This window comes from Parapedobacter luteus (genome assembly GCF_900168055.1).
Lineage (GTDB): Bacteria > Bacteroidota > Bacteroidia > Sphingobacteriales > Sphingobacteriaceae > Parapedobacter > Parapedobacter luteus.
Map to the genome: position 1 here is coordinate 692,167 of NZ_FUYS01000002.1, position 57,671 is coordinate 749,837.

Below are 57,671 nucleotides of genomic sequence, written 5' to 3' on the forward strand. Positions count from 1 at the left end.
TACGGAAGAGCCGGATTTACGTGAACTACCTACCCAGTGTGCCCGCACCATTCTCCGTGCCCTTCGGGAGCAACAGGGCGACATTCTTGCTTTCCTGCCGGGTGAAGCCGAGATCCGCGCCTGTGAGCAGTTGCTGCTCACCAACCCCGTCGGTGCAGCCATTCATCCGCTTTACGGACAACTTTCATTGGCTGAACAGCATGCGGCGATCCAACCTAACCGAAACGGAAAACGGAAAATTGTGCTGGCCACCGCCATTGCGGAGACCAGTCTAACCATAGAAGGTATCACTGTCGTGGTCGACTGTGGCTATACGCGTACCATGGTGTTTGACCCGCCTTCGGGGCTGTCACGCCTCAAGACCGCACGTATTTCCGTTGATGCGGCTAATCAGCGTACCGGCCGTGCAGGCAGGCTGGGGCCGGGCACCTGTTACCGCATGTGGACCGCAGCTACCGAACAGCGCATGGCCGCCTACCGGACACCCGAAATTCTGGAAGCGGACCTTACGTCTCTTTTGCTTGATACCGCCCAATGGGGCGTACATGATCTTAATCAGCTCGACTGGCTTACGCCGCCGCCACCGCCAGCCGTCGTCCAGGCGCGTGATCTGCTGCACGGATTGGGTGCAATTGACGGCGGGAAAGTCACCCTCCACGGCAAGGCAGTCCATGCCCTGCCGTGCCATCCCCGCATTGCGCATATGTTGCTTGAAGGCAAGCGCCTTGGCATGTCTGGCCTCGCTACCGATATCGCCGCACTGCTCGACGAGCGTGATCCGCTTGGCCGCGAAGCCGGCACCGACATTAACCTCCGTATCGATACGCTGCGCAAGCACCGGGCGTATACCAAACAAAGCAGACGCCTGGATAATATCGAGAAGATCGCCCGTTCTTATCGAAAACTGCTCGGCACTCACGAAGATAATGGCCCCGTAGACAGCTATCATACCGGTATCCTTTTGGCGCGGGCCTACCCCGAGCGCATTGCCAAGGCCAGGGATGACGGCAAGGGTACTTATCATTTGGCCAACGGCAAACAGGCCGTTATACCATCGGGCGACGACTTGGCCCTTGAGCCTTGGCTCGCTATCGCGCTGCTCGATGCGCGCGACGGATTGGGCAAAGTATTTTTGGCGTCCCCGCTCAATCCGGCTGACCTATTCCCCTTCGCCCAAATAACGGAACGCATGTTCTGGAATACACAAAAGGGAGGCATCATTGCCACCCGCGACCATCGAATCGGCAGCGTTACACTGGCCTCCTCACCCATAGCCGTAGCCGACAGTGCGTCCATGACCAGCATACTTTGCGATGCCATCCGCAGCGAAGGAACACAACTACTCAATTGGACCGACGCGGTGCTGCAGTGGCAAAACCGCGTGCTTAGCCTCCGCCAATGGCGACCTCACGAAGACTGGCCGGATGTATCCACCGCAAGCCTGCTCCACCGCCCCGAACAATGGCTAAGTCCTTATCTCCAGGGTATCCTTAAAGCCGACGAACTGAAAAAGCTGGACGTACTCCACATGCTGCACCACAGCCTTGAATACGAACAACAACAGGCATTGGATCGCCTAACCCCCACCAGCATCACCGTGCCGAGCGGCTCAGCCGCTAAGCTGCGTTACTCGGCCCTTGGGGAGCCGCCTGTATTGGCGGTACGGTTGCAGGAGGTGTTCGGCATGATGGATACGCCCAAAGTAAATGATGGGCGTACCGCCGTCGTGCTGCATCTCTTATCGCCAGGCTTCAAACCCGTGCAGGTCACTGGCGATCTACGCAGTTTCTGGAAGACTGCTTACTTTGAAGTAAGAAAGGAATTAAAAAGACGTTACCCCAAGCATGCCTGGCCCGAGGATCCCTTAACGGCACAGGCCGTACAGGGCGTTCCCAAAAAAAGGCCCACGCCAAAAGATGCAACGCGTTAAGGGGCTTCACACGGTTACCATTTAATCGCGTTGCATATAAAGGATAATTTCGCTAAGTTTGGCTGCTATAATCGCCACCGGCGTAGCCGGTGCTTCATAAATTTGAAGATTCCATGGACAATCCTTTGTTGAAGCCTTTCGGCACTCCCTTCGATAGCGTACCCTTTGAATCCTTGAAACCCGAACATTTCAAGCCGGCTATCCTCCAGCTTATTGAAGAGGCCAAGCAGGAAATCGATGCCATCGTCAGCAACGCGGCGCCACCGGACTTTGCCAACACCATTGCCGCAATGGAATACGCTGGTAAGCGGCTTAACGTGGCGTCAGCTACGTTTTTTAATCTTGATGCCGCGGAAACCAATGACGACATCCAGCAACTTGCACAGGAGCTATCGCCCGTACTGGCCGCGTATAGCAACGACATCATGCTCAACAGCGGACTGTTCCAGCGCGTGAAACAGGTGCATGACGAGGCTGACGAATCGACATTAACGCCGGAGGAAGTTCGGCTTTTGGATAAAACGTACAAGAGCTTTGCACGCAATGGTGCACTATTATCGGCGGAAGATAAGGAAAAGCTGCGCGAAATCGATCAGCAGCTTGCGACATTGACCATGAAGTTCTCGCAGCATGTGCTGCAAGAGACCAATGCGTATCAGCTACATATTCAGGATCAGGCGCAACTGGCGGGGTTGCCCGATTCCATTGTGGCTGCTGCCAAATCGGATGCAGAAAAACGCGGGCTTGACGGGTGGGTATTCACGCTCCATTTCCCCAGCTTCGTGCCATTTATGAAATATGCAGCCAACCGCGATCTTCGGCGGGAGCTTTACCTGGCTTCGGCTACCCGCGCGCTGAAACCCAACGAATATAACAATGAGGGCATCGTACGCGACATTGTCACACTGCGCGACCGCCGGGCCAAACTGCTCGGCTTCGGTACCCATGCAGACTTCGTCCTCCAGGAACGCATGGCTTCCTCTCCTGCCCTTGTACTGGACTTTTTGCAAGATCTGCTGCAAAAAGCCAAACCCCGGGCGCTGCAAGAGGTAGCGAAACTGCAGGCACTGGCTGAAACGGATGGTATTTCCTCCCTCATGCCTTACGACCATGCCTATTACGCCGAAAAATTACGGGAAGCCACGTTTAAGCTATCGGAGGAGGCGCTGAAACCGTACTTCCCGCTTCCGCAGGTGTTGGAGGCTGCCTTCGATGCGGCAAGCAGGCTGTACGGCCTGGTCTTTGAACTACGCACGGACATCCCTACGTATCACCCGGAAGTGACGGTATACGAAGTGCTGGAAAACGGCCTCCATAAGGCCCTGCTATATACCGATTGGCATCCCCGGGAAGGCAAGCGCGCAGGCGCCTGGATGACCGCCTTCCGTGGCCAGTGGAAAGAAAATGGCCAACAGGTGCGACCGCACATTTCCATAGTATGCAACTTCGCCCGCCCCGTGGGCGAAGTGCCGTCCTTGCTTACCTTCAGCGAGGTGACTACGCTCTTCCACGAATTCGGGCATGCACTGCATGGCATACTTGCCGACACGACCTTTGAAAGCCTCTCGGGTACCAACGTCTACTGGGATTTCGTGGAACTGCCTTCGCAATTTATGGAAAACTATTGCTACGAAAAGGACTTCCTTCGCTCCTTTGCCCGTCATTACCAAACCGGCGATCCACTGCCGGAGCAAGAAATTGACAAAATCGTGGCCGCCGCGAACTTCATGGAAGGCTACCAGACTGTACGCCAACTCGGTTTCGGCTTGCTGGACATGGCTTACCATACCGGTAAACTCGACAACGATACGCCGATCGAGCGATTCGAGAAAGATACCGTACGCGACACCCTACTTTATCCGGATGTCCCCGGCACCGCACAAAGCACATCTTTTTCCCACATCTTTGCTGGGGGATATTCCGCTGGTTATTATTCCTACAAATGGGCCGAAGTGCTCGATGCCGACGCGTTTTCATACTTCAAGGAAACCGGTATCTTCAACCCCGAAACGGCGGCTAAATTCAAGGCGTTGCTCAGCAGCGGCGGTACAATCGATCCCATGACGCTTTATATCCAGTTCAGGGGGCGCAAGCCTGCACCTGACGCATTGCTCAAACGGGCGGGATTAGTGGAATAACGGATTTTTATGTACTTTTGCCGCCATATTCAATTTCCATGAGCGAACATAATAAACGGATTTTTCTCGCTATATGCATCATTGTGCCCTTCGCGTTATATTGTTATGTCTATTACAGCCAGATGATCCGGAATGCACCCTATCGGTTTTCCGATTTTGAATCCATCGTACTTAAATATGGCGAAGGTGACAGCCTCGTCAATCGCTTTGACTCACAATCAGGAGTTTATCAATACCTAAATAGAAGCGATTCATTGGTGACCGACACGGTACGGCTCCGGGAAGACGACATGCGCCACCTTCATGGCAAGGCGGCCCAGTTGGGATTCTGGAATCTCCCGGAAGATATGACGTCCCCGGTGCCGCAATCGCCGCAAAACAATACAGAAAGGCCTGTGCCACGGTTTTACCTCCAGTTTAACTATAAGGAAAAAAGCAAGACGGTAACGTTAGACGCCGATTTTGACGGCAATCCAAAGATGCGGGAGACTGCAAAATCCGTGATCGATGAGGTAATACGTGTCATCAACGACGCACGAGACCGCTGAACGATCAGGCCGGCGTATCGCCGTTGTAAGGCGCTAATGCCGAAAGCCGCAGACTGCGAATGTCATCAGATGCCGGCGCTTCGAACACTTCCAGCTCAAAGTATTTAATCGCCGCCAGCAAGTGGTCGAAAATATCCGACATAATGCCCTCGTAAATCGCCCAGCGCGTATCTGCTGTAAACATGTACAACTCTATCGGCAGGCCGTGCTCCGTAGGCTGCAATTGGCGCACAAGCAGTGTCATATCCTGGCGTATTTGTGGATGACTTTGGGTATACCGATTGATATATTGGCGAAACAGTCCCACATTCGTCATATTACGGCCATTTACGGGCATCGTACGATCAGCTTGGGTCTGCTCGTTGTATCGATCGATTTCTTCCTGCCTCTCCTCAATGTAGGGCTTCAATAACTGGATTTTCTTTAACCGGTCGATTTCATCGGACGTAAGGTAACGAATGGACGATATCTTGACGTTGATGGCACGTTTGATGCGCCGCCCGCCTGCATTTTGCATGCCCCGCCAATTTTTGAACGAATCGGTAATTAAATAATAGGTCGGAATGGTGGTAATGGTCTTGTCCCAGTTCTGGACTTTTACCGTGTTCAGGTTGATTTCGATCACATCGCCGTCCGCCCCATATTTGGGCATCTCAATCCAGTCGCCTACACGCACCATATCATTGGTGGAGACCTGTATACTTGCCACAAATCCAAGGATAGTATCTTTGAATACCAACATCAAAATGGCTGAGGCTGCACCCAAGGCGCCCAAAAAAGCCCATGGAGATTTTCCCGTTACCATCGAAAATATAATAATACCCGCAATGAAAAACATAAAGATGTTGATCACCTGCAGGTAGCTGTCCAGCGGTTTATCGTGAAAGCCCCGCTTAGTACGCAGATGGTCGCGCACGGAACGAAACAGCGCCCGAAGCAACATCACCCAGCCGATGACGAGCAGGATATCGACAAATTTCCGCACCGGATCAATCCATGTCGGAAAACCGGAAAACACCACCGGGATGAAGTTTATGGACACGATGAGCGGAATAAGCCGCGCAAAGTGAACCAACGCCTTGTTGCGCACCAGATAATCATCAAACTTCGTGGCCGATCGGCTCGCTGCCTTCGTTAACACATTAACCAAAACTTTACGGACAACAAAATCAACAATCCCCAGAAAAATCAGTAGCAACGTAAGCAGTAAAAATAGATTGATCAGGTTAGCTTGTGCGTCGGGAACTCCCCACGCAAGTAGCTTCTCATATGTCCATTGGTAAATCATGTTTGAAGAATTGGCGATAGTATCCATTTCCATTTCAGCTTAAATTAAATAAAACTTCCGGATTGCAACAAAAAGAAAACGGCGGCAAAGCTAAGCATTTCAGCCGGTTTTCAAAAACGGTATTGCTGCCAACAAGCAGCGGCCAGCTACCGCTGACAAACAACCTATCGATTTTAACTCAAAACATAAAAACTTTATTATCAACACATTAAAATGAAACATGTAAACAGTGACGACAAGCCCTTTCCGGAGTGCGTACGTCAAATCTCCGCTGATTAAAGTTTTCGCTGTACGTCCAGGGCAATGATTATTTTTATCGTGCCGGTTTCGCCAAAAAATTCTTAATTTCGCATGCGCAATAAGCTAATCTGCTTATTCTTGTTGCGCTTAGTGATTCTAGAATTGGAAACGTATAATGGCTGAAGAAACAGAAAACGACAACAACCTCCTTCCGGCAGACGACCGGATCATTCCCATTAATATCGAAGATCAAATGAAGTCGGCATACATTGATTATTCAATGTCTGTCATCGTCTCCCGCGCCTTGCCTGATGTGCGGGATGGGTTGAAGCCCGTACACCGCCGCGTGCTGTATGGCATGCTCGATCTGGGTGTCACCAGCGGCAAACCATACAAAAAATCAGCACGTATCGTCGGTGATGTACTGGGTAAGTACCACCCACATGGCGATTCATCGGTATATGACACGATGGTACGTATGGCGCAGGAATGGAGCTTGCGGTATCCGTTGGTTGATGGACAAGGAAATTACGGGTCTGTTGACGGTGATCCCCCGGCGGCCATGCGTTATACGGAGGCCCGGCTGAAAAAAATTGCCGAAGAGCTGCTCTCAGACATTAATAAAGATACCATCGATTACCAGCTCAACTTTGACGACTCGCTCGAGGAGCCGACGGTGCTGCCTACGCGCATCCCCAACCTGCTGGTCAACGGAGCATCGGGTATCGCTGTCGGCATGGCCACAAACATGGCACCGCACAACCTATCCGAAGTGGTGGATGGCATCGTTGCTTATATCGATAATCGTGATATTGAGATAGCTGAATTAATGCAGTATATCAAAGCTCCTGATTTTCCGACGGGCGCGATTATCTACGGCCATGCGGGTGTCCAGGAGGCGTTCCAAACCGGTCGCGGGCGTATTGTCATGCGGGCAAAAGCGGAAATCGAAACCACAAAAAGCGGCCGCGAACAAATCATCGTCACGGAGATCCCGTACCAAGTGAACAAGTCGGACATGATCAAGCGTACAGCCGACCTGGTCAATGAGAAAAAATTGGAAGGAATATCCGAAATCCGTGATGAATCCGATCGACACGGCATGCGCATTGTTTACGACATCAAGCGGGATGCGAATGCGTCTATCGTGTTAAATAATCTATACAAGTATACGGCGCTACAGACTTCATTCAGTGTGAATAACATTGCACTCGTGCATGGGCGTCCGATGTTGCTCAACCTCAAAGATATGATCTATCACTTTGTGGAACATCGCCACGAAGTTGTTGTGCGCCGCACCAGGTTTGAACTGGCGGAAGCGGAAAAAAGAGCCCATATCTTAGAAGGGTTGCTCATCGCGCTCGACCACCTCGACGAGGTCATCCAACTTATCCGATCTTCGGCAACACCGGATGACGCGCGGGTAGGCTTAATGGAGAAGTTCGGCCTTTCCGACATTCAGGCACGGGCCATCCTCGATATGACGCTTCGCCGTCTTACCGGACTTGAACGCGATAAGATCAAAGAAGAGTACGCCGAGTTGATGAAAACCATTGAGTACTTAAAATCCGTATTGGAAGATGAAGGCCTCCGGATGAAAATCATCAAAGATGAATTGCTGGAGATAAAAGACAAATATGGCGACGAACGCCGCTCCACCATTGTGCATTCAGCCGAAGATATGCGCATGGAAGACTTCATCGAAGACGAGGAAGTTGTCATTACGATCTCGCATGAAAGCTACGTAAAACGCACCCCATTGAGCGAGTACCGCCGGCAAAGCCGCGGTGGCAAAGGGTCATTGGGTACAAATACGCGTGAAGAAGATTTTACAGAGCACATCATCACGGCTTCGGCGCATAATTACATGCTGTTCTTCACGGAGGCGGGCCGTTGTTTTTGGCTTCGGGCATTTGAAATTCCCGAAGGGAGCCGTACTTCAAGGGGTCGTGCCATCCAGAACATTATCAATATCCCTAAAGAAGAGAAAATCAAGGCTTACATCAAGGTGAAAAACCTCAGGGATCAGGAATACCTTGAGAACAATTTCATCATCATGTGTACAAAACGCGGCACCATCAAGAAAACGTCGCTGGAAGCTTATTCACGGCCACGTGCCAATGGCATCAACGCTATCAACATCGCCGAAGGTGACCAACTACTGGAAGCCTGCCTGACCGATGGCGGCAGCGAAATCGTTATGGCCCTGCGATCAGGACGAGCTATCCGCTTCAACGAATCTACCGTGCGGCCCATGGGGCGTACGGCCACGGGTGTACGCGGTGTCACGTTAGCCGGACCGGATGATGAAGTAGTTGGCATGATTAGTGTTAATAACTCTGAAACCACCGTGCTGGTGGTGTCCGAAAAAGGCTATGGCAAACGCACCGATATTGAGGATTATCGGGTGACCAACCGGGGCGGGAAGGGTGTAAAAACTATCAATGTCACCGAAAAAACCGGTAAATTGGTGGCCATAAAGGACGTGACCGATAACGACGACCTGATGATTATCAACAAGTCCGGTATCGTTATTCGAATCGCCGTCAGCGAGTTGCGGGTCATGGGCAGAGCCACACAGGGCGTACGCCTGATCAGCCTCAAAGGTGATGACGAAATTGCATCTGTAGCCAAAGTGGAGCATGAAGAGGAAGAGCTAAATGATGAAAATCAAGCAAGCAGTGAAAATACCGATGAAAACAACAGTGAGTCGACCCAATCGGAATCGGATGACTAAAGTGGTTTTTATCGCTGCCTTATGTGCAGTGAGTGTATTGCCGGTTGTTGCGCAGTCCAACCTAAAGGAGGGTAACAACAATTTTGCATTATACACCAAATCCAAAGATTTCAAACACTTGGAGGCCGCTCGTAAGTTTGCTGATGAAGCTTTTAAGACCAAACGCGACTCGGTAAATTTCCGTAATATTTTATTGCGTGGATTGGTTTACAGCACCTTGGCGGTCGTTGATTCCAACCGTACCCAGAAATACACGGCAGATCCGATCGATGTGGCGTCGGCCGCGCTCAGGCGGCTGACAAACAACAAGCAACAGAGCTATGAGCATGGTCCGCAAATCAACTACATCCGGCGCTCGATAGCCAATGCTTACTTGATTAAAGCAAACCGGGCGGTAGCCAAAGCCAATTACGAAGAGGCCTTCCATCAATACCGTAAGGTCGATTCCATTAGCGGCTCGGCGATTGATGTCAAGCACAACCTCGCCGTATTAAGCACCAAAATCGGCGGCACCGATGACGCTATCCAGCGCTACGAGGCTTTTACCGCCCAGCGGGAAACGTCCTCTCCTGCTTATATCCTTGAATTGACGGCCCTTTACGGGAAAAAAGGAGATAACAGGGCCATTTTGAATACCCTGCTCAAAGGCAGGGAGCAGTTTCCCGAAAACAAGGAGATTTTGTTTGCCCTTATCAACACGTATGTGGCCAATGAGGCCTATTCGGCCATCGTGCCTATTATCGAACAGGCTATTGCACATGAGCCGGAAAACGTAAACCTCAATTACATCGCCGGCTATGCCAACGAAATGGAAGGAAATCACGCCGCCGCAAAGCGGTTCTACGAAAAAGTGATAAGCCTTGATGCCAACAACTTCGAGGGTAACCTCGAACTTGGACTGCTTTATTTGAGAGAATACATGGCCAATCCGGACGATGAAGAAAAACAAAACAAAGCTCAGGAATATTTGTTAAGAGCAAACCAAATCAGACCTTCAGAGGTAAATACATTAAAATCCCTTGCGGTGCTGTACGATCAGTCAGGAAACATTGTCCAGTTGGAACGAGTAAATAACATATTAAATCAACTCACAATAAACTAAGATCATGAAAGTGAAATCCATTTTATTAGGTGCACTGGTTTTTTCCACATCAGTGGCTTTTTCACAAACCAGTAACCTGAGGAAGGCAAAAGCCAGTTATGATAAGTTCAATGAAGTAAAATCCATCGGGAATGCAACACTGGGGGTAAGTGACTTGAACGCCGCCAAAGACGCCCTCGAAAAAGCTATTGAACACGAAAAAACAAAGGAATTGGCTGAAACGTGGACTTACTATGCGCTGGTCAATGCCGATCTGGCGCTGCTGGATTCCACCGAAGCGGCAGACGGTTACATCCAAAAAGCAGTGGAAGCGCGGGACAAGGCCGTTAGCCTGGATTCAGAAAAAGAGAACGAGCAAAACCTGAATATCCTCAATTCCATTCTGGCGCAACACGAACTAAATAAAGGCGTACAAGCATGGGACAGCCAGGACTTTGAAACCGCGTACGGCGCTTTTGACCGCGGCCTGAAATACCTTCCGGGTGATACCACATTACTGTATTATTCGGGCTTGGCAGCCGTAAACTCGCAAAATTACGACAAGGCTTTGGCCAAATATGTCGAGCTGGTACCGGTAGATAGCTTCTCCAACAACCGGCAAATCATATTGGACGTATCAAGACTGTACTTAATGCAGGGCGATACCGCAAACGCCATTAAGTATGCCGAGCTGGGTTCAAGCAAATATCCAAACGATAGTGAGCTCGCTACCCAAAACATCGAATTGAACTTGATGGCCGGCAATCAGGAAAAAATCATCAGCACCATCAACGAACAAGTGGCTAAAGAACCGGACAATAAAAATTTGCACTATTACCTTGGAATCGCATACAACGAGACCGGCGATCTGGAAAAAGCCGAGGCAGCTTACAAAAAAGCGTTAGAAATCGATCCGAACTACCTGGATGCAAATATCAACCTGGGTGGATTGATCTTGAACAGGGGGATCGATCATTTCAACAAAACAAACAACGCTAACCTTGCCCAGTCTGAATACGATACCGAAATCAAAAAGGCTTACGATATCTTCGATACGGCATTGCCCTATTTGCAGAAAGCAGTGGAAGTGGATGGCAAATCGTACTTGGCCTTGGCTAACCTGAAAAAGTACTACGAGATCAAAGAAGATCAGGCCAAAGTCGACGAGCTGCAAGCGCGAATAGACGCGTTGCAATAACGAAAAGCCATTCGACAAAATTGGAGCTAATAGCCCGCAGATACAATTATCCGCGGGCTATTTTTTTGCAAATGCGCGTTACCAAACCTGGCCCTTCATAAATAAAGCCGGTATATAGCTGCACGAGGGCGGCCCCCGCTTCCAGCTTTTCCTGCGCATCCGCCGGTGAATGTATCCCACCTACACCAATAATCGGAAACGCGTGATTGGATTTCGTTGCCAGGTAACGGATGACATCCGTGGCACGCTTGGTCAAGGGCCGGCCGCTCAATCCCCCCGATTCGTTTTTCCAGCGTCCTTCATGCTCCAATCCTTGGTGATCAATGGTCGTATTGGTCGCAAGGACCCCCGCAATACCGGTATCTTGGACAATGGTTATGATATCGTCCAATTGTGAATCTGTCAGGTCAGGTGCTATTTTCAGCAACAAAGGCCTTGAAACATCCCCCTTCCGGTTGCGCTGTTGCAGCGTATTTAAAATATGGGTCAATGGTTCCTTGTCCTGCAATGCGCGCAGCCCCGGGGTATTCGGGGAGCTTACATTGACAACAAAATAGTCGACAACATCGAATAACGCATCGAAGCATTTGATATAATCGCTTACCGCGTCCTCATTCGGAGTCGCTTTATTCTTCCCGATATTGCCGCCTATGACAATATGTTTGCGGTCTTTGAGGTGTTTCAGCCTGGTAGCGGCTACGTCCACGCCCTGGTTGTTGAATCCCATGCGATTGATTAACGCCTGATCTTCCACCAATCGAAACAAACGCGGCTTATCGTTTCCCGGTTGCGGCAATGGTGTCACCGTGCCGATTTCGATAAACCCGAAACCCAAGGCGGACATTTCTGCTACATATTCGGCATTCTTGTCAAACCCGGCGGCCAGACCGACGGGGTTCTTGAATTTCAGGCCAAATACTTCACGTTCCAACGATGGGTGTTCATAACCGTAGATCGATTTCAATAACCGCTTGCTTCCCCATAGCTTGCTGAACGATCGCAGGCCGCCGGAGACAAGCCGGTGGGCCTGCTCCGGATCGAGCGAAAAAAGGAGTGGTTTCACGAGTTTATACATGGTTGCAAAGGTAGATGTTAGATTTTAGATTTGCGATTCACAAACGACGATTTTAGGGTTTTGACTTCCGACGCTGGACTGCTGACTTTTTCGTACCTTTGCACACGAAATGATTGCGATAAACAACCTTACATTTGAAATAGGCGCGCGCGCATTATATGACGAAGCCAGCTGGCATATCAAGCCCGGGGATAAAACGGGGCTCATCGGGGCCAACGGAACGGGAAAAACCACCCTATTGAAGCTCATCGTTGGCGACTACTCCCCCACCGCGGGCAGTATATCCATGGCTAAGGATATAAAAATAGGCTATCTCAATCAAGATTTGCTGTCCTATCAGTCTGATAAGAGCATCTTGCATGTCGCCATGGAAGCCTTTGAGCGTCAAAACCAATTGCATGCCGAGATTGAGCGGTTGCTCAAAAAACTCGAAACCGACTATTCAGATGACATCATCCAGAAGTTGAGCGACAAGCAAACCGAGTTTGAAGCCTTGGATGGCTATAACATCGAATATCGGGCGCATGAAATACTGGCTGGCCTGGGATTCAGTGACGGCGATCAGCAGCGCCCGCTTTCGGAGTTTTCAGGTGGCTGGCGTATGCGGGTAATGCTGGCCAGGATACTGCTTCAGACACCGGACATCCTGCTGCTTGACGAACCAACGAACCACTTGGACCTCCCCTCCATTAAATGGCTCGAAAGCTATTTGCAGGCGTTCGAAGGGGCTATCGTCATTGTGTCGCACGACCGTTATTTTCTCGACAGGGTAGTCAATTCCATCGTGGAATCCAAACGGGGAAAACTGATCCAGTATGCGGGAAACTACAGCTTTTATTTGGAAGAAAAGGCGCTGCGGGAAGAAATACAGAGCAACCAGTATAAAAACCAGCAAGCCAAAATCAAACAAGAGGAACGGCTTATTGAACGGTTCCGTGCCAAAGCCAGCAAGGCGAAGATGGTACAGTCGCGTATCAAAGCACTTGAACGCATGGAAAAGGTGGATGATGTGGATGACTATAATCCTACCGTCAACTTCCGCTTCAAGTTCAGCAAGCAATCCGGAAGGCATGTCGTGCGGATGGAAAACGTGAGCAAATCGTATCCGGGACTTCCCATCCTCGAACATGCGGATGCTATCATTGAAAAGGGCGATAAGATCGCACTCATCGGTGCCAACGGGAAGGGCAAATCAACCCTGCTGCGCATCGTCGCCAATACGGACCGTGACTTTACGGGAACGTGCGAGACCGGGCACAACGTTACGCAGACGTTTTTTGCACAACATCAACTGGAAGCCCTGCACCTCGACAACGAGATCCTGCAGGAATTACAGGTGTTTGCGCCCAAGCACACCGAGACCGAACTTCGCTCGATTCTGGGGTGTTTCCTGTTTACAGGTGACGATGTATTTAAAAAGATACGGGTACTCTCCGGCGGTGAAAAATCCCGGGTTGCGTTGGCAAAAGCACTGACCGCTGACGCCAATTTTCTTATTCTGGATGAGCCGACCAACCACCTGGACATCCAGTCGGTCAATATCCTCATCCAGGCACTCAGGCAATTTGAAGGTACGTTCATCGTCGTATCGCACGACCGTTACCTGCTGGACCATGTGGCCAATAAAATCTGGTATATCGAAGATCGCCAGATAAAGGAATACCCCGGTACGTACCAGGAGTACGAGGAGTGGCAGGCCAAACGGATCACAAAAACGGCAGCCGCAGAGAAAAGCGGAACAAAGCCAGCCAAGGCAACGGCCAAGCAGGCTCCCCCGAAAAACGAAGACAAGGAGCAACAGGCCAGAAAGCTGAATAAGGAACTCGAAAATATAGAACGGCGTATCGATGAGATCGAAACATCCATTAAAACTACGGAAACTTTAATGGCTGACGAAAACCTGTATACTGATCAAGCAAAACTTAATGAAACATCCCTGCGATACGACGGCCTAAAGCGGGAATTAGCCGGCTTGCAAAAGCAATGGGAAAAACTTGCCGAAGAAATTATGCTGTTAGCGGACTGACGGCCGGTGAGCTGTGGTTGATAAGGGGATATAGTATGTCACCAATATGATTAGAAAATTCGTCGTACTCGCTGTGCTGCTTCACATCGGGTTGGGCATCGCTGCCCAGAAACCAAAAAAGAAACGCGTGCAGCGCGAACGCAGCCCACAACAGGAGCTACGCTATGACAACGTCAATTACCTGCCGGTCATCAAAACGGTACAGCTGTTTCCGGTAGAACAGGAAAATGCACTGCCGGTGATTGAGCTGCACAGCAATGAGCAGTTAACGCTGGCCTTTGACGATCTGCGGGCCGATGTCCGCAACTACTATTTCAGCATCGAACATTGCGACGCCAATTGGACTCCAAGCCGACTTTCGCCACTGGAATACGCCGAAGGCTTTAATGAAGAACGTGTCCGGGAGTATCAGCCATCCGTAAATACGCTTCAGCCGTACACCCATTACCGGGTCAATTTCCCCACGGATAATATACGACCGAAACTGGCAGGCAACTACCTGCTGAAGGTGTATGAAGACGCCGATAAGAGCAGGCTCATCATCACCAGGCGATTTTATGTGTTGGCCCCGTTGATGGCCATTACACCCCAGCTTGTTCCCTCCCCTGATGTCAGCAAACGCAATAAAAATCAAAAACTGAACCTCAACGTCAATACCGGAGGGCTTACGGTCAACAATCCCTACCAGGATGTCAAAATCCTGGTCATGCAAAATCAACGGCCGGACGTCCAGCAATGGCTCACCACGCCGCTCTTTGTAAGCAACAAGGAGCTGACCTATACCGATAATAAAACGCTGGACTTCGGCGGTGGCAATGAGTTTCGGTATATCGATTTGCGGAGCCTTCGCCTGGCATCGGAGCGGGTAGCCAGTATACGCATAGATAGTACGGCCAGCGTTGAGCTCGTGCCGGACAATAATTATAAAGATGCAACCTATGCGTCGGTATTTGACGAAAACGGGGCGTTTTTTATCCGCAATCAGGACAAGGCCAATGCCGACACCGAATCCGATTACATTTCCGTCACATTTACCCTTGAGGACAAGGCGGTAGCGGACGGCTCCGTATATGTTGTCGGTGGCTTCAACAACTACGTACAGGAAGCATCCAACCGCATGGTATACGATACGCTGCAACGCGCATGGCAATGTACTCTGCTGCTGAAACAGGGCCTATATGACTACGAGTATGTACACGTCAGTACCAGTGGTGCGATAAACACTTCATTCTCCAGCGGAAATCATTTCGAAACCAACAATACCTATCAGATTCTGGTATACAACCGGCGCCAAGGCACGACGTGGGACGAGCTCGCAGGATATGCCGAGGTTAGGAATTGACCATCGCCAGCCGTTCCTGGAGCATACGTGATATCCGGTTGAAGTAGCGTTTTTGTTTGTAGCCCATCACCCATTGCACACCGTGTACTGCATTGGTGTGGAATATTTCGTCCGCTTCATTCATAATATCCGGACTTATCTGGGCCTCAATCACCTCCAAGCCACTATCCAGGGCCATGTCAATGACGACTTTGCGCATCACTCCATCAATGCAGCCTTCACTGATAGCCGGCGTGTAGAGCTTTTTGCCATACCACACAAATACGTTCGAACTGAGCGACTCGCAAAGGAACCCTTCCTGATTCAGGATCAGCACATCATCCAACCCCTTCTTTTTACGGTACAGTCCGGCCATGACATACACGAGCGCATTCGCTGATTTCAGCTTCGATAATTCACTGTAGGGTTTTCGGTATTCAGCATAAACGTCGACAATGAGGCCAAGCTTTCGGTGCTTCACATCATCGGTGTCCAGTGGCGACACACTCATCACATAGGCGGCTTTATTCTGCTGCGGACTGTAAAGCCCTTCGCCATCCCGGTAGATCTGGAGCCGTACACGTACATGCTGGCCATCCAATCCGTTCTTGCTGACCAACGCCGTAGCGCGTGAGCGGATAAACTGCTCATCAACAGCCGCATCATATTCCAATTGGAGCATTCGCATGCCTTCCTGGAGCCTGGCCACGTGGTGGTTCAAAAAACGGATATCGCCATCCATCCATCGCATCGTCTCAAACAGTCCATCGCCATACCGAAATGCTCGGTTATTTGCGGTTAGGATAGCTTCCCTTTCGGGGACGTGATTATTATTAAAATCTATATAGTGTACTGGCATTAATATTAAATTGAAAAGTCAAAAATCAGCATGTACATACCCCCGCCACTTTTCCAGACACAGGCGGAAATCGTCGGGCAACGGTGTGCTAAACGCCATTTTTTCCTTGGACGTGGGATGTATAAATCCAAGGCTTTGCGCGTGGAGCGCCTGCCGGGGCAGTAATGCGAAACAATTGTCTACAAACTGCTTGTATTTGCTGAATACGGTACCCTTCACAATGTGGTCGCCTCCATACACCGCATCGTTAAACAACGGGTGTCCAATAGACTGCATATGCGCTCGTATCTGGTGCGTGCGCCCGGTCTCCAGTTGGCAAGCTATCAACGTCACGTACCCAAAGCGTTCCAGCACCTGATAATGGGTCACTGACCACTTGCCTTTATCCGGCTCGCGGTACACAGCCATGACCTTCCTGTCTTTTACGCTCCGACCAATATATCCCGTTACGGTGCCATCCGCTGCAATGTCCCCCCAAACCAACGCAAGGTACCTGCGGGATATGCTGTGATCAAAAAACTGCTTCGCCAGGTAAGTCAACGCCCACTCATTTTTGCCTACAACCAATAAGCCACTGGTATCTTTATCAATCCGGTGCACCAATCCCGGGCGCCCGTCATTGCCGGGCAACTGCGGAAAATTGGAAAAGTGATAGACCAATGCATTAACCAAGGTGCCCGAATAATTGTTGTATCCCGGATGTACCACCATTCCTGCAGGCTTGTTGACCACGAGCAAGTCGTCATCCTCATATAGGATCTCCAATGGAATGTTTTCAGGATAGATTTCAGTATCGCGGGGCGGATGCGGCAGCACAACGGAAATCACGTCCGACGGCTTTACCTTGTAGCTTGCTTTCACCTGCTGCCCGTTGACGAGTACTGTCCCAGCGATAATGGCATGTTGGATGCGGTTGCGGGAGGCGTTTTCTATCCTGTTCATCAGGAATTTATCAATGCGCAATAGCGCCTGCCCCTTATCTACAACTATGCGCAGGTGCTCAAATAAATCCTGCTCATCTGATTCCTGCAAATCCAAATCGTCTGACATGGGCGCAAAATTAGCTAAAAAGCCGTGCATTTTGGCTAAGTTTGCAAAAACAACATGCTGCCGTTTGATTTCCATAGCCCGGTTGAGCCCCTCGATTTCCCGCTGTTCAAAGAAAAAGGGATCAAGGTTGCTATCAAACGGGATGACATGATCCATCCGTTTATCTCAGGTAATAAATGGCGCAAACTCAAATATGTGCTGCAAACGGCAGCCAGCCTGGGCAAGGAACATTTGGTCTCCTTTGGAGGGGCCTGGTCTAATCACTTGCTTGCGATGGCCTGTGCCGGCGCCAAATTTGGTTTTCGCACGACTGCCTTTGTCCGGGGCGAAGCGATATCCAACCCCAATCTGTCGTTATGTAGCCTATTTGGCATGCAGCTGCGGTTCGTAAGCCGGGCGGCCTACAAAGATAAAACGTTATTGTTCGATCAACATTACAGACGGGATGAGCAAGCTTATTTCGTTGATGAAGGCGGATGCAGCCTGGAAGGCGCCCGCGGCTGCATGGAGATTTTCGACGAATTGACGCAATCTTATGACCACATATTTTGCGCTTGCGGTACAGGCACCACATTGGCGGGCCTGTCCATGGCGAAGGCCGCACATGGCGGGCCGACACAGCTCCACGGCGTTCCGGTGTTGGCTGGCGGGACGTTCATAAAGGACGCCGTGGCCAGCTTGTCCGGGACGGCATGCGCCGATGCGATCATCCTGCACACCGATTACCATTTCGGCGGTTACGCGAAAACCGATCCGGCCTTGAACACCTTCGTCAAGACGTTTGCAGCGCAAACCGGCATTTTAATTGAGCCGGTATATACGGGCAAGCTATGCTATGCGGTGTTTGATCTGGCGGCTCGTGATTATTTTCAGCCAGGCCAATCTATTCTCTTGATCCACACGGGTGGCCTCACCGGCTTGTTGGGCATGCATGAGCAATTCGGGCTGCCCCAAAATGCGAATGTGCTATAAACTGTTTAAACGGCCAAATGGCACCGGAATATGCATTAGCCCCACAATTGTTTGCCATCGGCCACCCAAATTGATATATTTCCTCTATAAAAGTTGTCTCTCAATGGCAGAGGAGAGACCGATAAATTCCTTTTATATGCAATGCGATTAAATTGCATATAAGAGGGAATTTATCTAAGTTTGGGCATAACCAATCCGTTATGCCATGTATAAAATAGCCGTAACGCCGGACGAAGTGCACGCTGTATTGGCCACGCATATACTGGCGGATGGATATGACATCACCTTTGACATGGAGCGCAGCCAAGGAGTTACCATCTACGATTCCAAACATCGGCGCGAGCTGCTTGATTTTTTCACATGCTTTGCCGCGGTTCCCTTGGGATATAACCATCCCAAGATGGCGGGCGACGAAGCGTTTATGAAAAGCCTGCTCCGTGCCGCCTTGATCAATCCATCAAATTCAGACATCTATACGGTCGAATATGCCCAATTTGTATCAACGTTTGCAGGTGTGGCTATCCCACCTTACCTACCCCATGCTTTTTTCGTTTCGGGAGGTGCCCTGGCCGTTGAAAATGCATTGAAGGCGGCCATGGATTGGAAAGTACAGAAAAATTTCAAGAAGGGCTATGGTTATGAAAAAGGCACCAACGTGCTTCATTTCGAACAAGCGTTTCACGGACGTTCGGGATACACGCTCAGCCTTACCAATACCCACCCAAATAAAACCAAGTGGTTTGCCAGGTTTGACTGGCCAAGAGTTAGCAATCCAACACTGACGTTTCCGTTGACGGATGAAAATCTCGAGAACGTGCGGCGACGCGAACAGCAGACCGTCGATCAGATAAAGCAAGCATTCGTTGATTATAAGGATGATATCTGCGCAATCCTTATTGAACCGATACAAGCCGAAGGAGGCGACAACCACTTTCGCCGGGAATTCATGGAACAGTTGCGTGTGTTGGCCGATGAGCAAGATGCCCTGCTCATCTATGACGAGGTGCAAACCGGTGTGGGGCTGACCGGAAAGTTCTGGTGCCACGAACACTTTGGCGAATATGCGCGTCCGGATATCATTGCTTTTGGAAAGAAAATGCAGGTCTGCGGCATCCTGGCCAGTACCCGCATAGATGAAGTCGACACCAATGTATTTCGGGTACCGTCCCGCATCAACTCCACATGGGGTGGCAACTTGGCGGATATGGTGCGGGCCACGAAAATACTTCAAATCATCGAAGAAGACCGGCTGTTGGAGCAGGTTTGCGACACGGGCCGCTACCTGCAACAACAGTTGCTGCAGCTCGCCGCAAGGCATCCCCGCTTATCCAATGTACGCGGCAAGGGGCTGCTCTGCGCTTTCGACTTTCCGGAGACCCGCCTACGTGATGCGTTTTTGAAAGCCAGTATGGCACGTGGTGTACTATTTCTCGGATGCGGCGACCGATCCGTTCGATGTAGGCCTGCATTGATCATGCAGCAGGCAGATATTGACAAAGGGATGGCAATCGCTGACCTCGTTTTATCAAGTATTTAGTAACTTTCGCTCAAAATAGAATCGTAAACATACGTTAAAAAAAGATCTTATGGCAAAGCGAATTTTGTTGTTAGTCGGCGATTATGTCGAAGATTACGAGGCAATGGTTCCCTACCAAGCTATGCTTTCCGTCGGCCTTTCGGTTGATACCATTGCGCCCGACCGAAAAAAAGGCGACACGGTTCCGACCGCGGTCCATGACTTTGTCGGCGACCAGACGTATAAAGAAACGCAGGGACACCGTTTCGGCATCACGGCCGATTTTGATGCCGTTGACCCAGCCACGTATGATGGATTGTACATCGCCGGCGGGCGAGCTCCCGAATATATTCGGCTCAATCAGCGGGTCTTGGCCATTACGCGGCATTTTTTTGAGGAAGACAAGCCCGTCGCCGCGATATGTCACGGAATCCAGATCCTGACTGCAGCGAAAGTGCTTTCGGGCCGCACGCTCACCGCTTATGTCGCGGTAGGACCCGATATCGAGCTCGCTGGCGGCACCTGGAAAAACATTGCTCCGGATGAGGCCATTGTCGACGGGAACCTGGTCACCTCCCCTGCTTGGCCTGGCCACCCAGCCATTTTAAGTGAGTTTTACAAACTTCTGGGTATCCACATCGGGTGATTAACAAAAAGGGGCAGTCCGACTGCCCCTTTTTGTTATATCCTGTTGCCGGATCCCGGCAGTTGCTCCAATCTAGGGCCTGCTGTGGTAATTAGGTGCCTCTTTGGTGATGGTGATGTTATGCGGATGGCTCTCGCGCAAACCCGCGCCCGTTATTTTGACGAAGCGAGCGCCCTGCAGTGCCTTGATGGTCGGTGCGCCGCAATACCCCATGCTTGCCCGCAAGCCTCCCACATATTGGTAAACCACTTCCGCCAGCGTGCCTTTATAGGCCACGCGGCCGACAATGCCTTCCGGCACCAGCTTTTTGATATCATCTTCCACATCCTGGAAATAGCGATCTTTCGAGCCCTGCTCCATCGCTTCCACCGACCCCATGCCCCGGTAAGATTTAAACTTCCGGCCTTCATAGATAATGGTTTCTCCCGGTGCCTCTTCAACCCCGGCAAATAATGAACCCGCCATGATGGTATCCGCGCCGGCGGCTATCGCTTTTGCGATATCCCCGGTCTGCTTGATGCCCCCATCGGCAATGACCGGCACATTACGGCCGCGGAGCGCCTTGGCAACTTCATAAACGGCATACAGTTGCGGTACCCCCACTCCGGCAATAATACGCGTCGTACAGATAGATCCGGGCCCGATTCCCACCTTCACTGCGTCCGCACCGGCATCCGCCAGTGCAATGGCTGCTTCCGCGGTAGCTATGTTACCGACGATAAGCTCCAAGCTCGGAAAAGCCGATTTCACTTCTTTCAGTTTTTCAATAACTCCCTTGGAATGCCCATGCGCGGTGTCGATGGTCACGACGTCGACCCCGGCTTTCACCAACGCTTCCACGCGCTCCATGGTATCGCCCGTCACGCCTACTGCCGCCCCCACAAGCAACCTGCCATGGCTGTCTTTAGCTGCATTGGGGAAATGTCTGTATTTCTGTATATCTTTAAATGTGATGAGCCCCACGAGCACATGGTTGTCATCAACAACCGGTAGCTTTTCTATTTTATGGTTCTGTAAAATGGCCTCCGCTTTAAGCAGATCCGTACCAATTGGAGCCACGACCAACCCCTCTTTGGTCATCATCTCGGTGATCGGGCGGCGCATATCCTTCTGAAAACGGAGGTCGCGGTTCGTCACAATCCCCACCAGCTTATTGGTGCTGTCGATAATTGGAATTCCGCCAATCTTATGTTCTTTCATGATTTGAAAGGCGTCGCCAACCGTCGCATTTTCGCCAAGCGTCACCGGATCTTGGATCATGCCGCTTTCCGAACGCTTCACTTTGCGTACTTCTGCCGCCTGGTCGCCAATGCTCATGTTTTTATGCAACATACCTAAACCACCTGCCTGAGCAAGCGCAATCGCCAGATCGGCACCGGTCACGGTATCCATTGCTGCCGACACCAAGGGGATGTTCAACCGGATATTTCTCGTCAGGTGCGTCGTAGTATCTACGTCACGGGGCAATACTTCTGAGTAAGCAGGAATTAAAAGCACATCGTCGTAGGTGAGGCCTTCAGCTACGAACTTTTCGGGATCTAAATGCATGGCAAATATGTATTGGAGTTACTATTTGCCGGGCAAAATTACTGATTTTTTGCGTCGTTTACAAATAAAAAAGTTTTAGCACCTTAAAAGGAGTACCCGACGCCGATTTGGAAGACACGGTTTAGAGAAATCTTATCCGGATCGTCAAAAATACCCAAGAAATAATCATTGTTGAATACATCAAGCAAGCCGGTTTTAAAGCGGCCTTCAATCGTCAGGCCAAATGGCAGCGTATAGCCAAATCCAAGGGTAAGCCCCAGATCAGCCCCATTGTAATCACCGTCAAAATCAATACGCGGGAAATTCCTGCCTATTTTCACATCAAACGAGGGGCCTGCCATACCGTGGAAGCCTCCCGCAAAATAGAACTTGTTGATTATCCCCAACGAAAGGTATTCGATAGTTACATCCCGTTGCCCAATGGGTACTCCCCCTTCATCAACGGTCGCTACGTTACGAGCACCTTGCCGTGAATACGTCAATTCCGGTTGCAAGGTATAACGCGGGCTCAGACGAACGCCTAAGGCACCACCTGCATAAAAATCCGTTTTAAAATCTGCATCAATATTGCTCAGCGTCGATACGTTCATACCGGCCCGGATACCGGGAGATACCTTTTTCTGGGCATACAATTGCGCGGTTGCAGCCATTACGGCCATCAATATGCATAGTCTTCTTATCATAAGTCTCCCCCTGTGCCGTCCCCGTGCAGATTACAAGCCATTAGGTTGCAAAATCAGGCAAATTGCTTTGGCACTTTTGGTATTTTTTTTGCAAGGATACAAAAAATGCAAGTCTCAAGTCATCTGCTATGAGCAAAAATTTTTTAACACCTTAAAAACAAGTGTCATGAAAAAAATCTTTTTTACCTCATTATTTTGCACATTGTTGCTATTCACCACCCATTACAACGCTAGTGCCCAATCCTACCGGACAGGCGCCGGATTGTTTATCGATGCCGGCGATGGCCGTACGTTTGTAGGACCGCATATCAAACATTTCTTTTCCGCCAATAACGCAGGCCAGGCGATGATTCTGTTTGCAGACCGGACCACCATCATCGGTGCCGAATATTCCTACAACCAGCCGATCCCCGGAGCGCAGGGCCTTTCATGGAATGTCGGGGTTGGACCGCAGGTAGCCATCCGCCGCGAAAATTCCGATTTCCTGATTCGGCCGATGCTCGGCCTGGAGTTCAAAATCCCTTCCGCCCCCCTGGCTTTTGGTTTTGATTGGCGCCCTTGGTGGAATGTAAGCGACAGTTTCTTTAGACCCGGCCGGTTCGGCCTAGCCTTTAAGTTTACGTTTTAACGCCTTCCGTTATTCAACAGGCAACACCCCGTATCATTGCGGGGTTTTTATTTGTACCTTTGTGCAGATTTTGAACATATGCTATGGAGCGCCCTGCGCTGAATCACGCTACACGTACCCACCGTATCGCCATTGGCGTAGCCTTTTTTGTTTATGGGCTATGTTTTGCTTCCTGGGCTTCCCGGATTCCGGACATCAAAAACATGCTTGGATTGTCCGAAGGGAAATTAGGCATTGTATTGTTTTCCTTGCCTATTGGCACGTTGGTGTCGCTGCCCATTTCAGGCTGGATAATTGGCCGGCTGGGCAGCAAACACATCGTATTTGCCGCCGCGTTATTTTACACATTGTTCCTGGTAGGGATCGGTTATTGGGGGCATATGTACAGCCTGATGGCCAATTTAGTGCTTTTCGGCGCATCAGGCAACCTGCTCAACATCGCAGTCAATACGCAGGCGGTGACACTTAGTAACCACTATGCCAAACCCATCATGGGTGCGTTTCATGGGATGTGGAGCATTGCGGGATTCGTCGGCGCGGGTATCGGGGCGCTGATGATCGACCGGCACATCGTGCCGTTCCACCATTTTATGGTGATTGCATCCGTATCCACGCTGTGCATCATCGGCATTACCACCTACCTGATTTCGGAGGACCGCATCATTCAACCCAAAAAAGAGCCGTTGTTTGCGATTCCGGACAAGCCATTGGCCGTATTGGGCGCCATTGCGTTCTGCGCGATGATTGGAGAAGGCGCTTTGTACGATTGGAGCGGCATCTACATGGAGCAAGTGGTTCGTGCAGACAAGCAATTGGTCGGATACGGATTAAGCGCCTTTCTCTTTAGCATGGCCGCCGGCCGGTTTTTGTCCGATTGGACGGTCAGGCGCTTTGGCGCGAAGACAACCTTGGTGCTGAGCGGTATGCTTAGCGCTGCCGGACTGCTCCTCGCGGTCTCCTATCCGCATTTCGGCACCGTTATCTTTGCTTTTTTAATGGTAGGCATCGGTTCTTCAGCCATTATCCCGCTGGTATACAGCCTTGCCGGCCGCTCGGGGCGGCTATCCCCCGGCTCGGCGCTTGCAGCGGTCAGTACCATCGGCTTTTGCGGCTTCCTCGTGGGGCCGCCCCTCATTGGCTTAATTGCCGAATTTACAGGGCTCCGGGCGGCCTACGCAGTCATCGCTTCCATGGGTATTTTCATCATTATTCTGGCCACAAAAATCAAGCACACAACCAGTTAACAAAAACAACAGCACCGCAACAATAAACTGCAAAAATAGCCTTTCATTACACGAAAATTTTATACCTTTGCCGTTCTTAACAAAATTTTGTATAAAAAGAACAGATTAACACAAGTTAACACAAGAAAATGCAAGGTAAAGGGCTGATTAAATTTTTGGTAGTAGTGATCGCCATTGCGTGTCTCTATTCCCTGTCATTCACATTCGTAACCCGCAAGGTAGAACGGGATGCCGTGGCATATGCCAAGGGTGATATTACGAAAGAGAAGGCATATTTAGATTCCATGGCCGGCGAAGTAGTATACAACCTGGGTATTGCCAATTATACCTACCGCGAAGCCAAAGGAAATGAAATCGCATTGGGGTTGGATTTGAAGGGCGGGATGAATGTGACCATGGAAGTGTCGTTGCAGGAATTGGTGCGTAATCTGGCCAATAACCCGAAGGACGAAAATTTCAATAAAGCATTGGAAAATGCCACCGTCCGGAGCAAAAACAGCCAAAATGGATACGTCAGCCTCTTCGTTGAAGAGTTCAAAAAACTCAGTCCCAATACCCCTTTAGCAAGCTTCTTCGCTACGAAGGACAACACGGCCTACGTCAAACCCAATAGTACGGATGCGCAGGTGGCAAGCTTCCTCGAACGTGAGGCAACCAATGCCATCGACAACTCGTTTAAAGTGCTCCGCACCCGTATTGACAAATTCGGCGTCACTTCTCCCAACATTCAATTGCAGCAGGGAACCAACCGTATCCTCATCGAATTACCCGGCGTAACCGATGAAGACCGCGTACGCAAGCTGCTACAGGGCTCCGCAAGGCTGGAATTTTGGCAGACCTATGACAACATGGAGATATACCCCATGTTAGAGAATGTCAACAGCGCGCTGGCAGCAACATTGAAAGAAACCGAAAAGACAGCTCAAGGCACAACGGATACGGCCACGGCAGACAGCACAGATGCCGGTCTGTTGGCCACCCTCGGCGCAAACCAAGACTCTGTGAGCACCGACTCCTCAGAGAACCAATTAGCGCAGCAAAACCCGCTGTTCAATATTTTGCGGCCGGCTACCGCAATGGCGCCGAACAACCAGATTGTATTGGCTCCAGGACCCATTGTAGGGTATGCCCAGCTTCGGGATACCGCCAAAGTAAATCGCTACCTCGCGCATCCGGTCGTAAAGCAGATAATCCCCGGTAATGTACAGCTGTTATGGGGCGTAAAACCAAGCCCACGCACGCCTGAACAACTCGAGCTCTACGCAGTTAAACCCAGTGGCGCAGATGCCGGACCTATCCTGAGCGGCAATGTGATTACCGATGCCAAGGACGATTTCGATCCGCAATCGAACAGTCCCATGGTAACGATGTACATGAACAGCGAAGGTGCGCGGGAATGGCGCAGAATCACAGCCTCGGCTTCTGCTGACCCCAACAATAAACAGGCCATCGCCATTGTGTTGGACGGAGTGGTATACTCCGCTCCTACGGTTCAGGGCGAAATCCCCAATGGCATCTCGCAAATCACCGGTAATTTTACCATCGAAGACACCAAAGATTTGGCGAACGTGCTCAAAGCCGGCCGTCTACCTACAACAGCCAAAATCGTTGAAGAAGCAGTTGTCGGACCTACATTGGGTCAAGCGGCTATCGACGCAGGTATCAATTCGGCTATCATCGGGCTGCTCATCGTATTGGTATTCATGATTTTCTACTATAACCGTGGCGGATGGGTAGCGAATATCGCTGTGATATTCAACGTCTTCTTCCTCATGGGGGTTATGGCCTCGCTGAATGCCGTATTGACACTTCCCGGTATTGCCGGTATCGTATTGACATTGGGCACGGCCGTGGATGCCAACGTACTCATATACGAGCGTATCCGCGAAGAGTTAGCGCTCGGAAAATCGGTTCGACAGGCCATCGCTGATGGTTATAAGCATGCGATGCCATCGATACTCGACTCGCAAATCACCACGTTTTTGGTAGGTGTAATCCTCTTCTTCTTCGGCAGCGGGCCTATCCTGGGCTTTGCCACCACGTTGATGATCGGTATTATCACCTCGCTCTTCACGGCTATTTTCATCACCCGCATCATATTTGACTGGATGTTGAATAAAGGTTGGGACATCAAAGTATCCTATCCGTGGAGTGCCAACACGCTGAAGAATGCCAACTTTGCATTCGTGCAAAACCGCAAGAAGCTATACCTTGCTTCCGGGCTGTTCATCGTTATTGGCTTTATCTTCATCTTCACCAAAGGATTCAGCTTAGGGGTGGATTTTCAAGGAGGAAGGACTTATACCGTGCGGTACGAAAACCCAATCAATCTGGAAGAGGTACGGAGCAATCTCAACCAGACCTTTGGCCTGACCACGGAGGTGAAAATTTACGGCGCGGACAACCAGGTACGCGTAACGACCACCTACCACATCGAAGACACTGATGATGCGGCGGACAAGGAAGTGCTGGCCAAGTTGAATGAAGGCCTTTCAAAAATCGACGGGAATAGCTATGAGATACTGAGTTCGCAGAAAGTAGGCCCCACGATTGCCAATGACATCAAATCGCGGGCCGTCTATGCGGGCATCTTTTCGATTATTGTCATCGCACTGTACATTCTTATCCGTTTCCGTAAATGGCAGTACAGCTTGGCTGCGGCAATTCCAACCATACATGATGCCTTGGTAATCCTCGTCCTATTCTCGATGCTCGACGGTATCGTTCCGTTTTCGTTGGATATCGACCAGCATTTCGTGGCAGCGATATTGACGGTGATCGCCTACTCGGTCAACGACACTGTGGTTGTATTTGACCGGTTACGGGAATATCTTGGTATGTCAAAGCGCAAAAATGAGGACATCAGCGAGACGGTAAACTTAGCTATCAACAAAACCCTTAGCCGTACGATTGTCACCTCACTGACCGTGATTTTTGTCATGGCTATTTTATTCATCTTCGGCGGTGAAGTCATCAGAGGTTTTTCATTTGCCATTTTGGTAGGCATTATCGTGGCCACCTATTCTTCGATATGCTTGGCTGCACCATTGATCGTGGACTTGCAGAAAAAACCAAGTACCGCTGATGCTTCCGATGCACAATCGGCACAAAACGCGACGATAAGGACCGCAAAAGTATAGACGGGTGACATTGTCCAAACTATACAACAGGCTGTCGGAATGTAACCGACAGCCTGTTTTCATTTACGGCCATTCGGTAAGAGGTGAAGTGAACTTTTTTCTCAGTGTAACGCTTTTAGTGAGTTTTCACCACGAGGGCGAATTATTTAGGCAAATAACAAGGTCATTTGACACATTTTTTTAACTTTGTCGCGGCAAATCACTAACCAACAATAGCATTTTCGGTTACATATATGCCGATTTGGATACTTGGACCCGTGCGATGATAGACACTCCATGTAAAAAAACAAGCATACAAGCTATTACTCACGGTATTGACTTTAAATTACGCAAATTTTCAACAAACAATTAATGAAGTTACACACTAAGATTTTCATTGGGATGATATTCGGCATTGGAGCTGGATTAGTTGTCAAAAATCTTGGATTGCCTCAAGAAACACTTGACAGCATCGTAAAATGGGTAGAACCGATAGGCAGGATATTCATGAACCTCATTTTCATGATGGTCATCCCGCTCATCTTATCTGCGCTGATTTTAGGCATTGCCGAAATCGGCGACGTAAAAAAGCTCGGGCGCATGGGCATCAAGCTCTTGGTTTATACCATCATTGTCAGTTTCATTGCGGTATTGATTGGCGTGACCATGGTCAACCTATTCAACCCCGGGGGAACGATTTCAGCGGACACCAGGGAGTACCTGGTCAGTGAATTTGGAGCCGAAGCGGCAAAGGCCAAGGCCCAGGCCGAAGCCATTGAAGCAGACGAACGGACGGTCGGCGATATCCTGGCCCAGATTATACCGCGAAATCCATTCGACGAAATGGTCAATGCCTTTAATTCAAACCACACGGGAGGTGGTTTGCTTTCAGTGATGTTCTTCGCGTTGATTTTTGGCGTCGCCATGGCTGCTGTTGGTGAAGAAAAAACGGCCACGTTGAAACGGTTTCTGGAAGGCCTCTATGAAGTGGTTATCAAAGTCATCGGCTATGCGATGGCCTTGGCGCCCTATGGCGTAGCGGCGCTCCTTTTCAATATGGTGCTCAATGTGGGTGCGGACTTCCTGATATCCTTACTCTGGTACGTGCTTATCGTTCTGGGAGCGTTGGCCATACACCAGTTTGTCGTGTATTCGATTATCCTGAAATATTTTGCCAACCGCAATCCTGTCCAATTCATGAAAGACATCGGGGAGGTGACGCTCACGGCATTCTCCACCAGTTCAAGTAATGCCACCTTGCCTACGGCAATACGGGTAAGCGTCGAAAAGCTGAAAATTCCTAAGCCCATTGCGCACTTCGTCCTGACCATTGGAAGCACCGGCAATCAAAACGGAACAGCGCTGTTTGAAGGCATTACGGTACTTTTCCTTGCTCAGGTTTTCAATGTGGAGCTGACCCTGGGGTCGCAGATTACCGTGGTACTGCTCTGCATATTGGCCGGCGTCGGTACGGCAGGTGTTCCCGGCGGTTCATTACCGGTAATTGTCACGATTCTCGTATCCATAGGCGTACCGGGTGAGGCTATCGCACTTATTTATGGTGTCGACCGTATACTGGACATGTCGCGTACGACACTCAATGTCAATGGCGATATCACGGCTGCAGCCTACATTCAGCATGTCGAAGCGAAACATGCCCGGAAGCATCAGCAGCCCCAGTAGACCGCGGCGGACTCGTTGCTAATCATGTTTTTCAATTCGATCCGGGTCGTGTAGCAGGCCAACCGACTTGGCCACCACGGCTGCCACGGTCGCGTCGCTTGTCACGTTGGTGACCGTGCGGCACATATCCAACGGTCGGTCTATCGCGAATATCAGCGCCAGACCGGCCTCGGGAATGCCGGCCTGTCCGAGCACAATGACCAGCATGACAATGCCTGCACTGGGTACTGCGGCCGTACCGATAGAAGCCAAGACAGTGGTCAGGATGATCATTAGCTGTGTCTCCAGCCCCAAGGCCTCCGGAAGCATGGCCTGTGCGATAAAGATAGCCGCCACAGCCTGATACAACGCGGTGCCGTCCATATTGATCGTAGCCCCGAGGGGCAACACAAAACTCGATACTTCGTCGTCAACCCCTAAATGATCCGTTACCCGCTCCATCGTGACCGGCAAGGTCGCAGCGCTCGAACTCGTCGAAAACGCAAGCAACTGCGCCGGTGAAATGGCGTTGAAAAATCGTCCCGGTTTCACCTTCGCAAAAACATAAAGCACCGTGGGATAAAACGCAAACATCAGCAACAACAGCCCTAAGACAACGGTCAGTCCGTAAATTCCCAACGCACCCAACGTAGAGTAATCCGGAATTTCAACAATTAATGCTGCCATCAATGCAAAAACGCCTATTGGTGAAAACAACATGACGATATCGATGACTTTTAATATCACGTCGTTAAGTCCCTTGAAAAAGTCCACTACCGGTTTTGATTTGCGTTCGTCAACCATGATAAGCCCGATACCGACCAAAATCACGAAAAAAATCACTTGCAGTAAACTGCCATTATCGGTCAGCGCACCGAAAAAATTATCAGGCACAAGATCTACGATCGGTTGCAGGGGGCCTTGGTTCTTGGTTGCTTCGGCCAACTTGATTTTCTCGTCGGCCTGTCCGGCAAACCCTGCCAAGAGCCGTTCTCTTGACACCTCATTGATGAATCGTCCCGGTTTGATAAAGTTTGCCAGCAAAAGCCCCAACGACACGGCACAGGCGGTGGTAAACAAATAAAAGAGGATGGTCCGCCCCCCCAGCTTGGAAAGTTTTGAAATATCTTTCAGGTCCGCCAAGCCAACGATCAGTGAAACCGCCACCAACGGCACGGCGATCATTTTCAACATGTTGATGAATATCGTTCCGAAAGGCTTTATCCAATCGACCACCGCGTCCTGCAGCCCCATCGCCTTCATCACATACCCAAACAGCAGCCCTAAAATCATTCCAATCAATATTTTCCAATGTAAAGCCAACTCTTTCATGAAATTTCCTTAATCGTATACGGTTTTGTGGTAAACAAGTTATCTGTAGCGACCAAAAGTACTTGTTTTGATCGACTTTGAAAGGATTATCAAGAGGTTTTTACGGTAATGGCGAAAAAAACGCAGCCTGCAGAAGTTAGGATATATCAAAAAATGGCCCCGGTGAAACAGCTGGCAGACCAAAAAATTACCCCTCCGGATCGACGGTAAATTCATCAAAATTCCTTATGTTTGTCACACTAATTATTATTGTGCTAATGGAGCAATACAACGCCTATTCTTTTCTTTTGGACCGCACAGCGCGGCGTGTCAAGCAGTACGCGCAATACCAATTCAATTGCCGCCAATTTGGCATCACGGTAGACCAATGGGCGATATTGAAGAATCTCAAGCGGCAGGCCGATTTATCGCAGAAGGAGCTCGCCGAGTACTGCGGCAAAGACCAGCCCACCCTTACGCGCATCGTGGATTTGCTGGTCGGTAAGAAGTTGGTTGAGCGCCGCCCCCATCCGATGGACCGAAGGAGTTTCGTCGTTCACCTCACGGCAGCCGGCGAGCAAAAAGTCGAGGCGTTGTCCAACAGTGTCAACGAAATCCGCATGCAGGCGTGGAAGAATTTAAACGAAGCGGATTTCGAACATCTAAAGCGCATATTGAACACGATATATACAAATTTGGAGATCGATAATGGAAATGCAAGCATCAAAGGCTGACAGCCAAAGCCTGAAGGCCAATAACAACATTACAACCGACATCTGCATCATTGGTGCCGGTCCGGTAGGACTATTCGCCGTATTCGAAGCCGGCCTGCTCAAAATGCGGTGCCACCTCATTGACGCATTACCCCAGATCGGCGGGCAATTGTCCGAGATCTATCCCCATAAACCGATATACGACATTCCTGGCTATCCCACTATCAATGCACAGGAGCTCATTGATAACCTCATGGAGCAGATAAAGCCCTTTCATCCGTCCTTTACGTTGGGCGAGCGTGTAGAGGCTTTGGAGCGGCAGGCCGACGGATCGTACTACGTCATAAGCAATGAACAGACGGTCATCCATGCCCAGGTGGTGGTCATTGCCGGCGGCCTGGGTTCCTTTGAGCCCCGCAAGCCTGAAATACCCCGGCTGGCCGAGTTTGAGGGCAAAGGGGTCAGTTATATGGTGAAAAATCCAGAACATTACCGCGACAAGCGGGTAGTTATTGCAGGAGGTGGAGATTCAGCGCTTGATTGGACGGTTTTTCTGAGTGATGTAGCCAAGGAAGTGACGCTGGTACACCGCAGCGACAGTTTCCGTGGAGCCCCCGATTCCGCTGATAAAGTTTTCTCCCTCGCCGAACGCGGAAAAATAAGGTTGCTGCTACATAGCAACCTTCGCCGTGTCGACGGCAACGGCGTGCTGACCCACGTTGGCATCGTGGATAAAGAAAAGAAGGAAACCATGCTCGAAACCGACGCACTCATTCCGTTATTCGGCTTAAGTCCCAAACTGGGCCCAATAGCGCACTGGGGGTTGTCCATAGACAAATCGGCCATCGCTGTAGACACGGCAGACTACTCCACCGGCGTCGAACGCATCTATGCCATCGGCGACATCAATACGTATCCCGGCAAACTTAAGCTTATCCTTTGTGGATTCCATGAGGCGGCACTGATGGCGCAAAGTGCATTCAAATATGTGCACCCTGCCGAGAAACTAAGCTTCAAGTATACCACCGTCAACGGTGTAAACGCTTTTTGATTGACAACGAAATGGAAGAAACAATTCATATCACGGTAGAAGATCAGCACGGGGAGGTCCGGCAACTGGAAATTCCCGATGGCATCAATTTAAGCTTGATGGAAGTCCTTAAGGCTTCCGAGTACCCTATTCTGGCTACCTGCGGGGGAATGGCGCTTTGTGCCACCTGCCATGTCCAGGTGTTAGCAGGCCAGGAAAAACTCGAACCGCGCACAGAAGCCGAGTTAGACATGCTGGATACCTTGCCCGATGCCGACGACCATAGCCGGCTGTCGTGCCAGATTCGGCTGACCGCATCGTTGGATGGACTAAAAATACGTGTATCCGGAAACAATTAACGTTGCCATCCGTTCAATAGTAATAGATGAGTTTTCTTAACAAACACATACATGAAAACGCAACATACCGATAGTAAATTCCCGCGGGTTGTCATCATAGGTGGTGGGTTCGGTGGAATCGAAGTAGCCAAAAAACTTAAGAATAAGGAAGTCGAAGTCCTGCTCTTGGACCGGAACAACCACCATACCTTCCAGCCGCTGCTGTATCAAGTGGCGACGGGTACCCTGGATGCGCCGTCCATCGCTTTTCCACTGCGCAAGATGTTCAGAAAACAGGAAAACTTTACCTTCCGGATTGCAGATGTACAAAGCATCGACGGTGAACGGAAGTTGCTGAACACCGACATCGGTCCCATCGCCTACGATTACCTGGTCATTGCCACAGGGGCCACGACCAATTTCTTTGGCAACAAGGATTTGGAATATTATGCAATGCCGATGAAAAGCGTGCGGGAGGCAGTCAATATCCGGAGTTTTTTGCTCCAGAATATTGAGGAGTCGCTCCTGAAAACCAACCCCGCAGAACGGGCTCCTTTCCTCAACTTCGTCGTCGTAGGGGGCGGACCCACCGGTGTCGAACTCTCCGGAGCCATTGCCGAAATCCGCAACCATATTCTTTCAAAAGACTACCCCGAGCTCAAAAAGGAAGACATGAATGTCTACCTCGTTGAGGGATTATCCAAAATACTGGCCAACTTATCTCCCCAGGCATCCGAAAAGGCCGAGTTGTACCTCAAAGAACTCGGCGTAAAGGTCTTGCTGAATGTCCAAGTAACCGGGTACGACGGCGAGGTCATTACGTTTGCCGACGGCAAACGTATACAAACCAAGACCGTACTTTGGTCTGCGGGCGTCATGGGACAGTTCCCGGCTGGCATCAGTCAAGATCTTGTCGTACGCGGAAATCGCATCCGCGTTGATGAGGAATGCCGGGTTATCGGCATGAATGATGTATTTGCCATCGGCGACGTGGCGGCGATGATTACCGATGAGCTGCCCCGCGGCCATCCCGGCGTGGCGCCCGTAGCGCAGCAACAAGGGCGGTTTGTTGCCAAAAACATCGTGCGGTTGCTGAACAATCAGCCCACCGAAAAATTCAAGTATTTTGATAAAGGCTCGATGGCTACAATCGGCCGGAATAAAGCGGTCGTCGATATCGGGAAAATCCGGTTCCAGGGTTTTTTCGCGTGGTGGATATGGATGTTTGTCCACCTCATGTCGCTCGTAGGATTCCGCAATCGGGTAGTGACCTTCATCAACTGGGCAATTAACTACCTCACGTTTAACGCTGGCATACGGCTTATCATCCATAAATACCGGCGCCCGCCAAAACCTGTGGCGGAGGTCAAGGAAGTGAACGAGGCACACCGTTAGTTTTTCCATGAAAAACGTTGTTGTCTTTGCGAGAAATCGTTAATTTGCCCCGATGGACAACAAGACTATCGCAAAGACCATTAGGCGGTACGCACAGCTTATGGAGCTCCATGGGGAAAACCCTTTCCGAACCAAAGCCATTGCCGCTGCCGCTTTCAAGCTTGATAAACTGCCTTTCGTGATCTCCCCCCAGACCATTGAACGCCTTGGCGAAGTTCCCGGCATCGGTCAGCGCACGGCCCAGAAAATTGAGTCGCTGCTCAATACAGGTACATTTCCCGAGCTGGACAGCCTGCTTGCCGCGACACCGGCCGGGGTCCTGGAACTGCTGGACATCAAAGGGCTTGGGCCCAAGAAAATCCAGATCATTTGGCAGGTGCTGGGCATCGAAAACACCGGCGAATTGTACTATGCGTGCAACGAGAACCGCCTGGCAGAAGCTAAGGGTTTCGGCTTGAAAACGCAGGAGGAAATCAAGCTGGCGATCGAGTTTTCCATTGCCAATCAGGGATGGTTTCTGTATGCCCATGTTGAAAAGCTCGCCGACGATATCATTACGCTGTTGCACGATTTATTACCCAACGGCCGGAAAATAGCTTATACAGGTGATTTCCGGCGGAAATGCGAAGTGGTCAAAACCGTGGACATCATCGTGGAAGCCTCCATGACGGAGTTGGTCGAAGCTGTCACGAAGGTGGCTGCGCTGGCCATCCACCCCCCGGAAAACGCTTCGCTTCTTGAAGCCAAAAACGACATCGGCGTCACGTTCCGCTTCATCCCTGCCGATCCCTCCTCATTTTATCGCCAATTGCTCATTACCACAGGGTCCGACGGCCACTTGCAACAATTGGATGAGCGCTTGGTGGAAGCGCAGTTGCCCGAATTTGATTCCGAAGAAGCCATCTATCGCTCCATCGGCCTGCAATACATCGAGCCGGAGCTCCGTGAGGGCACTAATGAAGTCGCGCTGGCCCGTGCAAACGCTATTCCCCGGCTCATTTCTTATGCGGACCTCCGGGGGACGCTGCACAACCACAGCACGTACAGCGATGGCGTCAATACACTGGAAGAGATGGCGCTATATTGCCGCGACGAGCTACGGCTTGAATACCTCGGCATATGTGATCACTCCAAGACCGCCGTCTATGCCAAAGGACTGACGATTGACCGCGTGCAGGAGCAATGGGCAGAAATCGATGCGCTCAATGCACTTCTCGCCCCATTCCATATTTTTAAAGGTATTGAGTCGGATATCCTTGGGGATGGTTCATTGGATTACCCGGATGAGATCCTTGCAGGCTTTGACTTCGTGGTTGCCTCGGTCCACTCCAATCTCCACATGGATGTCCAAAAGGCCACCACCCGGCTGATCCGTGCCATCGAAAACCCGTATACAACCATCCTGGGGCACCCCACAGGTCGCCTCTTGCTCAGCCGATCGGGCTATCCCATTGACTACAAACGCGTCATCGACGCCTGTGCAGCCAACGGGGTCGTCATCGAAATCAACGCCAATCCATTGCGGCTGGACCTCGATTGGCGCTGGCACCGGTATGCGGTCGAACAAGGCGCACTGTTGGCTATCAATCCAGATGCCCATCGAAATAGCGGCTTTTCAGATATGCAGTATGGCGTATACATGGCACGCAAAGGAGGGTTAGTTGCCGGCAATTGCCTGAATACATTTTCTTTATCCGAAATTACGCGGTATTTTGAGCGACAGAAATAAATCTTTTATTAGTTTTGACCATCACATGTTCAGCAAACAAACCTATATCGCACGCAGAGCGACCCTGTCGAAACAGGTTTCGGGAGGAATCATCTTGCTTCTGGGCAACGGCGAAAGCCCCATCAATTTTAAGGATAATGCCTATCCGTTCCGGCAGGATAGCACATTTCTCTATTACCTCGGTATTCAATCGCCGCGTCTGACCGCGATCATCGATGTCGACGGCGACCGGACAACGCTCTTCGGCGACGAGTTGAGTATGGATGACATCATCTGGATGGGCAGGCAGGAAACGTTGCAGGAAAAAGCCGAAAAAGCGGGCATCAGCGATGTCTTGCCGCTCAGCACTTTGCCGCAGGTCATCCAAAAAGCGCAACAGGGGCGCCGCCCTATCCATTTCCTTCCGCCCTACCGGGCCGAAAACCACTTGGCATTATCCCACCTTCTGGCGATACCGGATCCGGATGTCCTGCAGGCGGCCTCCGTGGAACTCATCCGTGCCGTGGTTGCGCAGCGCTCCGTCAAATCAGCGGATGAAATTGGCGAAATCGAGAAAGCGGTAGACATCAGCGTGGCCATGCACCTGGCCGCCATGGCGGTGGCCCGGCCAGGTATGTCCGAGAACGAACTGGCGGCCAGCGTACAATACACGGCACAAAAGGCCGGCGGCAGCCTGGCCTACCCCACCATCCTCACCGTTCGTGGCGAGATATTGCACAATCATTACCACGGCAATATCCTGGCCGAAGGGCAGTTGGTGCTCAACGATTCGGGCGCTGAGACGGCCATGGGGTACGCCGGTGACCTCACACGTACGTTTCCGGCCGGAAAACAATTCACGGCCGTACAAAAAGAAGCCTACGAGGTGGTGCTCCAAGCACTGCAAACCGCTACCGACGCCCTCAAACCCGGCGTCCGGTACCTTGATATCCACTTCCTGTCATGCCGGACGCTTGTCGAAGGACTGAAAGCACTGGGACTGATGCACGGCGATACCGAAGAGGCCGTCGCTGCCGGAGCGCACACGCTGTTTTTCCAGTGCGGCACGGGCCACATGCTGGGGCTTGACGTGCACGATATGGAAGACCTCGGCGAACAGCACGTGGGTTACACGGCTACACTCCTCAAAGACACCACGACGTTCGGGCTGAAATCCCTGCGGCTTGGCAAGGCATTGCAAGCCGGTTACGTGCTGACGGTGGAACCGGGACTTTATTTTATTCCCGAATTGATCGATCAGTGGAAGGCGGCAAACCGATTTCCGCAGTTCATACATTACCAGAATGTGGAAGCGTTCAGACGGTTCGGCGGCATCCGTATTGAGGATAATGTGGTCATTACTGAAACCGGATACCGGATATTGGGAAAACCCCTCGCCAAAACCATCCCGGAGATTGAAGCCATCCGGGGCGGGGCTTTTTGAGGGCGCCCGGAACAATGCAAGTTAAGACAGCTATGATGAATAACTCAAGAAAGACGATCATACGTGTATGGTATACCGCGTTCGCACTCGCGTTATGCATATACCAGGTTGCCAATGCCCAGTTCGGGCAGCAGATACAATGGTCTGCCGATGGCAACGGAATAATTCGGCTTGAGCAGGGCGAAATTATCGAAGAAGCCGTGGTTAATCCCCGGCAACAGGTCATCCTGGCCTCAAGAGCCGACCTCACTCCGGTGGATAGCGCCGCCCCCCTTGCCGTAAGGCGCTTTGCGTTGTCGTTGGATAGAAGCCATATCCTCATCAACACCAATACCAAACGCGTATGGCGCTACGATACCCGTGGCGATTATTGGGTATTCAACCGGCAGGATAAAACGCTCAGGCAATTGGGCAGAAGTTTGCCGCCCTCGTCCCTGATGTACGCCAAATTTTCGCCCGATGGCAAGCAGGTGGCCTACGTGAGCGGCCACAACCTTTATGTAGAAAACGTCAGCGGCAGCACCATCACGCCCTTGACGCAGGATGGCACCGACCGCATCATTCACGGCACTTTTGACTGGGCGTATGAAGAGGAGTTCGGCTGCCGCGATGGCTTCCGCTGGTCGCCGGACGGCAAAAAAATCGCCTTTTGGACCATCGATGCCCGCACCATCCGCAACTTCCTGATGATCAACAACACCGACTCCGCGTATTCCTACACCATTCCCGTGGAATACCCCAAGGTTGGCGAAGCGCCAAGCGGCGCCGCCATCGCAGTGGTTGATGTAGCCAGCGGCCGCACCGTGAAGATGGACATTCCCGGCGACCCGGTGCAACATTACCTGCCCCGCATGGAGTGGGCGGCCAACAGCGATGAACTTATCATTCAGCAACTCAACCGCAAGCAGCAGGAAAGCAACCTTTACCTCGCCGATGCCGCAAATGGCCGGTGTACGCGGATTTACCAGGAATCGGACGAAGCCTGGATAGACGTCAAAGGGCGGTGGAACAACGACGATCCTTCGGGATGGGAATGGATAGCAGACGGGAAAGCGTTTATCTGGGTGAGTGAGAAAGACGGTTGGCGTCACCTCTACCGTATCGATCGGCAAGGCCGTGAACAACTCATCACCCCGGGCGATTACGATGTGATCGCCATTACCCGGATTGACGAAGCGAATGGCTATATCTATTTTTCAGCATCGCCCGGAAACGCCACGCAACAATACCTGTACCGCGTAAAGCTTGCCGGTGGACCTCCCGATCGGATTACTCCGGAAGGTCAGGACGGCACGCACCACTACACCATCTCCCCCAACGGCAAACTTGCGCTGCATCAATACAGCAGCCATGCCGCCATTAGCCGCGGTCATGTGATCAGCCTGCCAGACCACAGAACACTGGCCGAAGGACACTATCATGAACTCCCCCCGGATGAGCGGAGAGCCGAATTTTTTTCAGTGACCACGGCAGATGGCGTTGAAATGGATGGCTGGATGGTCAAGCCCAAGGCCTTCGATCCCACCAAAAAATACCCGGTGGTCTTTTACGTCTATGGCGAACCTGCAGGGCAGACCGTTTCAGACACCTATGGGGTTGGCACCAACCGGCTTTACAAAGGCGATATGGCGGCCGATGGCTACCTTTACATCTCGGTAGAAAACCGGGGTACACCAGCACCCAAGGGGCGTGCATGGCGCAAGGCCATCTATAAAAACATCGGTATCCTGAATATCCGTGATCAGGCCATGGCCGCTAAGGAAATCCTAAAATGGCCCTTCGTCGATTCCTCCAGGGTAGCGGTATGGGGATGGAGTGGCGGCGGTTCGTCTACGCTCAACCTGCTTTTTCAATACCCCGAAATTTACCAGACCGGCATCGCCGTGGCGGCAGTCGGCAACCAGCTGATGTATGACAACATTTACCAGGAACGTTACATGGGCGTTCCCCAGGAGGACCCTGCGCCCTTCGTCCAAGGATCGCCGGTGACCCACGCGCGGAATCTCCGTGGTCAGCTACTGTATATCCACGGCACGGGCGACGACAATGTCCATTATCAAAATGCAGAACTGCTCCTCAATGAGCTCATTAAGCACAACAAGCAGTTTTCATTCATGCCCTACCCCAACCGCAGCCACGCTATCAACGAGGGGGAGGGAACCACCGAGCACCTCTCCACGCTATATACCAATTTTCTGAAACAGCATTGCCCGCCCGGCGGACGGTAAAAATATCGACGATATGAAGCCATCACTTATCCTTGTTTGCTTGCTATGCGTAACCGTAACGGCCGCCGCGCAACTGTTTGTGCCGGCCAATCAGTTGTTTGGACGAGCCGACTCCTTGCGTGGTCAGCTCACCCCTTTGCGTACTTGCTATGACATCAGCTACTACCACCTCGATGTCAAAGTTGATCCCGATGCGCGTCATATCAGTGGGTCCAACTTGTTCCGCTTCACCGCCGTGGAAGACTTCTCCCGGCTGCAGTTTGACCTGTTCGACAACTTACGCATCGACAGCGTGATGTACCATGGTCAGGAGCTCCCCTTCAAGCGGGAGTACAACGCCGTCTTTATTGACTTCCCCGCTCCCGTAGCCAAAGGGCGGATCGACTCGTTCGTCGTACACTATTCAGGCCACCCCGTACAGGCCAAACGCGCACCCTGGGATGGTGGCTTTGACTTCAAGAAAGACAGCAACGGCAAACATTGGATAGCGACGGCCTGCCAAGGGTTGGGAGCAAGCGTATGGTGGCCCAATAAAGACCACCAGTCCGACGAGGTAGACAGTATGCTCATCAGCATCAGCGTGCCCCAGGGGCTCACGAACGTTTCAAACGGCCGGTTCCGAGGCCGGGAAGACCTTGGCGATGGTTATACCCGCTTCAATTGGTTTGTAAGCAACCCCATCAATAATTATAACGTAGCGGTCAATATCGGGGATTACGTGCATTTCGCCGATACCTTCCATGGCGAAAACGGCGTGCTCGATCTTGACTATTGGGTACTTCGCGAAAACGAAGCGAAAGCCAAGCCACACTTCCGCGCCAATGTGAAGCCCATGCTTCGCGCCTTCGAGCACTGGTTCGGTCCTTACCCGTTTTATGAAGATGGGTACAAGCTGGTTGAGACCGCCCACCTGGGCATGGAACACCAAAGTGCGGTTGCCTATGGCAACAAATACCAAAACGGTTACCTCGGCCGCGACGGTTCCGGCACCGGTTGGGGCAATAAATGGGATTTCATCATCATCCACGAATCCGGTCATGAATGGTTCGGCAACAACATCACTGCAAGCGATATCGCCGATATGTGGATACACGAGAGCTTTACGAACTATTCCGAATCGCTCTATATCGACTATCATTTTGGCAAACGGGCCGGTCAGGAATACGTCCATGGCAATCGCCGGGGTATCCAGAACCTCGCTCCCATTATTGGCACCTATCATGTCAACCATGAAGGATCGGGCGATATGTACAACAAGGGAGGCGTACTACACAACATGGTGCGTACCATCATCGATGACGACGAAAAGTGGCGACAGATTCTCCGTGGACTCAACAAGCAGTTTTATCACCGTACGGTGGATTACGGTGACATCGTGGATTACATCAGCAAACATGCTGGCAAGGACCTATCCAGCGTCTATGCCCAATATGTACGCCATGCCAATATTCCGACGTTGGAATTTTATTTCAATCCGGACGGCAAGGTGTTCTGCCGTTGGATTGCCGATGAACCAGCGTTCAATATGCCCATACGAATACGCACCAAAGGGAGCAAGTACCAGTTTATCCAACCCACGAGGCAGCTCACACCGGTCAGCATCCCGGGACTTACGCGCAGCAACCTGGAAGTCGACACCTTCAACTTCTATGTTGGCGTACTGGTCAACGAGTAAAAATCAGCGCGTGGTCAGCACCGCCTTGTAGCTGTCAAGCGCACTCACGCGGTTGATAAATGCACAGAACGCTGCATATCGATCGGGCGGAAAAGTCCCCTCATTAAGGGTAAACCTCCGGTAATAAACAATCGTGTCTCCTGCTTGCCTGACGGTGGCGTGATAGTATCCGAACGGGCTGTCAATTTCTTCATCGAGTGGCGTAGCCGCCAACCGGTAGCCGGCCGGCAGGGTGAACGTAATCTGATCTTCATCGGTATATCCACGGTTGATATAAACCGGCAGCGCCCGATTCTTGACGGCCGGAATGGTCCTGCCCCGGTTAAACATGTTGGTAATCAGAAAGACCTGCCCGCCATTTTCAGGCGCATAGCGATCCAGTGCCACACGAAAAGTTTCCACCAGTGCAGGTGTCTCCCCATCCCCTTTCTGATAGGCGATCTGGCTGAACCTGATTTGGTCGATGTCATAAGCCTGCTTCAGCAACTTCGTTTGCTCCGTCCCGGTACTTTCAGCCAGCTCGAGGTGGTTGTCATACTGCCCCCCGGCAAAAACCGTTTCGACCTTGCCCGCAATATTCCCCTGCGCATCCAATTCCAGTTTGGCCTGCCGCTGCTGGGTACTCATGGCCGCGCCGTAGCGCGGTGTACGCAACAAACGCCCGCCTTCCGGCGTACAAGCCCACACCACGCGGTCATCGGTAGAAGAACCCAGGAAACCAAAAGGGGCGCGTTGGCTGGTGCATTCCAGCCAGGTCGTATCCTGTTCAAAAGGCAGGCATAAAATGACATGGTTTCCTTGCATACCCGCAAAGTCCGCCTGAAGATCACGTTTGGCATCGCCCGCCTGCACCACGCAATAGTAAGACGGGATGCCCGCCACGTTCAATAATGCCTGCATGTAATTCACCAGGCCCTTGCAATCGCCGTACCCAAGCCTATCTACCTCGCTGGCCGACATGGGCTTAAAACCGCCGATGCCGATTTGCACGCTTACATACCGTGTTTTGCGTTGCAGGTAATCATACAGTACCTTCGCCTTCTCCCGGTCGGATGTCAAGCCACCGACCAACTGTTTCACCTCCTGTACCGTGCGTTCAGGAAGCGCCAGGCCATCGGCCAACAACGCGTCATAAACCCAGCGGCCCAAATCGTGCCAATTGGTATAGCGTCCGTTACGTTTGTAGTAGCTGAAATCGACCGGAGCAATCTTCACCACCGTCTGGTAGGTTTCAGGGACCGGGCTATAAGGTTCGTATCGCTGCGCCGGGATATCGGCCACCTCCCATGTCATGGCCTTCCGCCCCTCAGCGCTGCTCAACGCCGGTTCGCCCCGGTAGTTCGCCGCGCTGATGCGCACCTCATCCGACGGCCCGCACACAAACGTATACCGGCTGTGCTCCACGGCGACGTCCCGGTACGCATCAGGCCGCCAGGCCGGGATGATCAGGTTTTGCTTAAGCTCCAGTTCATAGGTATATTCGACGGTGTACGGATAGGAAGTCATTGCCGGCAGAAAATGCTTCACCCGATTATCCTCGTACAGCGAAAAACTGCTTACCGCACTTTCATCCTTCAGATCACGCTGCGTAAATTTACCTACCTGTAAGCCATCCCCGCTGAATACCCTGCCGGACACACGCCTGATGGCCACGTTTTTGTCGTAATAGATGACCAACCTGGCCCTATCCTCACCCGCACGGTTGAATACCGTTACCGCCTGCATCACCAGATAGCGCACCTTCGTGGGAGCCTGCATGTCAACCACGATGGACTCTTGCCGCACTACCGCATCGGCCCTGCTTTTCAGCACAGCCGGAATGTCAGCGACCGCATATGCCTGCTGCGCGCGACCATCCTGCATGGCCATTAGTAAAGCCACTAACATCACCGCTGTTCTCATCTTTCCTCCACTTTACGCAGCACGACATCGATCTTTTCCTGCTGAATGATGCGACTAAAGAACTCCTTCAGCGCAAAATAACTTTCCGGCGGATAAATGGCGGCATTGAGCGCCAATAGCTGTGAAAACGAAAACGTATCGCCGAGCTGTTGCGTCTGTGTCATGTACCTACCCCCCTGATCGGCAAGCCCGAGGCTATAATCGTCGGGTTTTGCCGAGATCTCATAATTTCCAGGTAGTTTGATGGTGATGATCACCCGTTCCTCCCGCGCCGCTCCCAAGTCAACCGGATAGGTCCGTTCATCCAGGTTGAACGGGTTTTTACCAATCCGGTTGATGAAGAAGGGGTTGAAAACCACTTCCTGCGCCAATGTACCGTCCTGCAATTTCACTTCCACGTCATAGCTTTCTACCAAGGGCTTTTCCGTATCTTCCAGTCCCTGGATTTCACCGGCGATGATGCTGAAGCCGGCATTTGTTTCGTCGACATGTTCGATATATTCGTCCATGGTGTTGTAATTGGCGAGCGCCTGCCGCTTGCGATGCGCGGCATAGCCACTGCTGTGCGTCACCAGCTTACCTTTTAGCATGCCATCGGTATCCAAGGTTGCGTGGAATGCATATTGCATCGTCGATTTTTGGGACGATGTCGGCGTTATCCAGTAGGAAGGCTTTTTGAGGTTGATGACGCGGGCCTTTCCATTGATGCACCGTAAGGGTAGCAACCCAAAAGGCAGCAGCGGGTCGGATGCATCCAGCAAGTAATACCTGTCATCAACATTCACCTTGGCCACCACGTAATTGAAGTCACTCAATACGGGATGCACATCGTTGACCACGCCGTTGTCGCGCGTCGAAAGTATCACAGCTTCAGCATCCAAGCCTGCCGCGCTCAGTCCGGCGATCAAGGCGAGGTTGATATCGCCTATGTTGCCTGAGCGACGTTCCAGCGCTTGCTTGATGTTATTTTCACTGTATTTCCCCAGGTAACGGTTCCACTTGATATGGCGCTGCACGTAGCGGTATACGGCTTTCGCTTTGGCCAGATCATCTGCCGCACCTTCCAGTATATCAGCCAGCATCGGTTTAAACACATTGTCGCGCTTCATTTGGCCACCGAAGTCATGATGGGTCACCAACTCGCGATCGACATCCCGCCAGTCTTTGGTGATCTTAATATTCGATCCGTTGAGTCGATAAATATCCGACAATTCAAAATAAATAGCTGACTTGAAATTACTTGCAGCCGTCATGTAATCTTCCGATACAAAAGCAGGGATGTTGCGCATGCCATAGATCATGCGCGAGCAATCCACATCCCGGCCTGCAATCCGGAAACCGCCCCTGTCGAGTTTAGCATCCTGCGTAGTCAGCGGATAAGGCCCCCGTAAAACGACATTGTACGTGTACATACCGGGAATAGTCGCTTCAAATGTGCTGTTGATTTTCGGAATATCCTCCTGAAAATACCATGTTTTAAAATTAAAAATATGCGGAGAAATCAACCGGTAACTGTATTCGACGATGCTTCCATCCCGTAAATCCGGAAACGTAAATTTGGTGTGCGTCAAGTATTTGCTGACTTCCTCATTAAAGACCTGCCGCTGATCCAACGGTACGGACACGATACGTCCGTCCACGACATTGATGGTGGTTGCTTTAAGGTCGGTGATTACGTCCGCCCGGTCGCCACTGTCATCTTTATACGTTGGCAACACAATATTTGCATGCGCATAGCCGTCTCTATTAAAGACCTTAATGCGTACGTGATAATCCACGAACAGTTCGGTGATACCTTTGGTATCGTTATACACCATGAAGGCTTTACCGAATTCGTTCAGCACTGCCGCATTGGAGAAGCTATCCAGGTCGTTTTTCGCGAGCCGGATATCTTCAGGGGTAAGGGAGCCAAAAGCAAAGTCCTGGGCGAGCACGCAAGGCGGCAGAAGGATAAAACAGGCTAAGGTCAAATAGGTTTTTATCATCCCTGAAATAAATTAGTTAAGGCTGCAATATAAATCACTTATTGCTGGCTAAAGTTATCAGTTTTTTTGGTAGGTTTGCACATTATTTAAAATTCTCATAAAATTCACCGAATGGGGTTGTTTAACTGGTTTACACAAGAAGTTGCTATAGATTTAGGTACTGCCAATACACTCATTATCCATAATGACAAGGTAGTTGTAGATGAGCCCTCAATTGTTGCCTTTGATCGGACTACCAATAAAGTCATCGCCATCGGCCGGCAGGCCATGCAGATGGAAGGCAAGACACATGACAATATCCGCACTGTGCGGCCTTTAAAAGACGGCGTCATTGCCGACTTCAATGCCGCCGAACACATGATTCGCGGGATGATTAAAATGGTCAACAATGGCAAAGGTTGGTTTTTCCCTTCGCTCCGTATGGTCATCTGCATCCCGTCGGGCATTACCGAAGTGGAAAAACGCGCGGTGCGTGATTCCGCGGAGATAGCCGGTGCCAAGGAAGTCTACCTGGTACATGAGCCGATGGCTGCCGCGGTGGGAATTGGCATCGACGTGGAGGAACCCATGGGCAACATGGTCATTGACATCGGCGGCGGCACCACAGAGATTGCGGTTATTGCCCTATCCGGCATCGTATGCGACCAGTCCATCCGGGTAGCGGGTGATAACTTTGATTCCGACATCGTGCAGTACATCCGCCGGCAGCACAACATCATGATAGGCGATCGCACGGCAGAAAAAATAAAAATCGAAGTCGGCTCAGCCTTGCCGGAGCTGCAAGATCCACCGGATGACTTTGCCGTGCAAGGGAGGGATTTGATGACCGGCGTACCCAAACAGATCACCGTATCGTATACTGAAATTGCCCATTGTTTGGATAAGTCCATTTCCAAAATCGAGGAGGCGATTTTAAAGGCGCTGGAAATCACGCCGCCGGAATTATCGGCAGACATCTACCAAACAGGCATATACTTGACAGGCGGCGGCGCATTATTGCGCGGTTTGGATAAACGTATCCAAGCCAAGACCAAGCTACCGGTGCACGTGGCGGAAGATCCGTTACGCGCCGTGGTACGTGGTACAGGTATCGCGCTGAAAAACATTGGCACGTTCAAGTTTTTGATGCAGTAGTCAGCTTTAATTCAGTGCTGTGCGCCATAAACGATAAGCCGCAAACAAACGATAACCATAAGCTATAAGCAGGAAGTTATAGGCTATAAGTAGCATAAGCAGCAAGCGTAACGCCCAAAGCTTATCGCGTAAAGCAACACAAGGCATGAAGAACCTTTGGCTAATTCTTACCAAGTATAATGCATTTTTTTTATTCATTATATTTTTTGGATTGGCCTTTTATTTGGCCGTGCAAAACAACACCTTTCAGCGTGCCTCAGTTGTCAATTCATCAAACCACCTTGTGGGCGCGGCTTACGAAAAAATCAATGCCTGGAAAAGCTACTTTCATTTAAGTGAGGAAAATGCGTTATTAGCCGAAGAAAACGCGGCACTAAGGGAGCAATTGCAGCACTACACGATGCCTGACACCGTGGTGCAGGGCGTAGTCAACGATACGGTACGGGACGTGCAATACCAGTACATCGTTGCCAAGGTGACCAATAACAGCATTCATCAGCAAAACAATTACATTACGCTGGATAAGGGACGGAGGCATGGCATTGAAAAAGGAATGGGCGTTATTTCCAGCAGCGGCATTGTCGGCATCGTCCTCCATGTATCCGAACACTTTGCTACCGTGCAGTCGCTCCTGCACAGCGAAACCCGCATCAGTGCAGCGTTAGAAGACAGTCAAGCGTTCGGATCGCTGGTATGGGGAGACAGTTACGACGCCCGCTTCGGCACGCTCAAGGATATTCCCAATCACGTCAAGGTACGCAACGGCGAACTGGTCTACACCTCGGGGTTCTCACTCTTCCCCCCCGGCATCTTGGCCGGCAAAGTCATCGAATCGGGAATTACCGGCGGAGACAGTTTCCTTGACATCAAAATCGAATTAAGCACGCAATTCCACAACCTGCAGCAGGTATATGTCGTGAAAGACGTGTTGGCCAAGGAAAAAGCAACGTTAGAATCCCAAAACGAAGACAATGGCTAAAGTTCTTTTATACAATATCATTCGTTTTGGTGCACTGCTGATCATGCAGGTATTCCTGTTCAAAAATATCGGCTATTACAACCTGGCTACCCCATTTCCCTATGTCCTATTCCTGCTGTTGCTTCCCGTGGGAATCCCCAATTTTATCTTATACTGCCTGGCATTCATGACCGGGGTCACCGTGGATGCGTTTTATGATACCTTGGGTGTCCATGCTGCTGCTTGCGTAGCGCTTGCCTGGAGCCGCATCGTTTTTGTCCGTATCACTATCCAGACCGACCATTACGAAAATTACATGACTCCGCTGTGGGGCACCGTACCGTTCCAATGGTATTTCCTATACGTATTGGTACTCACCCTATTCCATCACGTGATATTGTTTTCGCTGGAAGCCTTCACTTTCCATCAATTCCATTACACACTTATCCGTATCTTATTAAGTTGTATCTTTACCGTCATTATCATTTTGTTGTTCAGTCTACTGTTTTACCGAAAAAAGCAGCGTTAGGGCTGCCTATACGCTTCTATCATACGTAAAATGAACGGTCTTTTTGAAAGAAAATACATCATTCAGGGCATTTTCATTGCTGTAGCGGCCATTATAGCCGCCCGCCTGTCTTATCTTCAATTGATCGACAAGTCGTATCTGCTTTCTGCCAACAACAACGTGTTGCGCAAGATGGTCATTTACCCGGCACGGGGCGTTATTCTCGATCGCAACGGCCAGGTGTTGGTCCAGAACGAACCCGTTTATGACCTGCTGGTGACACCACGGGAAGTCAAAGAACTGGACACCGCACTGCTGTGCGAGCTGGTGGGTATCGATAAAGAAGGCTTTGAACGGCGGATGGCCACCGCAAGAGCCTATTCGCCTTACAAAGCTTCGCAGTTTGAAAAACAACTTCCGGCCACCGCCTATGCCAAGCTACAGGAGCACCTGTACAAATTCAGAGGCTTTTACATTCAAAACCGTACGGTGCGCAGCTATCCCGACAGTATCGCAGCCCAATTTCTGGGCTACATCCAGGAGGTCAATGAACGCGACATCGAGCGGTCAAACGGCTTCTACCGGCCCGGCGACTATATTGGGGCCAGCGGTGTCGAGAGCGCTTACGAAGAGTTGCTACGTGGCCAGCGGGGTGTCAAGAATGTGATGGTCGATGCCTTCAACAGGCCCCAGGGATCCTTTGCCGAAGGCCGGTATGATACGTTGGCCGTAGCCGGCGACGGGCTGATTTCTTCCCTGGATAAAGATCTGCAAATCCTTGCCGAAAAGCTGATGCGCAACAAGATTGGCAGCGTTGTGGCCATCGAGCCAGCCACCGGCGAGATACTCACGTTTGTGAGCAGCCCCAGCTACGACCCCAACATGATGGTGGGCCGGGAGCGCGGCAACAACTATGCAAAACTGCTGCATGATCCGTACAAACCCATGTTTATACGGCCCATGCAGGCGCAATATCCGCCGGGATCGGTATTTAAGGTGGTGAGTGCACTTACCGCCCAGCAAGCGGGCATGATTGACGAGCACACCATATTCAACTGCCCGGGCGGGTACCGCTATGGGAGTGGGCGCGTCATGCGCTGCATGCACGTCGACGGCCCTACGCAGCTCATCAGATCCATCCAGCATTCCTGCAATACCTACTACGGTTACACCTACGCGCGAATGATCGATCAGCGAGGTATGCCATCGGCGCAAGCATACGGCCTTTGGCGCGACGCCGTCATGAAATTTGGCATCGGGCAACCATTGGGCATCGACCTACCCGGCGAAAAAGCCGGTTTGTTACCCAGCGCCGATTTTTACACCAAGCGGTATGGCAATGCAAAATGGGGTTCCAGCTACAACATCTCGCTATCTATCGGCCAGGGCGAAATGGGCATCACCCCCTTGCAGATGGCCAATGTCATGGCGATCGTAGCAAACAGGGGGTTTTACTACCGGCCACACCTGATTAAAGCCATCGGTGACAAAAAAATTGTCAAGCCCGAGTTTACCGAAAAAATATCCGCGGGAGTCGACGCGAAATATTATGAGCCTGTCATTGAAGGCATGAGCCGGGTGGTCAATCTGCCGGGTGGCACCGGATATTCGGTCCGGATTGCCGATATCGAGATGTGCGGAAAGACTGGTACGGCGCAAAATCCGCATGGGCAGGACCACGCTGTATTTTTCGCCTTCGCCCCCCGGGAAAACCCCAAAATCGCCATTGCCGTGGTCGTTGAAAATGCCGGCTTCGGCGGTACATGGGCAGGCCCTATCGCCAGCATGCTGATTGAGAAGTACCTGAAAGACACCATTACCCTTCCACAATATATCCAAGACCGGATATATAAAGCCGATCTGCTGCCTAAGCCCAAGACGGCAAAACCTCAGGAAGTGGTCAAATCGCCGCCCGCTAAGCCTTCCCAGCCAAGCAAATCACCAGAAGAAGAAGAAGAAGAAGTTTTATTTGTCCACCACAGCGCTTTAGCAAGAAGATATGACTAACCCCCATCGGCATAAGCTATTCGGCGGCGAAGTAGATTGGTTTACGATCATACTGTGGCTGCTGCTGTGTATCATTGGCTGGTTTAATATCCATGCCGCCGTTTTTGATCCGGATAACCCAGAGCTATTCAACATGAATACCAACTATGGCAAACAGTCCATCTACATCTTTTCGGCCATGGTTTTAGCCGTTACGATACTCATTGTCGATGCCAAATTTTACAGTTCCGTTTCGCCTATCCTCTACGTCATTACCATCCTGCTGCTTATTGCCGTACTCGTCATCGGGCGCAATGTAGGCGGCAATCAAGCGTGGATTCCCATCGGCAGTTTCCGGCTGCAGCCGTCGGAGTTCGCCAAGTTGGCCACTTGTTTGCTACTGGGCAGGTACCTCAGCACCCAAAGCACGAAAAACCCCAACCTCGGCACCCTACTTACCGGCGCATCGATTGTATTGCTGCCCGTTATGCTGGTATTACTCCAGCCTGACACCGGATCAGCGTTAGCGTTTTTTGCACTGGTGTTCGTTTTCTACCGGGAAGGCTATATATCCGGGCCGTGGATGCTTTTCGGCGCACTCTGTATCATGTTGTTTGTCCTCACGCTCGCTTTTAATCAATGGGTGATTATTTCGGTAATAGCCGTTGTCTGCGCGCTGGGGATCTATTATTTCCGGAAAAGGCGGAAAGCCATCACGAGCCTCATCATCTTTTTCGTCATATCCACCGCATATGTGTTTTGCGTAGACTTTGTCTACGAAAACGTCCTGCAATCTCACCAGCGCAACCGCATCGATGTCATCCTCGGCAAGATAGATGACCCCCGCGGCCAGGGTTACAACCTCAATCAGTCGATGATCGCCATCGGATCCGGACAATTTTGGGGCAAAGGATACCTTCAGGGTACGCAGACCAAATATAATTTTGTGCCCGAGCAGAGCACGGATTTTATTTTTTGCACGATTGGCGAGGAATGGGGGTTTGTGGGTTCCATGGTTGTCATCAGTCTATACCTGACGTTACTGTTGCGCATCGTCAACATTGCCGAGCGCCAGCGTACCGCATTCGCCCGCATCTACGCCTACGGTGTTGCGTCCATCCTGTTTTTCCATTTTGCCATTAATATCGGCATGACCATCGGTATCGTGCCCATCATCGGCATCCCCCTGCCCTTTATCAGCTATGGCGGCTCTTCGCTTTGGAGTTTTACGATCTTGCTTTTTATTATGCTCAAATTTGACGCAAACAAGAAAGGAATCGTTTAAAAAGGTTGACCAAATGCGAGGCCCCGCATGGGAAGCAGGGCACTACGCAAATGGCTGCACACATGAATGACGACAAATTTAATAGAATTAAAACAATATCCTAAAATATTTGTAATTTTTTTATTAATAATTGGCCTCGCTTATAAATCTTCCTGCTCTTTTACCGGAACGTTGCGAATAAAGTCATCATAGTACGGATTGTCCTGGTCCGAGTAGGTCCCGTAAGCGTTCAGCAGGTACCCTACCTGTCCGTCATCGGCCCTCACGGCATAAATGACAGCCATGTCCGCCGGATCGGATTCCCCTTCAAAGCGATACACCTTGATGATGGTCAGTTGGGATGGAGCATACACGTTGGGCCTGCCCTCAAAACAAGCCCCGTCTTTTGTAATGGTAAGTTCGCGGCCGTAGCCCTTTTCCTTAAGGCGCTCCATTACGGCAGCTATTGGAGTCATGGATCTGGATGTGCTCATCTGTGTCGTTGTTTATTAGGTTAGAACAAGCTTCCCTGCGTTATGTTTACCGGATAAACACGATCACGGTCTCAGCGGCGGAACCTCCCTTCGTCAGGGGGAAGCGGGCGCATTGAGAAACCGGCGCACGGCCAGCCCCGCCAGCCCTGCGAAGCCACTTACAGGGCCCACCACCAGCACCGCGATAATCAGTACCAGCACAATACCTGGCACAGCAGCCAATGCCGGCACACCCGCCGTGAATATACCGGCCACCTTGGTTGCCAGGTCAACCCCGGAATTGAAGTGAAGATAGAGTGCGTACCCCATCCACAACGTTATGCCGGCCATCGCCGGCGTCCAAAACGCCTGCGATGCGCTCGTCGACTTCCACCAGCACACCGCAAAACAAACCGGGGCGATGGTCCACCATGGACCGACAACAGCCAACAGCCCCGCTATGACCACGATTAGTACGAATAACATACCCCTTCTCATTTTGTTGGTTTCAATGCCATGCGGCGTTGCAGCCTGTCCGACGGCTCATCCGCACGCTTCATAAACAATAGTGTGTCCAGCTCGCCCTGTGCCCAGCGATCGATCATGTTGTCGTAGTACCGGCTTCCGGGGTTGCCCGACTGGCCACCCGGATACAGCCCGTATGCCACCGGCCATTCCTTATCCAGTTGCACCACCATCCGCCATGACGGACCGTTTGTACGCGATGTGGCATTGACCACACTGCTGCCCCCGCCATTGTTGACGCCGATACGGCCGAATGACCTGAAGTTAGGCACCAGGTGCATGATGCGCGTCCCTTTCACCTTGCCCAGCGCCCATGTACGCGCCGAAATATCGCCAAGGCGTTCACGCATATGCTTCACGGTGATGTTGAAGCTCTCCCGTATGATGTCATCCAGCGTTTCCACCGTATCCGGTGTATTCACATTGTCGAACCACGGCGCATCCGGTTCGTTGTTGATGAGCTCAAACGTACGGTCGAGGCTGGGGAATAAGAAATCGTCATCCCGCGGAAACTCATCCTCCCAGATCGCCGCCATCAGGTTGTCCAGCCAACTTTCAAAAATAGCCGCCCCTACGGCGTCCGCGTCATTCCGGCGGTTCCAGCGCTCCACGGCATCAAATTCGGCTGATCTGCGGATGGAATCCGCTGCCGCCAATGCCTTCATCAACCGCGGAAGCACCCGTCTTGCATCCACATTGTAATTATCATTCTGCAACGCACGCAGGCTATCAGCTGTTGCGTCTGTCATCGCTTCCAAGCGTTCATTGATGCGGATAGCCCTGGCCGGATGTGCAAACCGCCAATCGAGGTAGTACGGATAGGTCGTATCAGTGGGCGATTGGTTCGCCGAGCTGACGAAGCCCCGCGATGGATTCCGTACCGCGGGATTCTGCTCCTTTGGTATCCACCCCTGCCAGTCGTGCGATGCGAGGGTGCCATCCAGCAGATACTTGCCCTGCCCCTTCCATTTCAAGGGCAGTTTGCCGGCAGCCGCGAGGGCGATATCACCGCCATTGCTGGAAAAGACGAAATTCTGGGCCGGTGCCGTAAAATAGCCAAGCGCTTCACGGTAGTCGTCGTAGTCCGTGCCACGGTTGAGGTAATAAAAAGCAAGCATATCCGAATCATCCGTCTCGTTCGTTACCCAGCGCATTGCGTAGCCCGGCGGTACCCGATCAGTATTGGTCGGGTCGGCCTTATGGTACACAACCGGCCCATGATGCGTGTAGTATAGCGTGTCGTACACCGTCCGGCCACCCTTCAGGCTGAAGGTTTCGATGTGCCTCGTTGCCGGCTTCCATTGACCATCATGCCGGTACTCGCGAAAGGTCGAGTCCCTGAACTGAATGCGGTAGAAATCCATCACATCCGGCCCCAGGTTAGTGACTCCCCAAGCAATATCCTTATTAAAGCCGATGATGATATTCGGCGTACCCGGCAATGCCACGCCATAGACATTCACGCCTGGCGCGGCGAGCTGCATCTGGTACCAGATAGACGGCAAGGTTAGCTGCAAGTGCGGGTCATTCGCCAGGATGGGCAGCCCCGTAGCCGACTTGGTGCCACTCACGGCCCAGTTATTGCTCCCTATCTCAGGGCGCGGTGCAGGCATGTAGAAACTCAATAAGTCACTGTCCGGCAACGCCGTCACCCGCTCCGGCACGACGGGTCTTGGTACGGGCGAAAATTCCCATTCCGTTCCTTCCGGTATCGCGGGTGATTCCAATGCGGGATAGTCCGGAAAAAGGTTGGCCACCACATCAGCGCCATATCTTGCCAACACCTTGGTCAACCCGTAGTCATAGCTACCCCCGTTCAACGTATTCCGCATATTCATCAGCATCAAGATAGACTTATATGGCGTCCACCGCTCAGGACTGTAGTTCAACAGTTTGTATTCCACGGGCAGGTCACGGTAAGTCAGCTGTTCGATATATGCATTTACGCCCGCCGCATAAGCTTCCAGCATCCGGTTTGCCAACGTATCGGCCTTCAATTTCTCGGCGATGGTTGCAGCCGATCGCGCCATGCCGATACGGCGGTTAAACCGGTCATAAGCCAAGGCGGCCCCGCCCACCACCTCCGAGAGCCTTCCTGAGGCAACCAGTGTATAAAATTCCATCTGCCAGAGGCGATCCCGGGCGATGACATACCCCTGAGCGAAATACAGGTCCGCATCATTTTGTGCAAAAATATGCGGTACGGCATTGTCATCGTAATATACCGTTACTTCTTCCGCAATCCCTTTCAGCAAGATTTCTTCATCCTGCCGGCTGTGTCCAGCCACCGCATGCTGTAAAAAGCCTTCAAACGGGCTGAAGACCTTACCCAATGGCGGCACCATGCCCCACGAACGGTTAAACACATAAAGCAGCGCGAGCGCGGCAAATAGCGGCCAAAAATGCTTGATGAATCTCATTATCATTTAGGTGTCATTTCAAAGGCACGTATTGTCACCCAAACATAATCAAAGCGCGCGAAACACGCAAATCCAGCGCTTAAAAAAACAACCTTGTGCCGACTATGTTAGTAAAAGCGTATGGAAAGTCCACTATTTGATGTCCTTGTTGTCGGCGGAAGCTTTTCGGGCCTTTCCGCCGCGCTGACGCTTGCGCGTTCCGGCCGCCGCCTGTTGATTGTCGACGATGACGCCCCCTGCAACAAAACCAGTGAAAAGGCGTACAACCTGCTCACCAATGACGGTTTAAGTCCACATGAAATCAAGGCCAAAGCCATTGCCGATGTTAGGAAATACCCATCGGCACACTTCAGCCCAGGTACTGTTGCCGAAATAGCTGTCGGCTCGCCCTTCTTGGTAAAAACAACCGGCGGACAGGCCTACCGTTCCCAAACCGTCCTCCTCTGTACGGGCATGGCCGATATCATTCCCGATATCCCCGGATTTGCTGCCTGCTGGGGCAAATCCATCATCCACTGCCCCTATTGCCACGCCTATGAGCAGCAAGCCAGCCACGTAGCCATGTTTGGAAACAGCGATGACGATGTCGCTCTTGCAGGCCTCCTGAAGACCTGGAACAAAGGTGTCACGCTGCTCACCAACGGTCGCCCGGTATCTACCGATCAGCAGCAGTTGCTAGACAAACAACAGCTATCCGTTATCACCGCGCCCGTATCCGGGCTCCGCCACCATGATGGCCAGCTTCTCGCCGTATTGTTTGACGGCCATGAGCCGTTCAACATACGCGATCTCTTTGTCAACCCGCTAGCCAAGCAGCATTCCCCTCTGGCCGAGCAGAGCGGTTGCGAGCTCATCGAAAACGGATTAATTAGGGTAGATGACTTCCACCGTACCACCGTGCCGGGCATCTACGCCGCCGGCGACTGCTGTACCGCATTCCGCACCATTTCCACGGCCATTGCGTCCGGCACCCAGGCGGGCATCTTCATCCATCAGGACCTGCACAAAAATTACCTCAAGGCCCTCATGGAAGACGGGTAGTTTGCCGCCCATTTAGGCTGCGCAATGAAGAGATTGTACCATGCCTTGGACAAAAACAAATTACCCCGTTTCGATGAAGAACCTGCCCGTTGCAGTTCGCAACAAGGCCGTGGAAATTGCGAATGCCCTGCTTGATGAAATCCTATTATGGCTGAGACTCATCCGGCTGGATGGTAAGCACGGTATCCGTAAATGAGCGCAATCGCACGGTACCGCTAAAATCCCCTTTAAAAAATTCGATGACCTGGCAGCGTACGGCAGACTTTAGTGACAGCTCATCGTCGCCCATGGCTACAAGTCCGAAATTTCCTTCTATCGCCGTGAAGCCGCCTCCCTCTCTCCTATATATAACAAATATCAACTCGTTGATTTTACCTAACAACTTTTTCATCTTATTGACTTATTTCTTCACCCCCCGAAGGAAGTGATAATCCGACAATATGCCGGGCAATAGCTAGCCCCGGTTTGGCCAACTTCGTGGTTGGTCTTAACCGAGCTTCAGCCCTTGCCGTAGATGTAAACTACATCCGGCACACGCAAAATCACCTAACAACTATCAACAAGAAACTACAGGGGGGGCACGGAGTCCGTTTGAATGTAGATAGACTTTTTCTACATGAGGTTTGGGCAATGAAAAATATTGACAACGGAAAACAGCTGCGGGCGGATAACCGATGGCTATCCTATCGGTTTTCGGTGAAGCGGCAACTGTTTGCTGCTTGGCGTACTGCGATGTGAAGGTAGGCGCATATGCATGGGAATGGTCATTAAGGGAATGAGTCGTCAACAACCTGTCCAGTATGCCTTCTTCAGCACTTTCGCAAACGGAGTGATCATGCGGGTGGTGCCAGGCATGATCATGGGGATGAACATGCGGAAAAGCATCGTGCCCAATGATGAGCACCATGGCCAGCAACATCAATCCTACCTTTAACCTTCTTGGCATACCCATTTCAAGTGGCAAAGATAAGAAATTGCTTGGAGCCAGCCATACAGACGTCCGTTTGTTTACTTACCTTTGCATACGATGAGCGCAAACACGGTATCCCAAGCCACCAAGATTGCTTTACTTGACGCGTGCAAGGCGTACGTTGATCAACGAACGGCGAATGCTTTGCAAGCCATCGCTTCTGCGAGCGACGCGGCCGCGGATGACACCAAAAGCAGTGCAGGCGACAAATTTGAAACAACACGGGAAATGATGCAGCAAGAACTTAACCGGCATCAACAGCTCTTGACGGATGCACAACGCATGGCCAAGGTGCTGGCGGATCTGGACGTTCGCATACATACCGAACCTGTTAAACTCGGCAGCGTGGTGGAAACAAATCACGGCATGTTTTTTATCGCCGTAAGTGTAGGTCAGCTACAAATTGACGGAACGACATATCGGGTAATTTCTTCGGCATCTCCCCTGGGGCAACGGCTTATCGGCTTAAACGCGGGCGAGGCGATTACGTTCAACGGCACAGCGTACCGGGTAACCCATGTCTGCTGATATGGGGTATTTTTTTACTTTGTATACGTTGACCGGTATTTCCCGACGATTTTGATGACCACCGGCACCGTAACGACAACAATGATGGCGACGACCAGATAGTGAAGGTAGGGCCGCAAAAACGGCATGCTTCCGATGAGATAACCGGCAAACGCGAAAGCGAGAATCCATCCCACCGATCCCATCAAGGCGAAGGCGATGACGCGACTGAACTTGAGCCTGACGATGCCGGCAACGATTGGTCCGAAGGTCCGGATCAACGGAAAGAATATGCCGATGGACAAAGCGAACGCGCCGTATTTTTTATAAAACTTTTCGGCCGCCGATAAGTGCTGCCTTTTGAAAAATCTGGAATCCGGCCTGCGGTATACCAGCGGACCGGCCTTATAACCGATGACATAACCCGTCATGTTGCCCAATAACGCAGCGAGAACACCTAAACTGCATAGCGTGAAAAGGCTATGCTCAAACAGTCCATTGGCGATCAATACGCCCGCCATAAAAACGAACGCGCCGCTCGGTACGAAAAAACAGAAAAAAAGCCCAATTTGCCCGTAGATTGCCAGGAGAATGAGCAGTAACCCACCGAATTGAATCAAAGCCTCGACGTCAAACATCTTGCCGTT

The 57,671-nt window shown here is 51.3% G+C and carries 45 protein-coding genes (1 of these 45 running past the window's edge); 30 read left to right on the forward strand and 15 right to left on the reverse strand.

The genetic code is table 11. The features are described 5' to 3' along the window. The 3 genes from hrpB to B5X72_RS06275 form a co-directional block, all read left to right on the forward strand. On the forward strand, positions 1-1,930 hold the 3' portion of the coding sequence (gene hrpB / locus B5X72_RS06265; RefSeq protein ID WP_079715947.1) for an ATP-dependent helicase HrpB. It extends 584 nt beyond the left edge of the window; only the last 1,930 of its 2,514 coding nucleotides appear in the window; its start codon lies beyond the left edge, outside the window; it ends in the stop codon at positions 1,928-1,930. Between the two features lie 113 nt (positions 1,931-2,043). Then, the gene (locus B5X72_RS06270) at positions 2,044-4,068 is read left to right on the forward strand and encodes a M3 family metallopeptidase (protein WP_079716049.1); all 2,025 of its coding nucleotides are present in this window, start codon (positions 2,044-2,046) and stop codon (positions 4,066-4,068) included. A gap of 38 nt (positions 4,069-4,106) precedes the next feature. Beyond that, positions 4,107-4,616, forward strand: coding sequence for a hypothetical protein (locus tag B5X72_RS06275; RefSeq protein ID WP_245826851.1), 510 nt, complete (start codon positions 4,107-4,109; stop codon positions 4,614-4,616). A 4-nt stretch (positions 4,617-4,620) separates the two neighbouring features. Here the strand turns inward: B5X72_RS06275 and B5X72_RS06280 are convergent, their stop codons facing one another. Further along, the gene (locus B5X72_RS06280; protein WP_233632597.1) at positions 4,621-5,937 is read right to left on the reverse strand and encodes a mechanosensitive ion channel family protein; all 1,317 of its coding nucleotides are present in this window, start codon (positions 5,935-5,937) and stop codon (positions 4,621-4,623) included. Between the two features lie 382 nt (positions 5,938-6,319). On the opposite strand from B5X72_RS06280, the gene gyrA reads away from it, so the two are divergent. From gyrA to B5X72_RS06295, 3 genes are read left to right on the forward strand one after another with little or no spacing between them, the layout of a single operon-like run. Beyond that, complete coding sequence (gene gyrA / locus B5X72_RS06285) at positions 6,320-8,881, forward strand: DNA gyrase subunit A (RefSeq protein ID WP_079715948.1); 2,562 nt, start codon at positions 6,320-6,322, stop codon at positions 8,879-8,881. Continuing rightward, positions 8,874-9,983 carry a tetratricopeptide repeat protein gene (locus B5X72_RS06290; protein ID WP_139378554.1) on the forward strand — a complete coding sequence of 370 codons (1,110 nt, stop codon included), beginning with the start codon at positions 8,874-8,876 and terminating at the stop codon, positions 9,981-9,983. The genes gyrA and B5X72_RS06290 overlap by 8 nt, the downstream gene beginning before the upstream one ends. 4 nt (positions 9,984-9,987) lie before the next feature. Continuing rightward, the gene (locus B5X72_RS06295) at positions 9,988-11,160 is read left to right on the forward strand and encodes a tetratricopeptide repeat protein (RefSeq protein WP_079715950.1); all 1,173 of its coding nucleotides are present in this window, start codon (positions 9,988-9,990) and stop codon (positions 11,158-11,160) included. A 46-nt stretch (positions 11,161-11,206) separates the two neighbouring features. On the opposite strand, the gene B5X72_RS06300 is transcribed toward B5X72_RS06295, so the two are convergent. Then, positions 11,207-12,235, reverse strand: coding sequence for a quinone-dependent dihydroorotate dehydrogenase (locus B5X72_RS06300; protein WP_079715951.1), 1,029 nt, complete (start codon positions 12,233-12,235; stop codon positions 11,207-11,209). A gap of 109 nt (positions 12,236-12,344) precedes the next feature. Here B5X72_RS06300 and B5X72_RS06305 point away from each other — a divergent pair, with 109 nt between their 5' ends. Both B5X72_RS06305 and B5X72_RS06310 read left to right on the forward strand, forming a co-directional pair. After that, complete coding sequence (locus tag B5X72_RS06305) at positions 12,345-14,261, forward strand: ABC-F family ATP-binding cassette domain-containing protein (protein ID WP_079715952.1); 1,917 nt, start codon at positions 12,345-12,347, stop codon at positions 14,259-14,261. A 46-nt stretch (positions 14,262-14,307) separates the two neighbouring features. Next, entirely contained in the window at positions 14,308-15,603 is a 1,296-nt protein-coding gene (locus B5X72_RS06310; RefSeq protein ID WP_079715953.1) for a type IX secretion system plug protein, read from the forward strand. Here the strand turns inward: B5X72_RS06310 and B5X72_RS06315 are convergent. Both B5X72_RS06315 and B5X72_RS06320 read right to left on the reverse strand, forming a co-directional pair. Next, positions 15,593-16,441 (reverse strand): aminotransferase class IV, encoded by an 849-nt coding sequence (locus B5X72_RS06315; protein ID WP_079715954.1) that lies wholly within the window; start codon positions 16,439-16,441, stop codon positions 15,593-15,595. The two genes, B5X72_RS06310 and B5X72_RS06315, sit on opposite strands and share 11 nt — an antisense overlap. 18 nt (positions 16,442-16,459) lie before the next feature. Beyond that, positions 16,460-17,491 carry an RluA family pseudouridine synthase gene (locus B5X72_RS06320; protein WP_079716052.1) on the reverse strand — a complete coding sequence of 344 codons (1,032 nt, stop codon included), beginning with the start codon at positions 17,489-17,491 and terminating at the stop codon, positions 16,460-16,462. A 147-nt stretch (positions 17,492-17,638) separates the two neighbouring features. Here B5X72_RS06320 and B5X72_RS06325 point away from each other — a divergent pair, with 147 nt between their 5' ends. The 3 genes from B5X72_RS06325 to B5X72_RS06335 all read left to right on the forward strand — a co-directional run bounded on the left by B5X72_RS06325 (position 17,639) and on the right by B5X72_RS06335 (position 20,625). Next, the gene (locus tag B5X72_RS06325) at positions 17,639-18,463 is read left to right on the forward strand and encodes a 1-aminocyclopropane-1-carboxylate deaminase/D-cysteine desulfhydrase (RefSeq protein ID WP_317043103.1); all 825 of its coding nucleotides are present in this window, start codon (positions 17,639-17,641) and stop codon (positions 18,461-18,463) included. Between the two features lie 205 nt (positions 18,464-18,668). After that, entirely contained in the window at positions 18,669-20,000 is a 1,332-nt protein-coding gene (gene lat, locus B5X72_RS06330) for an L-lysine 6-transaminase (RefSeq protein WP_079715956.1), read from the forward strand. Positions 20,001-20,049: 49 nt separating this feature from the next. Continuing rightward, positions 20,050-20,625: a DJ-1/PfpI family protein gene (locus B5X72_RS06335; RefSeq protein ID WP_079715957.1), complete on the forward strand. Its 576-nt coding sequence runs from the start codon at positions 20,050-20,052 to the stop codon at positions 20,623-20,625. Positions 20,626-20,697: 72 nt separating this feature from the next. Here the strand turns inward: B5X72_RS06335 and guaB are convergent, their stop codons facing one another. Next, a complete protein-coding gene (guaB, locus tag B5X72_RS06340; RefSeq protein WP_079715958.1) occupies positions 20,698-22,173 on the reverse strand; it encodes an IMP dehydrogenase in 1,476 nt (491 codons plus the stop codon). 83 nt (positions 22,174-22,256) lie between these two features. Then, complete coding sequence (locus B5X72_RS06345; RefSeq protein ID WP_079715959.1) at positions 22,257-22,856, reverse strand: porin family protein; 600 nt, start codon at positions 22,854-22,856, stop codon at positions 22,257-22,259. 166 nt (positions 22,857-23,022) lie between these two features. On the opposite strand from B5X72_RS06345, the gene B5X72_RS06350 reads away from it, so the two are divergent. From B5X72_RS06350 to B5X72_RS06365, 4 genes are all read left to right on the forward strand, one after another. Then, a complete protein-coding gene (locus B5X72_RS06350) occupies positions 23,023-23,484 on the forward strand; it encodes a hypothetical protein (RefSeq protein WP_139378555.1) in 462 nt (153 codons plus the stop codon). A gap of 83 nt (positions 23,485-23,567) precedes the next feature. After that, positions 23,568-24,728 (forward strand): MFS transporter, encoded by a 1,161-nt coding sequence (locus B5X72_RS06355; protein ID WP_079715960.1) that lies wholly within the window; start codon positions 23,568-23,570, stop codon positions 24,726-24,728. Between the two features lie 128 nt (positions 24,729-24,856). Further along, positions 24,857-27,868, forward strand: coding sequence for a protein translocase subunit SecDF (gene secDF, locus B5X72_RS06360; RefSeq protein ID WP_079715961.1), 3,012 nt, complete (start codon positions 24,857-24,859; stop codon positions 27,866-27,868). Between the two features lie 351 nt (positions 27,869-28,219). Then, complete coding sequence (locus B5X72_RS06365) at positions 28,220-29,530, forward strand: dicarboxylate/amino acid:cation symporter (protein WP_079715962.1); 1,311 nt, start codon at positions 28,220-28,222, stop codon at positions 29,528-29,530. Positions 29,531-29,548: 18 nt separating this feature from the next. Here the strand turns inward: B5X72_RS06365 and B5X72_RS06370 are convergent, their stop codons facing one another. Continuing rightward, entirely contained in the window at positions 29,549-30,841 is a 1,293-nt protein-coding gene (locus B5X72_RS06370; protein ID WP_079715963.1) for a dicarboxylate/amino acid:cation symporter, read from the reverse strand. Between the two features lie 227 nt (positions 30,842-31,068). On the opposite strand from B5X72_RS06370, the gene B5X72_RS06375 reads away from it, so the two are divergent. Genes B5X72_RS06375 through B5X72_RS06410 form a run of 8 tightly spaced genes read left to right on the forward strand, consistent with a single transcriptional unit; the run spans position 31,069 to position 41,351 of the window. Beyond that, positions 31,069-31,554: a MarR family winged helix-turn-helix transcriptional regulator gene (locus B5X72_RS06375; RefSeq protein WP_245826853.1), complete on the forward strand. Its 486-nt coding sequence runs from the start codon at positions 31,069-31,071 to the stop codon at positions 31,552-31,554. Continuing rightward, entirely contained in the window at positions 31,535-32,584 is a 1,050-nt protein-coding gene (locus B5X72_RS06380; RefSeq protein WP_079716054.1) for an NAD(P)/FAD-dependent oxidoreductase, read from the forward strand. The genes B5X72_RS06375 and B5X72_RS06380 overlap by 20 nt, the downstream gene beginning before the upstream one ends. Before the next feature lie 11 nt (positions 32,585-32,595). Beyond that, on the forward strand, positions 32,596-32,922 hold the full coding sequence (locus B5X72_RS06385) for a 2Fe-2S iron-sulfur cluster-binding protein (RefSeq protein ID WP_079715965.1): 327 nt from the start codon (positions 32,596-32,598) through the stop codon (positions 32,920-32,922). Between the two features lie 51 nt (positions 32,923-32,973). Beyond that, positions 32,974-34,296 (forward strand): NAD(P)/FAD-dependent oxidoreductase, encoded by a 1,323-nt coding sequence (locus B5X72_RS06390; protein WP_079715966.1) that lies wholly within the window; start codon positions 32,974-32,976, stop codon positions 34,294-34,296. Between the two features lie 52 nt (positions 34,297-34,348). Further along, positions 34,349-36,025 carry a helix-hairpin-helix domain-containing protein gene (locus B5X72_RS06395; RefSeq protein ID WP_079715967.1) on the forward strand — a complete coding sequence of 559 codons (1,677 nt, stop codon included), beginning with the start codon at positions 34,349-34,351 and terminating at the stop codon, positions 36,023-36,025. A gap of 25 nt (positions 36,026-36,050) precedes the next feature. Further along, positions 36,051-37,448, forward strand: coding sequence for an aminopeptidase P family protein (locus B5X72_RS06400; protein WP_079715968.1), 1,398 nt, complete (start codon positions 36,051-36,053; stop codon positions 37,446-37,448). A gap of 32 nt (positions 37,449-37,480) precedes the next feature. Continuing rightward, on the forward strand, positions 37,481-39,676 hold the full coding sequence (locus B5X72_RS06405; RefSeq protein ID WP_317043104.1) for a S9 family peptidase: 2,196 nt from the start codon (positions 37,481-37,483) through the stop codon (positions 39,674-39,676). Positions 39,677-39,689: 13 nt separating this feature from the next. Then, positions 39,690-41,351, forward strand: coding sequence for a M1 family metallopeptidase (locus B5X72_RS06410; protein ID WP_079715969.1), 1,662 nt, complete (start codon positions 39,690-39,692; stop codon positions 41,349-41,351). 3 nt (positions 41,352-41,354) lie between these two features. On the opposite strand, the gene B5X72_RS06415 is transcribed toward B5X72_RS06410, so the two are convergent. Then, entirely contained in the window at positions 41,355-43,253 is a 1,899-nt protein-coding gene (locus B5X72_RS06415; protein ID WP_079715970.1) for a DUF3857 domain-containing protein, read from the reverse strand. Continuing rightward, the gene (locus B5X72_RS06420; protein ID WP_079715971.1) at positions 43,250-45,238 is read right to left on the reverse strand and encodes a transglutaminase domain-containing protein; all 1,989 of its coding nucleotides are present in this window, start codon (positions 45,236-45,238) and stop codon (positions 43,250-43,252) included. Before B5X72_RS06420 ends, B5X72_RS06415 begins: the two co-directional genes overlap by 4 nt. Positions 45,239-45,349: 111 nt before the next feature. On the opposite strand from B5X72_RS06420, the gene B5X72_RS06425 reads away from it, so the two are divergent. From B5X72_RS06425 to rodA, 5 genes are all read left to right on the forward strand, one after another. Continuing rightward, positions 45,350-46,372: a rod shape-determining protein gene (locus tag B5X72_RS06425; RefSeq protein ID WP_079715972.1), complete on the forward strand. Its 1,023-nt coding sequence runs from the start codon at positions 45,350-45,352 to the stop codon at positions 46,370-46,372. 145 nt (positions 46,373-46,517) lie between these two features. After that, complete coding sequence (gene mreC / locus B5X72_RS06430; RefSeq protein ID WP_079715973.1) at positions 46,518-47,351, forward strand: rod shape-determining protein MreC; 834 nt, start codon at positions 46,518-46,520, stop codon at positions 47,349-47,351. Continuing rightward, a complete protein-coding gene (locus B5X72_RS06435; protein ID WP_079715974.1) occupies positions 47,344-47,859 on the forward strand; it encodes a rod shape-determining protein MreD in 516 nt (171 codons plus the stop codon). Before mreC ends, B5X72_RS06435 begins: the two co-directional genes overlap by 8 nt. A gap of 30 nt (positions 47,860-47,889) precedes the next feature. Beyond that, positions 47,890-49,845, forward strand: a complete 1,956-nt coding sequence (gene mrdA, locus B5X72_RS06440) for a penicillin-binding protein 2 (protein ID WP_079715975.1) — start codon at positions 47,890-47,892, stop codon at positions 49,843-49,845. After that, positions 49,838-51,109, forward strand: coding sequence for a rod shape-determining protein RodA (gene rodA / locus B5X72_RS06445; protein ID WP_079715976.1), 1,272 nt, complete (start codon positions 49,838-49,840; stop codon positions 51,107-51,109). The genes mrdA and rodA overlap by 8 nt, the downstream gene beginning before the upstream one ends. 140 nt (positions 51,110-51,249) lie before the next feature. On the opposite strand, the gene B5X72_RS06450 is transcribed toward rodA, so the two are convergent. The 3 genes from B5X72_RS06450 to B5X72_RS06460 all read right to left on the reverse strand — a co-directional run bounded on the left by B5X72_RS06450 (position 51,250) and on the right by B5X72_RS06460 (position 54,506). Continuing rightward, positions 51,250-51,582, reverse strand: coding sequence for a hypothetical protein (locus tag B5X72_RS06450; protein ID WP_139378556.1), 333 nt, complete (start codon positions 51,580-51,582; stop codon positions 51,250-51,252). Positions 51,583-51,675: 93 nt separating this feature from the next. Next, a complete protein-coding gene (locus tag B5X72_RS06455) occupies positions 51,676-52,047 on the reverse strand; it encodes a hypothetical protein (RefSeq protein ID WP_079715978.1) in 372 nt (123 codons plus the stop codon). Positions 52,048-52,055: 8 nt separating this feature from the next. Continuing rightward, positions 52,056-54,506: a penicillin acylase family protein gene (locus tag B5X72_RS06460; protein WP_079715979.1), complete on the reverse strand. Its 2,451-nt coding sequence runs from the start codon at positions 54,504-54,506 to the stop codon at positions 52,056-52,058. Between the two features lie 120 nt (positions 54,507-54,626). Here B5X72_RS06460 and B5X72_RS06465 point away from each other — a divergent pair, with 120 nt between their 5' ends. Further along, positions 54,627-55,547, forward strand: coding sequence for an NAD(P)/FAD-dependent oxidoreductase (locus tag B5X72_RS06465; RefSeq protein ID WP_079715980.1), 921 nt, complete (start codon positions 54,627-54,629; stop codon positions 55,545-55,547). Positions 55,548-55,692: 145 nt separating this feature from the next. Here B5X72_RS06465 and B5X72_RS20515 read toward each other — a convergent pair whose 3' ends face one another. Both B5X72_RS20515 and B5X72_RS20910 read right to left on the reverse strand, forming a co-directional pair. Then, positions 55,693-55,938 carry a hypothetical protein gene (locus B5X72_RS20515; RefSeq protein ID WP_139378557.1) on the reverse strand — a complete coding sequence of 82 codons (246 nt, stop codon included), beginning with the start codon at positions 55,936-55,938 and terminating at the stop codon, positions 55,693-55,695. Between the two features lie 165 nt (positions 55,939-56,103). Next, positions 56,104-56,493 (reverse strand): hypothetical protein, encoded by a 390-nt coding sequence (locus B5X72_RS20910; RefSeq protein WP_139378558.1) that lies wholly within the window; start codon positions 56,491-56,493, stop codon positions 56,104-56,106. Positions 56,494-56,574: 81 nt separating this feature from the next. On the opposite strand from B5X72_RS20910, the gene B5X72_RS06475 reads away from it, so the two are divergent. Then, complete coding sequence (locus B5X72_RS06475; protein ID WP_079715982.1) at positions 56,575-57,045, forward strand: hypothetical protein; 471 nt, start codon at positions 56,575-56,577, stop codon at positions 57,043-57,045. Between the two features lie 14 nt (positions 57,046-57,059). On the opposite strand, the gene B5X72_RS06480 is transcribed toward B5X72_RS06475, so the two are convergent. Further along, complete coding sequence (locus B5X72_RS06480; RefSeq protein ID WP_079715983.1) at positions 57,060-57,662, reverse strand: DedA family protein; 603 nt, start codon at positions 57,660-57,662, stop codon at positions 57,060-57,062. Between the last annotated feature and the right edge of the window lie 9 nt (positions 57,663-57,671).

What these genes read in the sequence shown, in the direction of transcription:
- B5X72_RS06270 (WP_079716049.1), top strand. Translation starts at nt 2,044, where the DNA reads ATGGACAATCCTTTGTTGAAGCCTTTCGGCACTCCCTTCGATAGCGTA.
- B5X72_RS06275 (WP_245826851.1), top strand. Translation starts at nt 4,107, where the DNA reads ATGAGCGAACATAATAAACGGATTTTTCTCGCTATATGCATCATTGTG.
- B5X72_RS06280 (WP_233632597.1), bottom strand. Translation starts at nt 5,937, where the DNA reads ATGGAAATGGATACTATCGCCAATTCTTCAAACATGATTTACCAATGG.
- gyrA (WP_079715948.1), top strand. Translation starts at nt 6,320, where the DNA reads ATGGCTGAAGAAACAGAAAACGACAACAACCTCCTTCCGGCAGACGAC.
- B5X72_RS06290 (WP_139378554.1), top strand. Translation starts at nt 8,874, where the DNA reads ATGACTAAAGTGGTTTTTATCGCTGCCTTATGTGCAGTGAGTGTATTG.
- B5X72_RS06295 (WP_079715950.1), top strand. Translation starts at nt 9,988, where the DNA reads ATGAAAGTGAAATCCATTTTATTAGGTGCACTGGTTTTTTCCACATCA.
- B5X72_RS06300 (WP_079715951.1), bottom strand. Translation starts at nt 12,235, where the DNA reads ATGTATAAACTCGTGAAACCACTCCTTTTTTCGCTCGATCCGGAGCAG.
- B5X72_RS06305 (WP_079715952.1), top strand. Translation starts at nt 12,345, where the DNA reads ATGATTGCGATAAACAACCTTACATTTGAAATAGGCGCGCGCGCATTA.
- B5X72_RS06310 (WP_079715953.1), top strand. Translation starts at nt 14,308, where the DNA reads ATGATTAGAAAATTCGTCGTACTCGCTGTGCTGCTTCACATCGGGTTG.
- B5X72_RS06315 (WP_079715954.1), bottom strand. Translation starts at nt 16,441, where the DNA reads ATGCCAGTACACTATATAGATTTTAATAATAATCACGTCCCCGAAAGG.
- B5X72_RS06320 (WP_079716052.1), bottom strand. Translation starts at nt 17,491, where the DNA reads ATGTCAGACGATTTGGATTTGCAGGAATCAGATGAGCAGGATTTATTT.
- B5X72_RS06325 (WP_317043103.1), top strand. Translation starts at nt 17,639, where the DNA reads ATGATCCATCCGTTTATCTCAGGTAATAAATGGCGCAAACTCAAATAT.
- lat (WP_079715956.1), top strand. Translation starts at nt 18,669, where the DNA reads ATGTATAAAATAGCCGTAACGCCGGACGAAGTGCACGCTGTATTGGCC.
- B5X72_RS06335 (WP_079715957.1), top strand. Translation starts at nt 20,050, where the DNA reads ATGGCAAAGCGAATTTTGTTGTTAGTCGGCGATTATGTCGAAGATTAC.
- guaB (WP_079715958.1), bottom strand. Translation starts at nt 22,173, where the DNA reads ATGCATTTAGATCCCGAAAAGTTCGTAGCTGAAGGCCTCACCTACGAC.
- B5X72_RS06345 (WP_079715959.1), bottom strand. Translation starts at nt 22,856, where the DNA reads ATGATAAGAAGACTATGCATATTGATGGCCGTAATGGCTGCAACCGCG.
- B5X72_RS06350 (WP_139378555.1), top strand. Translation starts at nt 23,023, where the DNA reads ATGAAAAAAATCTTTTTTACCTCATTATTTTGCACATTGTTGCTATTC.
- B5X72_RS06355 (WP_079715960.1), top strand. Translation starts at nt 23,568, where the DNA reads ATGGAGCGCCCTGCGCTGAATCACGCTACACGTACCCACCGTATCGCC.
- secDF (WP_079715961.1), top strand. Translation starts at nt 24,857, where the DNA reads ATGCAAGGTAAAGGGCTGATTAAATTTTTGGTAGTAGTGATCGCCATT.
- B5X72_RS06365 (WP_079715962.1), top strand. Translation starts at nt 28,220, where the DNA reads ATGAAGTTACACACTAAGATTTTCATTGGGATGATATTCGGCATTGGA.
- B5X72_RS06370 (WP_079715963.1), bottom strand. Translation starts at nt 30,841, where the DNA reads ATGAAAGAGTTGGCTTTACATTGGAAAATATTGATTGGAATGATTTTA.
- B5X72_RS06375 (WP_245826853.1), top strand. Translation starts at nt 31,069, where the DNA reads ATGTTTGTCACACTAATTATTATTGTGCTAATGGAGCAATACAACGCC.
- B5X72_RS06380 (WP_079716054.1), top strand. Translation starts at nt 31,535, where the DNA reads ATGCAAGCATCAAAGGCTGACAGCCAAAGCCTGAAGGCCAATAACAAC.
- B5X72_RS06385 (WP_079715965.1), top strand. Translation starts at nt 32,596, where the DNA reads ATGGAAGAAACAATTCATATCACGGTAGAAGATCAGCACGGGGAGGTC.
- B5X72_RS06390 (WP_079715966.1), top strand. Translation starts at nt 32,974, where the DNA reads ATGAAAACGCAACATACCGATAGTAAATTCCCGCGGGTTGTCATCATA.
- B5X72_RS06395 (WP_079715967.1), top strand. Translation starts at nt 34,349, where the DNA reads ATGGACAACAAGACTATCGCAAAGACCATTAGGCGGTACGCACAGCTT.
- B5X72_RS06400 (WP_079715968.1), top strand. Translation starts at nt 36,051, where the DNA reads ATGTTCAGCAAACAAACCTATATCGCACGCAGAGCGACCCTGTCGAAA.
- B5X72_RS06405 (WP_317043104.1), top strand. Translation starts at nt 37,481, where the DNA reads ATGATGAATAACTCAAGAAAGACGATCATACGTGTATGGTATACCGCG.
- B5X72_RS06410 (WP_079715969.1), top strand. Translation starts at nt 39,690, where the DNA reads ATGAAGCCATCACTTATCCTTGTTTGCTTGCTATGCGTAACCGTAACG.
- B5X72_RS06415 (WP_079715970.1), bottom strand. Translation starts at nt 43,253, where the DNA reads ATGAGAACAGCGGTGATGTTAGTGGCTTTACTAATGGCCATGCAGGAT.
- B5X72_RS06420 (WP_079715971.1), bottom strand. Translation starts at nt 45,238, where the DNA reads ATGATAAAAACCTATTTGACCTTAGCCTGTTTTATCCTTCTGCCGCCT.
- B5X72_RS06425 (WP_079715972.1), top strand. Translation starts at nt 45,350, where the DNA reads ATGGGGTTGTTTAACTGGTTTACACAAGAAGTTGCTATAGATTTAGGT.
- mreC (WP_079715973.1), top strand. Translation starts at nt 46,518, where the DNA reads ATGAAGAACCTTTGGCTAATTCTTACCAAGTATAATGCATTTTTTTTA.
- B5X72_RS06435 (WP_079715974.1), top strand. Translation starts at nt 47,344, where the DNA reads ATGGCTAAAGTTCTTTTATACAATATCATTCGTTTTGGTGCACTGCTG.
- mrdA (WP_079715975.1), top strand. Translation starts at nt 47,890, where the DNA reads ATGAACGGTCTTTTTGAAAGAAAATACATCATTCAGGGCATTTTCATT.
- rodA (WP_079715976.1), top strand. Translation starts at nt 49,838, where the DNA reads ATGACTAACCCCCATCGGCATAAGCTATTCGGCGGCGAAGTAGATTGG.
- B5X72_RS06450 (WP_139378556.1), bottom strand. Translation starts at nt 51,582, where the DNA reads ATGAGCACATCCAGATCCATGACTCCAATAGCTGCCGTAATGGAGCGC.
- B5X72_RS06455 (WP_079715978.1), bottom strand. Translation starts at nt 52,047, where the DNA reads ATGTTATTCGTACTAATCGTGGTCATAGCGGGGCTGTTGGCTGTTGTC.
- B5X72_RS06460 (WP_079715979.1), bottom strand. Translation starts at nt 54,506, where the DNA reads ATGAGATTCATCAAGCATTTTTGGCCGCTATTTGCCGCGCTCGCGCTG.
- B5X72_RS06465 (WP_079715980.1), top strand. Translation starts at nt 54,627, where the DNA reads ATGGAAAGTCCACTATTTGATGTCCTTGTTGTCGGCGGAAGCTTTTCG.
- B5X72_RS20515 (WP_139378557.1), bottom strand. Translation starts at nt 55,938, where the DNA reads ATGAAAAAGTTGTTAGGTAAAATCAACGAGTTGATATTTGTTATATAT.
- B5X72_RS20910 (WP_139378558.1), bottom strand. Translation starts at nt 56,493, where the DNA reads ATGCCAAGAAGGTTAAAGGTAGGATTGATGTTGCTGGCCATGGTGCTC.
- B5X72_RS06475 (WP_079715982.1), top strand. Translation starts at nt 56,575, where the DNA reads ATGAGCGCAAACACGGTATCCCAAGCCACCAAGATTGCTTTACTTGAC.
- B5X72_RS06480 (WP_079715983.1), bottom strand. Translation starts at nt 57,662, where the DNA reads ATGTTTGACGTCGAGGCTTTGATTCAATTCGGTGGGTTACTGCTCATT.